Genomic DNA, 55,565 nt, shown 5'->3' with positions numbered 1-55,565 from the left:
CCAATCGGTTTCGACCTGTTGCGGCAGCAGCAGGTAGAACAACACCATCAGGCCGATCCACAGCGCCGTTTCCAGATGCACGCCGATGATCGTCAGCCACTGCGCGGCGCCGGCATTGCGTTGCAGCAACACCTGCAAACGCTGCTGGCGGGCCGAGCCGTCGAGGCCTTCGAGTTGCAGCACGGGCAGCAGGAAGCTGCGGCTCAGGCTGAAGCGGCGCCAGGTCAGGCTGGCGATGAGTTGCGGCTTGAGCAGGCGCGGCCATTGGCGCAAGGTCTGTTTCAAGGTGGGCGTTTCGCCGAACAGCGCCTTGGACAGGATGTACAGCGGCAAGCGTTCGTAGGCCGGTTTCAGCCACCAGAAGATGAACACGGCGAGTGACGGCGAATCCCACAACAACAGGCTGAGCACCGCGAACAGCGGCAGGGTGACGATGGCCCAACTGGTCATCAGCAGGCGCCGATGTTGCTGGCTCATGAGCACGCCCAGGTCCATGGCTTCCCAGGTGGTGCGCGGACGGATCGCCACGGTCGCATCACTCAGGCGCATGGCGGGTCCTTCCGGCGAACAGCAGATAGAACGCCACACAGAGCCAGAGCCCGGCGCCGACCAGGTATTTGGTCTGCGGCGTAACCCCGGTGCGCGACGACCAGTAGGCTTCGATAAACGCAGCGATCAACAGAAACAGCATCACGCCACAGATCAGCAGGATGCTCTGGCGCGCCGCAATCTGCAGGGCTTCGATTCGTGTCAGGCGTCCCGGCGCGATCAATGCCCAACCCAGTTTCAATCCCGCCGCACCGGCCAAAGCGATGGCGCTGAGTTCGAACGCACCGTGCCCGATCACGAACGACCAGAAGGTCTGGCCAAAGCCGATCTCACTGAGATGCCCGGCTACCGCGCCGATGATCAGCCCGTTGTAGAACAGGAAAAACGCACTGCCCACCCCCAGCAGCAAACCGCTGGCGAAGGTCTGAAAGGCGATGCCGATGTTGTGCATGATGTAGTAACCGAACATCACCCAGTCTTCGCTCGCCGCACGCTCGGCCGAACGCCCGAGATGGCCGGCGGCGGGGTCGTACATGCTCTGCATCTCGCGCACCTGATCGGCGGGGATCAGGTTATAGACCAGCTCCGGAAACAGGAAAACCAGCAAACCGAAACCGGCCAGGCTGCCGAAGAACAACAGGGCGGCGGCCAGCACGAAGCGCCATTCGGCGCGCACCAACCGTGGAAAGCCGGCGAGGATGAAACCCAGCACGTTAGCGCCGAGCTGGCTGCGATGACGGTAAAGCTGTTGATGGCCGCGCAGCACTTGCTGTTGCAAGGAGTCGACCAGAAAACTGCTGTAGCCACGTTCCTGCGCCAGCGCCAGATGCTGGCAGAGACGGCGATAGGCCTTGGGAAAATCCGCGACTTGCGAAGTGTCCTTGCCTCGTTCCAGACGTTCGAGGGCGAGGGTGAAACGCTCCCATTCGGCCTTGTGGCGAGTTTCGAAAAGGCTTTGCTTCATGACGGACCCAGCAGGCCGCGCGCGATGCCGTTGAGTTCACCGACGGCTTTCGGCGCACTGATGTGCAGTGGCTGGGCGAGTAATGCAGCAAGTTCGTTGACCCGCGCCGTCGACAGTTCACCCTGGCGCTCGGCGAAAGCGAGCAGGGCGCGTTGTTCAGTCAGGGTCAGCGGGACCGGCGAGCGGCGGGGTTCGGCATCGGGCAATTGCGGGCGCTTGAGCGGGCGTTCGCTATAGATCACCAGCGTGCCGGCAGCGATGTCGCCGAGGCGTTTGAAGGTCGGGTGTTGCAGGCAACTGATCGCACCGAGGAAATAGCCGAACGGCATCAGGTCGACAAAACGCAGCAGGTTGCGCAGCAGCGAGGCCGACCAGCCGACCGGTGTGCCGTCGTCGTGCACCACCCGCAGGCCCATCCATTGCTTGCCCGGTGAGCGGCCCTCACGCAGCACCTCGAACAACACCATGTACCACCAGCTCACCACGAACAGCAGCAGTGAGCCCAGGCCGATACCGAGTTTGCCGAGCAACGCCAGCACCATGAGCAGCAGGCCCAAAATCAGCCCGCGCAACCCCAGATCGAGGGTGAACGCCACAGCACGCACCATCAGGCCGGCGGGACGCAGCGGCAGGTCGATGCCTTCCGGCGTTTCGACCTGGTGCCGCGTGTCCAGTGGCGGGGCCAGCGGTGCTTTCCTTGGCGGTGCTGTGGTCTCGAGCATGGGCTACCTGATGTTGCCGGATCGGGATGCAAGTGCGTCCGATGCTAGCAGTCTCTCGGGGGGGAACGACATAACTATGTCATACACATCTTTCAACCAAAGGTGACTGAATGATGCGGCGCTGGCCGCGACCGCAGTCGAACGCCTAGACTTTGCCGATCTTCAGTTCAGGAACCGCCCGTGACTTCCATTTTCTGGTACGACTACGAAACCACCGGCATCAATCCCCGATGCGACCGCCCGTTGCAGGTGGCCGGGATCCGCACCGACCACGAACTCAACGAAATCGACGCGCCGGTCAATCTCTACTGCCAGCCCAGCGAAGACATCCTTCCGCACCCGGCGGCATGCGCGATCACTGGCATCACCCCGAGCCGCCTCGCCGAACAGGGCTTGAGCGAAGCCGATTTCATGACCCGGGTTCACGCCCAGCTCGCGGCTCCCGGCACCTGCGGCGCGGGTTACAACACCCTGCGCTTCGACGACGAGATGACCCGCTACAGCCTGTACCGCAACTTTTTCGATCCCTATGCCCGTGAATGGCAGGGCGGCAACAGTCGCTGGGACCTGATCGATGTCGTGCGCGCCGCCTATGCGTTGCGCCCGGATGGTCTGGTCTGGCCGACCGATGACGAAGGCAAGGTGACGCTCAAGCTCGAGCGCTTGACCGCCGCCAACAACATCGATCACGGCAATGCGCACGAAGCCTTGTCGGACGTGCGCGCCACCATTGCTCTGGCCCGGTTGATCCGCGAGAAGCAGCCGAAGCTGTATGACTGGCTGTTCCAGTTGCGCAGCAAACAGAAGGTCATGGACCAGATTCGCCTGTTGCAGCCGATGGTGCACATCTCCGGTCGTTTCTCCGCTGCGCGCAGTTATGTCGGCGTGGTGCTGCCGCTGGCCTGGCATCCGCGCAACAAGAACGCGCTGATCGTGTGTGATCTGCACCTGGACCCGCAGGGGCTGCTCGACCTGGATGCCGAAACATTGCGTCAGCGCCTGTATACCCGCCGTGACCAATTGGCCGAAGGCGAGTTGCCGGTGCCGCTCAAACTCATCCACATCAACAAGTGCCCGGTGGTGGCGCCGTTGGCGGTGCTGAGGGCTGAAGATCAGCAGCGTCTGGGTCTGGACATGGCGTTGTATCAGGCGCGTGCATTGCGACTAAGTGACGCACAACAAGTTTGGAAAGATAAAGTCTCGGCGATTTATGCCAGCGAAGATTTCACCTCGAGTGAAGATCCCGAACAACAGTTGTACGACGGATTTATCGGTGATCGCGATCGTCGTTTATGTGAGCAAGTGAGGACGACCGATCCTGCTCAATTGGCGCGAGAGCAATGGCCGTTCGATGATGAACGTTTGCCTGAATTGTTGTTTCGATATCGAGCACGTAACTTTCCCGATACGTTGAATTTCGAAGAGCAAGAACGCTGGAAAATCTTTTGCCGGCAACGCTTGTCCGCGCCGGAGTGGGGCGCCCCTAATACCTTGCAATCTTTTGCCGAGGCCATGGAGCAATGGCTGCTTAGTGCTGCGCCGATGCAGGCCGAGGTGTTGGTTGAATGGCAGAACTATGTCCAGGCATTGCGCAAACGTTTGGATCTTTGAAATCGAACATGTCCGGCATCTTGAATGCCGGGCATAAAAAAACGCCAGCATTCGCTGGCGTTTTTTTGTGTCACAGAAGCGCTCTGCGACAAGGGTTGCGGTTTAGCCCAGCAGGGTAGCCCAGCCTTCAACCACGTCACCGCCCCACTTGGCTTTCCACTCTTTCAGAGTTTTGTGGTTACCACCTTTGGTTTCGATGACTTCGCCGTTGTGCGGGTTTTTGTATTGTTTAACTTTGCGAGCACGCTTGGTGCCGGTAGTTTTGGCTGCGCCGCCACGTGGTGCTTTGGTTTTGGACTCTGGATCCAGCAGCGCGATGATGTCGCGCAGGGATTTGGAATATTCGCCCATCAGTGTGCGCAGTTTGCCTTCGAATTCCAGCTCGGCTTGCAGTTTGTCGTCTTGCGACAGGTTCTTCAAACGGGCTTGCAGCTCTTTGATAGCTTCTTCGGTGGCACGATATTCGTTGATCAAGGACATGATTACTACCTTATGTGGGAGTGCGCGATGGCAGGGGACAGTGCGGCAATAATAGTCAGGCTGTTTCATCAAGTAAACATTTAGCCGGGGTTTTTATTTGAATTAGTTACGTTGAAAAGCCGTGAATTGAATATTCAGTTAAATATTGTGATGGAGTCTTCACAGATATTCACACAAGCCTGTTCATGCATGGCTATTACTGCGCCATCATTCTGGCGTTTGAGGGCGTCAAAAAAGCTGCGGCGGGCTGCCGTGAGGCTTCGAGGGTCATCAATACTGCAGTTTTCCCGCGCAGTCGCTAGAATGGCCGCCTTTGCGAAGTTCTGGAGTTTCCCCCTCATGCGCACTTTTCGGCTGGTGATTTCTTGCCCGGACCGCGTTGGCATCGTTGCCAAAGTCAGTAACTTTCTGGCGGCCCACAATGGCTGGATCACCGAAGCGAGCCACCACTCGGATAACCAGGTCGGCTGGTTCTTCATGCGTCACGAAATCCGTGCCGATTCCCTGCCTTTCGGTATCGAGGTGTTGCGCGAGAAGTTTGCACCGATCGCCGAAGAGTTCTCGATGGACTGGCGCATCACCGACACCGAGCAGAAAAAACGCGTGGTGCTGATGGCCAGCCGCGAATCCCACTGCCTGGCTGACCTGCTGCACCGCTGGCACAGCGACGAGCTGGATTGCGAGATTTCCTGCGTGATTTCCAACCACGACGACCTGCGCAGCATGGTCGAGTGGCACGGCATTCCTTATTACCACGTGCCGGTCAATCCGCAGGACAAGCAACCGGCCTTCGACGAAGTGTCGCGCCTGGTCAAGCAGCACGATGCCGAAGTGGTGGTGCTGGCGCGCTACATGCAGATCCTGCCGCCGGACATGTGCCGCGAATACGCGCATAAGGTCATCAACATTCACCACAGCTTCCTGCCGTCGTTCGTCGGTGCCAAGCCGTACCACCAGGCTTCGATGCGCGGCGTGAAGCTGATCGGTGCGACCTGCCACTACGTGACCGAAGAGCTGGACGCCGGCCCGATCATCGAGCAGGACGTGGTGCGTGTCAGCCACAGCGACAGCATCGACGATATGGTGCGTTTCGGCCGTGACGTCGAGAAGATGGTGCTGGCTCGTGGCTTGCGCTATCACCTGGAAGACCGCGTGCTGGTGCACGGCAACAAGACCGTGGTGTTCTGATTCAGGATCGTTCCCACGCTCTGCGTGGGAATGCCTCTTCAGACGCTCCGCGTCTGCTTTGGGACGCAGGGCGTCCCGGGCTGCGTTCCCACGCAGAGCGTGGGAACGATCCACGGACCTTGAGGACATACCGATGAGCGATCCACTGGACAAAGCCACTTCCAAGGCGCCCGCCACGCTCGGCGAGGGCTGCCTCAGCCGCTATGACCCGGATGACCTGAGCCCGGAGGACGGCACGGAGTTTCCCGGCGCTGCCGAACTGTGGGAACAACTCAAGGACGAAGACGATAACCTCAAGAAGCCTGTCTGACGCTCAGCAGCTTTTTCAGCAACGGCCGGCCCAGCATCAGTAGAAACACCGGGCCACCGACCAGCAGATAGAAGTAATACGTCACCACCCGCCAGATCAGGATCGCCGCCGCCGCGGTCGATTTGCCGACCATCGGCGCCAACAGCGCCGCCGAGGTCAATTCCGCTGCACCGGCACCGCCCGGCAACAGGCTGAATTGCCCCGCACCCAGCGAAAGCATCTGGATCAGAAACGTCCAGGCCCACTGCACATCCGTCCCCAGCCCGCGCAACGCCAGATACAGCACGCTATAGCGCAGCGACCAATGCACGCAGGTCAGGACGAACACCTTGATCAATGTCTGCCACGGTAATTTCAGCGCATCGGTGAAAGCGGCAAGAAAGTGCAGCAACTGCCGTGCCCAGCGCCGTCGGGTACGCGGTTCGACGTTCATCCCGGCCAGCAGGCGCCCGCTCAGGCGAATCAAGCGACGGTGATAACGCGCGACCAGCACGCAACTGAACAGGCCGCCGGTCAACGACAGGGCACTGACGATCAGCAGCCATTCCATACGGTCGCTGAGATGCTGGAACAGCGCGTAGATCAGAATTCCGCTCAGGGCGCAGAGAAAGAACAGCAGATCGCTCAACTGATCCATCGCAAACACGGCGCTGCCCCGGGCCGGACGCACGCCGCTGCGCGCCAGCAGCGCCATGATCGTCAACGGTCCTCCGCTGCCGCCGGGTGTGGCGCACCAGGCAAATTCGGCGGCCATCACCACCCCGAGGCTTTTGAGGGGTGTGACCCGGTCACGCTGATCGCCGAGCAACAGCCGCAGGCGCAATGTGTTGATGCCCCAGCACAGCAGAACCATGGCGAACATGATCAACAGCCAGTGCAGCGGAAACGCCTGCAGGCGCCCCCAGGTCTCGCCGCCCCCGAGCAGGACGGGCACCGCCACGGCTACCAGCAGGCCGATCAGCAACAGAATGCCGCGACTCAAGCGGCACGCTCGGCTTGAGTGCGCTGGCGCGTCAGCCAGTCGATTTTGGTCATGGGCACGCGTCCGTCCGCCAGCAGTCGTTCAAGGGTGCGCCACCAGTAATCCCGGCAAAAGCGGTGGCGCATGTCCACCGGATGCAAGCCTAGACGAATCACTGGCGCCTGGCGCCAGCGCTGCTCTCGCTGTTCGCTGATGACCTTCGACATGCCGCGACGCCAGGCGCTGCGTGCGCTCCAGACCAGTCCCGGGGCCTCGACCGCGGTGAAATCCGGCAAGTGATAAAGATGCTGCGGATCGCTGGTGTAGCGCAGCGGCAATTCGCGCAATGCCTGGCGCGTGCCGTCGCTCATCAGCCAGGCCGGGGCGACGAAACCGTGCAGCGGCCAGTCGTGGCGCCGAAACAGATCGATGCCCGGGCGCAGGCGGGCGAGGGCGGCTTCCCGGGACAACTGGTAGAACTCGCCTTCATGGGTGTAGACCCGGCGCATGAACCAGTCGCGCGCCGTGCGCGGGCCGGGCTCGGTGTCTTCATGAAAATGGCCGTGCAGGGCCAGTTCATCGCCGCGTGCGACGCGCTGGTCGAGCATTCGGCAAAAATCCGGATTGGCTTCAAGCGCATCGCGTCGATGGAAATCCGGAACCACCAGCCACGTCATCGGGACGTTGCCCAACCGGTCAACGGCTTCGACGAACGCTCGATAATCGGCCCACGTGGAGGGCGCCACGTCATGCAGCACCAGCATTACCGCCGGGCGCTCGTGAAATTCAGCCATTGGCCACCCGAGGAACCGAATCGCCGAGTACCGCGTGGTAATGGCTCAGCAGGCTGTCGACCACCGTGTCCCAGGCGTAATGCCGTTCGACATGTTGGCGTGCCTGCTGGCCGAGTACGCCAGTCCCGCGACTGAACAGTTCGCGCACGGCATTGGCCATGGCTTGCGCACTGTTCGGCGCGCAGAGCAGGCCGCAGGATTCGCTGACGATTTCTTCGAACGCTCCGGCCGCCACCGCCACCACCGGAATGCCGCAGGCCATGGCCTCCAGAATCACCAGACCGAAGGTTTCCTGATCGCCGGCGTGGATCAGCGCGTCGGCACTGGCCATCAGCCGTGCGACCTGCGCGGCCGGGCAGAACCGGTCGATCACGCTGACATTGTCCGGGACGGAAGCCGGCATCGACGAGCCGACCAGCAACAGGTGATAACGCGGGCCCAGGCGTTTCATGCAATCGAGCAGCACCGGCAGGTTTTTCTCCTTGGAACCGCGACCGGCGAAGATCAGCAGGCGCGTGTCCTCGGCGATCCCCAGTTCGCTGCGCAACCCGGCGTCGCGGGCATCCGGGTGGAAGGTGTGCAGATCAACGCCCAGCGGTTGCACGAAGACGTTGCGCACGCCCAACCCGCTGAGCTTGTCGGCCATCACCTGGCTGGGTGCCAGCACCCGGTCGAAATTGCCGTACAACTTGCGCACATACGCGTCGACATTCGGCGTGACCCAGTGGCCCATGCGGTTGCCCACCAGCAGCGGCAGATCCGAGTGATAGAAGCCGATCACTGGCACATCGAGTTGTCGACGCGCATCGAGCGCAGCCCATGCGGTGAGGTACGGATCACCAACTTCGATCAGATCAGGCTGCAGATCCTGCAGGACGTTTCGCCAAGGGGCCAGGCGCAGGGGAAAGCGATAGCCCTTGCCGAAGGGCAGGGCGGGGGCGGGAACCGTGTAGACGCCATCGCGTTCGCCCAAGTGCGCGCCGGGAATCAGCAGGCTGTGGCGGATGCCGGGCTTGACCCCCAGCCGGCGGTGCTTGGCATCCAGATAGGTGCGCACGCCACCGCTGGCCGGGGCGTAGAACATGGTGATGTCGGCGATATGCACGGTGAACGTCCCTCCGCGTTGATCTCCCTTGGTTGACCTTTATCAAGAATAGATGTTCGGTCGGGGTTTCGCGGTGGGGTGCAAGGCCGGTTTCGGAGGAATTGTCGGTCGTCTTCGTCGGACAGTTGTGAACGACGAAGACGACCGGCAGAGCGGCTTTAAATGCGGAAGCTGCCAACCAGTTGCTTCAATCGCGAAGCCTGCTGCTCCAGATCCGAGCAAGCCCGCAACGTCGCCTGCAGGTTTTCGACACCTTCCTGGTTCAGCGTATTGATCTCGGTGATATCCACGTTGATCGACTCGACCACAGCCGTCTGTTCCTCGGTCGCGGTGGCCACCGACTGGTTCATCCCGTCGATTTCACCAATGCGCTGGGTCACGCTGTTCAGGCGTTCGCCGGCGAGGTTGGCGATGTCCACGCTGTCCTGGCTGTGGCGCTGGCTGTCGCTCATGGTACTCACGGATTCGCGGGCGCCGACTTGCAGCTCCTCGATCATGGTTTGTACCTGTTGCGCCGATTCTTGGGTGCGGTGGGCGAGGTTGCGCACCTCGTCCGCCACCACCGCAAAGCCGCGACCGGCTTCACCGGCACGTGCCGCTTCGATGGCCGCGTTGAGCGCCAGCAGGTTGGTCTGCTGGGAAATGCTGGTGATCACTTCCAGGATCTGGCCGATGTTCACGGTCTTGCTGTTCAGCGATTCGATATTGCTGCTCGATGCGCTGAGCATGCTCGAAAGCTGATTCATGGCCTTGATGCTGCGCTCCACCACTTGCTGGCCGTCTTCAGCCAGGCCGCGGGCGTCGCTGGCCTGGGTCGAGGCCTGGGCGGCATTGCGGGCGATTTCCTGGGCGGCGGCGCCGAGCTGGTTGATCGCCGCAGCCACGCTGTTGGTGCGCGAGGCTTGCTGGTCGGAGTTGTACATCGACGAGTTCGAGGCCGCGACCACCCGCAGGGCGACTTCGTTGACCTGGCCGGTGGCCGATGACACTTCGCGAATCGAGCCGTGAATACGCTCGACGAAACGGTTGAACGCGGTGCCGAGCACGCCGAATTCGTCCTGATTCTGAATGGTCAGACGCTTGGTCAGGTCGCCTTCGCCGTCGGCGATGTCTTCCATGGCACGAGTCATCACGTGCAGCGGCTGGATCAGGATACGGATCAGCATGCCGAGCAGGGCAATGATGATCGCCACCGCAATCACGGTCGCGATCACGGCCGAAGCGCGGAATTCGCTGAGCATCGAGAAGGCTTTGTCTTTATCCACCGACAGGCCGATGTACCAGTTCACCGACGGCAGGCCCTTGATCGGGGTGAAGTTGACGATGCGGGTCTTGCCCTCGACGGTGACTTCACTGAAGTCACTGCTGATGCGCGGGGTGTCCTGCGGATAGGCTTCCTTCAGTGACTTCATCACAAGGGCCTTGTCCGGGTGCACCAGGATCTTGCCGTCGGCGCTGACCAGGAACGCGTAGCCCATGCCGGAGAAGTCCCGGGCGCTGAGGGTGTTGATCAGGGTTTGCAGGCTCAGGTCGCCGCCCACCACGCCCACGCTCTGACCGGCCTTTTTCGCGGCGGTGGCGATGGAAATGATGGTCTGGCCGGTGGCGGCGTCGATGTACGGTTCGGTCAGGGTCGAGGTGCTGCTGCTTTCCGCACCTTTATACCAAGGACGAACACGTGGATCGAAACCGTCCGGCATCTTCGCATCCGGGCGGATGGTGAAGTGCCCGGTAGCATCGCCGAGGTAAGACGCCATGAAGGTCGACGTCAGGGCTTTCTGTTCCAGCAGGCTGGCGACGGCGGCAGGGTCGGGGTTGATGGCGATGTTCTGGGCCGCGTTCTCGATCAGCAGGATGCGCCCGCTGAGCCAGGTCTGGATATTGTCGGCTGTGACCTCGCCCATCTCGTTGAGGTAATTGTCCAGGTCCTCGCGGATCGCATTGCGTTGCAACCAGTCGTTGTACAGCGTGAACGAGGCGAAGGCGGCAATGACGATGAGGGCGGCGGCAAGCAGGATTTTATGGCTGAAACGCAGATTTTTGTTCATGGCTTGGGGTTCCGCTAAGGTCTTATTATTCAGGGCGTGCTTCTATAGATACTCGCCAGGTGGGCTTGATGGGTACAAGCAGGTATTTCCGCTTCTCCTTAGGGAAATCTCCGATGCGGATGTCAGTCGCATCTGTCACCGTTAGCTATCGGCCATGCTCGATCAAAGATTAACCATTGGGTGACCAAATGCCTGAATCTTCGCAACTTGTAATCGGCGCTGACCTCGCCGGGCAACCGATCGCCCAGGCCATGCGCCTGGCCAACCGTCACGGACTGGTGGCCGGCGCAACCGGTACCGGCAAAACCGTCACCCTGCAGCGTCTGGCCGAGGCGTTCAGCGACGCCGGGGTCGCGGTGTTCGCCGCCGACGTCAAGGGCGACCTGTGCGGCCTCGGTGCTGCCGGCATCCCCCAGGGCAAGATCGCCGAGCGCATCGCCGGCATGCCGTGGCTCAAGCACACGCCTCAGGCGTATCCGGTGACCCTGTGGGACATTCACGGTCAGTCCGGTCATCCGTTGCGCACTACGTTGAGTGAAATGGGCCCGCTGCTGATCGGCGCGCTGCTGGAACTGACCGACAGCCAGCAATCGGCGTTGTACGCAGCGTTCAAGGTGGCGGATCGCGAAGGCCTGTTGCTGCTGGATCTCAAAGACCTGAAAGCGCTGCTCAATCACCTCAAGGACAATCCGCAGCTGCTGGGCGAAGACGCCGCGCTGTTCACCACTGGCTCCAGCCAGGCGCTGTTGCGGCGTCTGGCGACGCTGGAGCAGCAGGGTGCCGAGGCGTTGTTCGGCGAGCCGGCGCTGCAACTGGAGGACATTCTGCAGCCGACCGCCGATGGTCGCGGACGCATTCATCTGCTCGACGCCAGTCGTCTGGTACATGAGGCGCCGAAGGTCTACGCGACGTTCCTGCTGTGGCTGCTGGCCGAGCTGTTCGAACAACTGCCGGAACGCGGCGATGCCGACAAACCGCTGCTGGCGCTGTTTTTCGATGAGGCACATTTGTTGTTCGGCGACACGCCCAAGGCGCTGCAAGAGCGCTTGGAGCAAGTGGTGCGGCTGATCCGTTCCAAAGGCGTGGGCGTGTATTTCGTCACCCAGTCGCCGGGCGATCTGCCGGACGATGTGCTGGCGCAACTGGGGCTGCGGATCCAGCACGGCCTGCGCGCGTTCACCGCCAAGGAACAGAAATCCCTGCGGGCGGTGGCGGACGGCTTCCGGCCGAATCCGGCGTTCGACACCTTGTCGGTGCTCACCGAACTCGGGATTGGCGAGGCTCTGGTCGGCACCTTGCAGGAGAAGGGCACGCCGGAAATGGTTCAGCGAGTGCTGGTGGCACCGCCGCAATCGCGGATCGGGCCGTTGACCGAGACCGAGCGCACGGTGCTGATTGCCGGTTCGCCGTTCAAGGGCCGTTATGACAAGCCGATCGACCGCGAGTCGGCCTATGAAATCCTGATGGGGCGCAAGGGGCTGGCACCCGAGGCTGAAGCGGCGCCGGGCAAAACGGCGGCTGAAGAGCCGAGTCTGGCGGACAAGGCCGGAGAATTCCTCGGCACGGCGGCGGGGCAGGCGCTCAAGTCGGCGATGCGCCAGGCGGCGAATTCGCTGGGCAAACAGTTGGTGCGCGGTCTGATGGGTTCATTGCTCGGCGGCAGCAAACGCCGCTGATCAACAAGGCTCAGGTTTTGGGTTTGGCGTGGGCGGCCAGTCGTTCCAGTGCCGCTCGCAGATTCGGATCGCTGATCCCGTCGGCGGTGGCCTGGATGGTCGCCGCCGCATCCGTTGACAGGTCGATCGTCGGTCCGCTCGCTTCGCGCTGGATGGTCGGTGGCCGCACGGCGAACTTGATTCGCGTCAGATTGGCGAACTCGTCGAACATCTGCAGTTGCCGTTGCAGGCGTTTCTGCTGATAGCGCAGGCGCGTGGCCCAATGGCCGTCGGTGACGATCAGCAACAGTTCGCCCTCGCGCCACTTGGCCACGTGGCAGTGTTCACGGGCGGCAGGTTGCAGCTGGCTTTCGAGCAGACGTTGCAGATGGGCCAGGCGCTGGGCATGACCGAGGATGGCTTTCAGCGGTCTGGCTTCGCGTAGCAGAACGGCGGGCGCTCTGGCTGTGAGAGGGCGAAATGCCATGATCTAGGACCTGAAGTGACAGAGGCGCCATGGTAGCAGATGGCAGCCATTTCACTCGCCCATTGCTTTTGTCCCTGCTTTGCCCATTAAATCAACGACTAACTTCTTCGCTGTACGGCTTGAAGTTGAGCAAAACGCCCCTATTTTAAGTGAGCCCCGTCAAAGCGCAGTGCCAGCATCGTGGAATATCCCCACTTTCCTCACCACCGTTTCCGGGTAGAATGCTCGTTCGCATGCGGCCATGAGGGCTGCACGGGCGACTCACGGGGCCGCCCTCCATCCCTTTAGTGTGGAAGATCCTGCCGATATGTTTGCGCCTTTGTTAAAGAAACTTTTTGGAAGCAAGAACGAGCGTGAAATCAAACGCATGCTCAAGACGGTGCAGCTCGTCAATGCCTTCGAAGAGAAGATGGTCGCCCTCTCGGACGATCAACTGCGCGCCAAGACCGCAGAGTTCAAGGACCGCATTGCCAAGGGGGAGACCCTCGACAAGCTGTTGCCCGAAGCCTTCGCGGTCGCCCGTGAAGCCGGCAAGCGTGTCATGGGCATGCGCCACTTTGACGTCCAGCTGATCGGTGGCATGACCCTGCACGAAGGCAAGATCGCCGAAATGCGCACCGGTGAGGGCAAGACGCTGGTGGGTACTCTGGGCGTTTACCTCAACGCGCTGTCCGGCAAGGGCGTGCACGTTGTGACCGTGAACGATTACCTGGCCCGCCGCGACGCCAACTGGATGCGTCCGCTGTATGAATTCCTCGGTCTGAGCGTCGGCATCGTGACGCCGTTCCAGCCGCCGGAAGAGAAGCGCGCCGCCTACGCCGCCGACATCACCTACGGCACCAACAACGAATTCGGGTTCGACTACCTGCGCGACAACATGGCGTTCAGCATGGAAGAGAAATTCCAGCGCGAACTCAACTTTGCCGTGATCGACGAAGTCGACTCCATCCTCATTGACGAAGCGCGTACCCCGCTGATCATTTCCGGTCAGGCCGAGGACAGCTCCAAGCTGTACATCGAGATCAACAAGCTGATCCCGAAACTCAAGCTGCACGTCGAAGAAGTCGAAGGCGAAGTCACCCAGGAAGGCCATTTCACCGTCGACGAGAAGACCCGTCAGGTCGAACTCAACGAAGCCGGTCACCAGTTCATCGAAGAGCAACTCGCCAGTGTTGGCCTGCTGGCTGAAGGCGAGAGCCTGTACTCGGCGCATAATCTGGGTCTGCTGACTCACGTTTACGCCGGCCTGCGTGCGCACAAGCTGTTCAACCGCAATGTCGAATACATCGTGCAAGACGGCCAGGTCGTGCTGGTCGACGAGCACACCGGTCGCACCATGCCGGGTCGTCGTCTGTCCGAAGGCTTGCACCAGGCCATCGAAGCCAAGGAAAACCTGAATATCCAGGCCGAAAGCCAGACTCTGGCATCGACCACGTTCCAGAACTACTTCCGTCTATACACCAAGCTGTCCGGCATGACCGGTACCGCTGATACCGAAGCATTCGAATTCCACCAGATCTATGGTCTGGACGTTATGGTCATTCCGCCGAACAAACCGTTGGCCCGTAAGGACTACAACGACCTGGTGTTCCTGACCGCCGAAGAGAAATATGCGGCGATCGTCAACGACATCAAGGAAAGCATGGCTGCCGGTCGTCCGGTACTGGTGGGTACTGCGACCATCGAAACCTCCGAGCACATGTCCGCATTGCTCGTGAAGGAAGGCATCGAACACAAGGTTCTGAACGCCAAGTTCCACGAAAAAGAAGCTGAAATCATCGCGCAGGCCGGTCGTCCGGGCGCACTGACCATCGCTACCAACATGGCCGGTCGTGGTACCGACATCCTGTTGGGCGGCAACTGGGAAGTTGAAGTCGCGTCGCTGGAAAACCCGACCCCTGAGCAGATCGCCCAGATCAAGGCCGACTGGCAGAAGCGTCACCAGCAAGTGCTGGAGTCCGGCGGTCTGCAGGTGATCGCGTCCGAGCGTCACGAATCCCGTCGTATCGATAACCAGCTGCGTGGCCGTGCCGGCCGTCAGGGCGATGCCGGTTCCAGCCGCTTCTACCTGTCGCTGGAAGACAGCCTGATGCGCATCTTCGCCTCTGACCGGGTGAAGAACTTCATGAAAGCCCTGGGGATGCAGCCTGGCGAGGCCATCGAGCACCGTATGGTGACCAACGCCATCGAGAAGGCGCAGCGCAAGGTTGAAGGCCGCAACTTCGACATCCGCAAGCAACTGCTCGAGTTCGACGACGTCAACAACGAACAGCGTAAAGTGATCTATCACATGCGTAACACGTTGCTGGCCGCGGACAACATCGGCGAAACCATCGCTGATTTCCGTCAGGACGTCCTGAACGCCACTGTCAGCGCACACATTCCGCCGCAATCGCTGCCAGAGCAGTGGGACGTGGCCGGTCTGGAAGCGTCGATCGCCAGCGATTTCGGCGTGAAGCTGCCGATCCAGCAATGGCTCGACGAAGACGATCACCTGTACGAAGAAACCCTGCGCGAGAAGCTGATGAACGAGCTGATCGCCGCGTACAACGAAAAAGAAGACCAGGCGGGCGCCGAAGCCCTGCGTTCCTTTGAGAAGCAGATCGTGCTGCGCGTTCTGGACGACCTGTGGAAAGACCACCTGTCGACCATGGATCACCTGCGTCACGGTATCCACCTGCGTGGTTATGCGCAGAAGAACCCGAAGCAGGAATACAAGCGCGAGTCCTTCACGCTGTTCTCCGAGCTGCTGGATTCGATCAAGCGCGACTCGATCCGTGTGCTGTCGCACGTTCAGGTTCGCCGCGAAGATCCGGCCGAAGAAGAACAACGCCTGCGTCAGGAAGCCGAAGCACTGGCCGCCCGCATGCAGTTCGAACACGCCGAGGCTCCTGGCCTGGAAGCGCAACCGGAACTGGTCGGTGAAGAGGTCGATGTGGCCCTCGCCACCGCCCCGGTGCGCAACGAGCAGAAGCTGGGCCGCAACGAACTGTGCTACTGCGGTTCGGGCAAGAAATTCAAGCATTGCCACGGGCAGATCCAGTAAAACTCGTTTCAATCGCTGAAATACCCGCGCCGCGACCGGCACCAGCCGTCGCGGCGTTTTGCCATTTACACCACCGTCACTACGCTTGGCGGTGCTGACATCATTGAGTAAGGAGCGCATTCATGGCTGTTGGTCTTGGTCCTTTGCCAACGTTGCACCCGGTTGCCGGTTTTGAACTCGGTATCGCTTCGGCCGGCATCAAGCGCCCGGGGCGCAAGGATGTCGTCGTGATGCGTTGCGCCGAAGGTTCCACCGTGGCGGGCGTGTTCACGTTGAACGCTTTCTGTGCAGCGCCGGTGATCCTGGCCAAGAAACGCGTGCAGAACCCGGTGCGCTACCTGTTGACCAACACCGGTAATGCCAACGCCGGCACCGGCGAGCCGGGCCTGGCTGCTGCCGAGCGCACCACCGCCAAACTGGCTGAACTGACCGGCGTTGATGCCAGCCAGATCCTGCCTTACTCCACCGGCGTGATCGGCGAGCCGCTGCCGGTCGAGAAGATCGAAGGCGCCTTGCAGGCCGCGCTGGACGATCTGTCGGAAAACAACTGGGAAGCCGCCGCCACCGGCATCATGACCACCGACACGCTGCCAAAAGGCGCCAGCCGCCAGTTCCAGCATGACGGCGTGACCATCACCGTCACCGGCATCAGCAAAGGCGCGGGCATGATCCGTCCGAACATGGCGACCATGCTCGGTTACATCGCCACCGACGCCAAAGTCTCCCGCGACGTGTTGCAAAACCTGATGCTGGACAGTGCCAACAAGTCGTTCAACCGCATCACCATCGACGGCGACACCTCGACCAACGACTGCTGCATGCTGATCGCCACCGGCAAGGCTGCGCTGCCGGAAATCACCCGTGCCGAAGGCGAGCTGTTCGCCAAGCTGAAACAGGCCGTGTTCGAGGTGTGCATGGACGTGGCCCAGGCCATCGTGCGTGACGGCGAAGGCGCGACCAAGTTCGTGACCGTTGAAGTCAACGGCGGCGGCAATCACCAGGAATGCCTGGACGTCGGCTACACCGTGGCCCACTCGCCGCTGATCAAGACTGCACTGTTCGCCTCCGACCCGAACTGGGGCCGCATCCTCGCCGCCGTCGGCCGTGCCGGCGTGCCGGATCTGGACGTGAGCAAGATCGACGTGTTCCTCGGTGACGTGTGCATCGCCAGCCGTGGCGCCCGCGCCGCGACCTACACCGAAGCCCAGGGCTCGGCGGTGATGCAGCAGGAAGAAATCACCATCCGTATCGAATTGGGTCGCGGCGATTGCAGCGAAACCATCTGGACCACCGACCTGTCCCACGAGTACGTGAAGATCAACGCCGAATACCGCACCTGATCCCTGCCGAAGAGGGAGGTCTGCGGACCTCCTTTTCTTCTGTCCCATGAAAGGACCCGAACATGAGCCTTCACCTGATCATCGGCGACAAACTGCTTTCCTCCTGGTCCCTGCGCGCGGCACTGGCGCTTGAACTGACCGGCGCGCCCTACACCGAAGAACTGGTCAAACTCGGCAAGCCCGACACCCGCGAGCGGCTGCTGGCGCACTCGCCGACCGCCAAGGTGCCGCTGCTGAAAACCGCCCGTGGCACCGTCGCCGATTCTCTGGCGATTGCCGAATACCTGGCCGAGCAGTTTCCTTCCGAACAACTCTGGCCGACCGATATCTTCGCCCGAGCCCAGGCGCGATCCGCCTGCGCGCAGATGCACAGCGGCTTCTTCGCCATGCGCAACCACATGCCGTTCAACCTGAGCCACGACGCGCCGCTCAACCCGGTGCCGCCGGAAGTGAAGGTCGATGTCGAGCGCATGCTCGCGCTGTGGGCCGAATGCCGCGCCGTCGCGACCGAGCCTGGGCCTTACCTGTTTGGTCGGGTGTCGCTGGCCGATGCGTTCTTCGCACCGATTGCCGTGCGCCTGCGCACCTATCAGGTGAAGTTGTCGGCCGATGATGAAGCCTATGTTGAAACCGTCTACCAGTGGCCGGCCTTCAAGGCTTGGCAAAAGGCAGGACTGGAGGAATTGCAGTCGTGAAACGTGTACACGTCGCCGCCGCCGTCATTCGTGACGGCAGCGGCAAGATTCTGATCGCCCGGCGTGCCGATACCCAGCATCAGGGCGGCCTCTGGGAATTTCCCGGTGGCAAGGTCGAAGCCGATGAGTCGGTGCAAACAGCATTGGCCCGCGAGCTGCACGAAGAGTTGGGCATTGTCGTCGGCGCCGCGCGGCCGCTGATCAAGGTGCGCCACGATTACCCGGACAAACAGGTGTTGCTGGATGTCTGGGAAGTCTCGAGCTTTACCGGCGAACCCCATGGTGCCGAAGGCCAGCCATTGGCCTGGGTTTCGGCCAAGGAGCTGACGGATTACGAATTCCCGGCGGCCAACCAGCCGATCGTCGCGGCCGCGCGTCTGCCCGCCGAATACCTGATCACCCCGGAAGACCTGGAAACCCCGGCCTTGCTGCGCGGCATCCAGAAGGCAATCGCCGGTGGCATCAAGCTGATCCAGCTGCGTGCGCCCAATGGTTATGACCCGAAATACCGCGACCTTGCGGTAGACGCGGTCGGACTGTGCGCCGGCAAGGCGCAGTTGATGATCAAGGGCCCGTTCGAGTGGCTGGGCGATTTCCCGGCCGCGGGCTGGCACATCACTTCGGCGCAGTTGCGCAAGTACGCGGCCGCGGGGCGTCCGCTGCCGGCGGAGCGCTGGTTGGCGGCGTCCTGCCACAACGCTGAAGAACTGGCGCTGGCCGAGCAGATGGGCGTGGATTTCGTCACCCTGTCGCCAGTGCAGCCGACCCTGACTCACCCGGATGCACAACCGTTGGGCTGGGAGCAGGCGTCGACGCTGATCGAAAGCTTCAGCAAACCGGTGTTCCTGTTGGGTGGAGTCGGCCCGGCGGAGCGCGAAAAAGCATGGAATGCCGGGGCTCAGGGTGTGGCGGGGATTCGGGCGTTCTGGCCTGAGGCCTGAATTAGCATTGATGCGACTGACCCCTTCGCGAGCGGGCTCGCGAAGGGGGCCTGACAGGCGCTACTGATCTGATGGTTTCGCCGCCGGTTGCCACAGAATCTCGGCAACACCCTGGCGCCGGGCGATCAGCCTGGCCGCCACAAACAACAGATCCGACAAGCGATTGATGTACGCCAGGCCAACCCCGGCCAACGGCTCGATCGCATTCAAATGCTGGCAACGCCGCTCGGCACTGCGCGCCAGGCTGCGACAGACATGGGCCTGGGCAATCAGTATCGAACCGCCCGGCAGAATGAAGTTCTCCAGCGGCCCCAATTCCTCGTTCCACAGATCGATCGCGGCTTCCAGCCGTTCGATTTCTGCTGCGTTCAATGCCTGATATTCCGGCATCGCCAGTTCACCGCCAAGGTCGAACAGCCGATGTTGGCAGGGCGCCAACACGTCGATCAGTTCATTCAGCCCGGGGCAGGTTTCGCGCTCGGCGATCAATCCGGCCAGCAGCACGCCGACCTGACTGTTCAGCGTATCGACCTCGCCAATGGCCTCGATGCGCGGGTGATCCTTGGGCACCCGGCGGCCGTCGCCCAGTCCGGTTTCGCCCTTGTCGCCGGTGCGGGTGTAGATCTTCGACAAGCGAAAGCCCATGGTTTACCTCGGTAGTTGATTGGTTTCGGCGGCGATGGACGCCGGTTGCGCCAGTGGCAGGCGCAGGGTGAAGCAGGTGCCTTGCCCCGGCGCCGACTGCACTTCCATCTGCCCTTTGTGGTTGTTGGTGATGATGAAGTACGACACCGACAGGCCGAGGCCCGTACCCTGGCCGATTTCCTTGGTGGTGAAGAACGGCTCGAAGGTGCGCTTGCGCACGTTCTCGCTCATGCCGATGCCGTTGTCCTCGACCTGAATCTCGGCCCAGGGCGGATTGAGCCGGGTGCGCAAGGTGATTCGCCCCGGCTCGCTGTCATCTTCGCGCTGGTGGATCGCCTGCGCGGCGTTCTTCAACAGGTTGAGCAGCACCTGTTCGAGTTCGTTGGCGGTGCCGGGCACCGGGCCCAGCGCCGGGTCGAACTGGCGAATGATCGCCTGACCCTTGAAGTCGAAGCCGATGGCCAGGTCAAAGTCGTTACCGGCGATTTCCACCGCTTGATCGATCAGCGCCGGCAGGTCGCACGGTGCCATCTGGCGGTTGCTGCGGCGACTGAAACTGAGCATGTGGGTGACGATCTTCGCCGCCCGGGCGCCGGCCTGCTGGATGCCGTCAAGCAGTTGCGGGACTTCCCGACCTTGCAGATAACGGTTCACGGTATCGAGTTCGATGCCCAGTTGTTCGGCCTGTTCGAGGTTCTTCGGCAGGTCTGGTGACAGGCGTCGGCGGATGTTCTGAACGTTGTGCAGGATCGCCCCCAGCGGGTTGTTGATCTCGTGAGCCATGCCGGCGGCAAGGCCACCCACGGAAAGCATTTTCTCCGACTGCACCATCATTTCTTCCAGCGACAGGCGCTGGGTAATGTCGTCGATCCGGATCACCACGCCGCGCCCGGCGCCGCCCATCAATGGGTAGAAGGTGAGGGCGTAGTGCTTGGGCTCGTCGTCCTTGAACCACGTCACCCGCTCGATTTTCGCCACCGTGTGTTGTTCGACGGTCTGCTTGAGTTGCGGCAGAAACGGCTTGAGCGGCTCGAAGGCGAGGAAGATCGGCTGGTTCAGCGCTTCGTCGAGCCGTGTACCGGAAAGGGCGCTGGCCTCCTGGTTCCACTGCGTCACGTAGAGCTGTTCGTCGAGGGCGATCAGCGCCGAGGGCATGGAGTCGATGATGCTGTTGAGGTAGTTCTGGAACCCGGTGAGTTTCTTCTCGATCTTGCTGCGCACCTGGACTTCCAGTTCCAGCTTGCGGTTGGTGTGGCGGGTTTCTTCGGCCAGCCCCTGGGCCTGATCGTAGGCGGCTTGCGAGTCGTCGCGGGCGCGCTTGAGTTGCTGCTCCCGGGCCTCGATGCGCGAAAGCATGGTGTTAAATGCTTCGGCGAGGCTGCCGATTTCGTCATGGTTGCCCCGGGAGGCGCGCAGGGCGTAGTTCTCCTCGCGGGTCACCTGGCGGGACAGTTCTTCCAGCTGATGGATCGGCCGGGTGATCAGGCGCTTGATCTGCCGGGCGATGACCAGCCACAGCAGCACACTGAAAATCAGAATCCCCAGACTGGCCGTGAGCGTGCCGGTGTAGAACGCGACTGGCAGTTCGCTGCTGGCCACCAACAGCAGGTGGCCCGGTGCAGTGCCGGGGCGGGGCAGGGTGATCAGTTGGTTGCTGCGAAACTCGGTCAGTTGCCAGGCTTCGATGTGCCGGTAGCGTTCCGGCAGTTTGAGTTTGTCTCCGTGTTGCAGTTGCGCCAGACGTTCGCCTTTGCCGTCATATAAAGCGGCGGCACGCAGCGGGGAATAGCTGTCGAGCTCCTTGAGCAGGCGCTCGGCGCTTTGCGGCGACTGCAAGGCTTCGGCCACCAGACTCGGGTTCGACACCAGCCGGCCGATGGTCTGCAACGCCTGGGGCGCCATGCTTTCCTGGGAAATGTAATAGGCGGCGCTGATAAAGGTCAGGTTGGCGACCAACAACACAGTGGTCAACAGCACCAGCAGGGCGGCCAGCAGTTTCTGGCCGACCGGCAGGTTTTCAAGACGCTGGCGCAATGGCATCAGGTTTATCGCAGCAAAGGAACAAGTGGCCAGCGTAGCCGCTGCTCAGTCGACGGGCAATCCGAGACTGTGCAGATGGGCGGTCAGCCGCTGTTGCAATTGCTTGAGATGCGGCAGGTTCAACTGATGACGCTCTGCAACCTTGCAGGCATGCCCAAGCAAATAGCTGATCTCGGTGCGGCGTTTGCTGGCCACGTCCTGATACATGGACGAGAAATTCGCCGCCGTGGCCTGGATCACCCGCTCCACTTCCTGTTGCAGGTTGTCCGCCGCCGCCGGTTGCCCGCAGCGTTCGAGCAGCTCGGTCAGTTCGCCGCACAGCGTGGCGACTTCGCAGTGATGTTGCTGCAAGCCGCCGTTGCGGCAGTCGTGCAGCACCGTCAGCGGATTGATCGCACAGTTGAGCGCCAGTTTGCGCCACAGGCGGGTGAGGATGTCGGCGCTCCATTCATGGGGGATTTTTGCCGCCTCAAGATCGTCCAGCCAGATCGGCGCGACAGGATGACCGGCGTCGCCGAGCCAGGTGTAGCCGTGGCCGGCGAATACCACGCGCCAGTCGCCGTCGCGAAACGCGCCTTCGGTGCTGGAGGCGCTGATGCAGCGGGCCTGCGGGACTCGCGCGGCGACTGCTTCCTGGCTGCCGAGGCCGTTCTGCAAAAGAATCAGTTCGGCGTCCGGTGCCAGGCGATGGGCAAGCCCGGCCACGGCCGCTTCGGCGTCGTAGGCTTTGCAGGCCACCAGCAGGCGACGGATGGGGCCGGGACTGTCCGGGGTTTCGCCGGGGATCGCGTAATGGCTGGCCACGCCCTGTTCGACGAGGGTCAGGCCGCCCGCCGTTGCATAGTCGTGCAGGCGGTCGAGGTCGCGCAGGATCAGCCGGACCGGCAATCCGGCCCGGGCCAGACGCGTGGCCCAGAGCGTGCCCAGACTTCCGGCGCCGAGGACGTGCCAGGGGGTGGACATCAGTTTTTCACTCGGTAAGGTACAGGCATGCAAGGCTCGCCGTGTCGGTGGGAAAAGACCCGTTATAATGAGCCCGATTTTAACCGCAAGCCAAGCGCGCCGCGTCCCGTACGAGCGCGCCTTTTTATTGGAGAGATTACATGCCGTCGTTCGACGTGGTATCCGAACTGGACAAACACGAACTCACCAACGCGGTCGAGAACGCCGTGAAGGAACTCGATCGTCGTTATGACCTGAAAGGCAAGGGCAGCTTTGAATTCAAGGAAAAGGACCTGACCGTCCACCTGACCGCTGAAGCCGATTTCCAGCTGGAAGCGATGATCGAGATCCTCAAGCTGGCCCTGGTCAAGCGCAAGATCGATGTGCAGTGCCTCGAAGTCAAAGACTCCTTCGCCTCGGGCAAGCTGATGAAGCAGGACGCCGTCCTCAAGGAAGGCATCGACAAGGAACTGGCGAAGAAGATCGTCGGCCACATCAAGGAAGCCAAGCTCAAGGTACAGGCCGCCATTCAGGGCGAGCAGGTGCGTGTGACCGGCAAGAAGCGTGACGACCTGCAGGAAGCCATCGCGGCCCTGCGTGCCAAGGAATTCGGCATGCCACTGCAGTTCAACAACTTCCGCGACTAAGCTTTTCGGTCGGGAACCTCTCGGCGTTTACAGCGTCCGAGGCCCAAGCAACGGCAGAAACGATTGAGCCCTTTACGGCCCGGTCTTTCTGCCGCTGGTTTTTTACAGCCCGGGAAGCCGGCAATCAGGAGATAAAAGATGGATTTGAATGCTGAGGTGGACAACCTGGTCAAGGCGTCCCAGGCGTGGATTCCGATGATCATGGAATACGGCAGCCGCGTGTTGCTGGCGGTGATTACCCTGGCCATCGGCTGGTGGCTGATCAACAAGGTCACGCAAAAGCTCGGCGGCCTGCTGGCCCTGCGCAATGCCGACCTGGCGCTGCAAGGTTTTATCAGCAGTCTGGCCAACATCATTCTCAAGGTGCTGCTGATCGTCAGCGTGGCGTCGATGATCGGCGTCGAAACCACCTCGTTCGTCGCGGCGATCGGTGCGGCCGGCCTGGCCATCGGTCTGGCGTTGCAGGGCAGCCTGGCGAACTTCGCCGGCGGCGTGCTGATTCTGCTGTTCCGTCCGTTCCGCATCGGTGACTGGATCGAAGCCCAGGGTGTGGCGGGTACTGTCGACAGCATCCAGATCTTCCACACCGTGCTGCGCACCGGTGACAACAAGACCATCATCGTGCCGAACGGCAACCTGTCGAACGGCATCATCACCAACACCAACCGTCAGCCGACCCGCAAGGTTGTGTTCGACGTAGGTGTGGATTACGAAGCCGATCTGCAAAAGGCCCGTCAGGTGCTGCTGGATCTGGCCAAGGATGATCGTGTTCTGCAGGATCCGGCACCTCAGGCTGTTATTTCGACACTGGGTGACAGTTCGATCACTGTTTCTCTGCGCGTCTGGGTTAAAACCGCGGATTACTGGGATGTGATGTTCATGTTTAACGAACAGTCCCGTGATCGTTTAAAGACTGCAGGCATTGATATTCCTTTTCCGCAACGAGTGATTCGTGTGGTTCAGGAATCGGCGGTGTAATGATAGGTTGCTAATTAATTGCCTGACTTGTCGGTCAGGCAATTAGTACGAGAAGCAGACAACAAAAAAGGCCCATCCGAAGATGGGCCTTTTTGTTGTTGCCGCGAACTAAATGTTCGCGATTACAAGATCGACAGTGGGTAGTCGACGATCAGACGGAACTCTTTGGTATCGCCTTCACCTTCGTCGGCGTTAGCAAAGTGCCAGGCCTGACGAATACGGAAGGACAGGTCTTTGGCCGGGCCAGACTGAACTACGTATTTGGCTTCGAAGTTGGTTTCGTTGTGTTTGCCATCTTCGCCGTAGAAGCCGGTGTAGCTGCTGCCAGCCGGAGTGTGGGTGCCGTCGATGTCCCAACCTTTCACGTAACGGGTCATGAAGCTCAGACCTGGAACGCCGTACTCGGCCATCTTGATGTCGTAACGGATCTGGGCAGATTTCTCGCCTGGACCGTTGAAGTCAGAGTACTGGATGGAGTTGGCGAGGAAGATCGAGTCGCCACCACGGTTGGATGGACCGTGGCCACCAACACCGATGTAGTCGAACGGCGTGTCACCGTTGATCTTCTGGAAGGCCAGGGTGATGGTGTGTGCTTTCAGGAACGACAAGGCGGTTGCCAGGGAGAACGCAGTGTTGCTGATCTCGCCTGCGTTGGCACTGCCGGTATCCGTGGTGCGGTAGATGTTGAAGTCGGTGTTCAGCGAAGTGTCACCACCGAACGGGGTAGTGAGGTTGACGTTGGCGTAGTACTGGTTCCAGATGTCTTCCAGCTTGGCGCCATACAGCGATGCGCTGAGGTTTTCAGTGATGCCGTACTTGCCGCCGAAGTAGTCGATGCTGTCGGCTTTTACGTTGGCGTAGGTTGCCCACAGCTCGCCATCATGGGCGTTCTTGTCCTGGGCAGTCGCCGCGTAGAAGTGACCGGCTTCGAGATCGAGGTCTTTGACTTCGCTGCTCTGCAGCTGGAAGCCGCTGGCAGTTTGAGGAAGGATACGGGAGCCGCCGACAGCGAACACTGGAGCAGTGCTTGGCTGCATGTCACCGATTTTCAGCTCGGTTTTGGAAACGCGGAACTTGATGGCAGCGCCGGCTTTACCCTGGCTGTCGTTGGCTTCGCGGACACCACGGGCATCCGGGGTGTTCTCACGGCTCATGTTGCCCGAACCGCTGGTGCCATCACCGCCGTCCAGTTTAATGGCCAGGTAACCGAATGCATCAACGCCGACACCAACAGTGCCTTGGGTGTAACCGGAACTGAAGTTGCCCCAGATACCTTGGGTCCAGTCTTTCACGTCCCGGGCACGGTCTTTGTTGTCACGGTTGAAGTAATAGTTGCGAATCAGCAAATCAGCTTTCGCGTCTTCAACAAAGCCTTTGGCTTCAGCCTGGTCACTTACGAACGGTGCGGCCGTAGCCATCTGAGTACTGGCAGCTGCAGCAACTGCCAGTGCGATCATGCTCCACTTCATCACGCGCATCGTGATTTGCTCCTTTGGTTTTAGAAGAGTACTGCCGTCCCACCTGTTTTATTATCTGGGCGGCTCTTTCTTTTTGTGTCGGCGCAAACTTATATCACGCCGACCATGTTGGCGATACTTGCGAATCCAACCTTTCAGCTTCTTTACGAGCGTGTCGCAAACGGCTTGGTAGATGTCGCAAATTTACAGTCCAAATGCAATGGGACTGACAACTTCAGCGCTGTTTTACAGAGCTTGAGCATCGGTAAAAAAGAGTCCCTTGGCAAAACGCTTGAATCTCCATCGGGCAACCCTGCCACTGTTTTTATGGGGCTCAAGGCATCCACTTCTTGTGGTGCGCTTATAGTCCATATGGGTATGAATGCAACAAGCGTGCACAAACCGCTGAATTGTTCCGGTTTTTTTCAAGGTGCGCGTCTGACGCTGTAAAAACCTCATAAAACCGGTGGCTTCGAGGGCCTTTCAAACAGGCTTGACGCCGTCCTTCGCATGGTGTTGCTCCCTGAAAGTCGCAGCGCGACAACCAAAAACGTTACCGGTTCACCCCGTCGGTGAGTATTCGGCGGATGCCCGACGCACTGAGCGTAGACGCACTGTGCGGTTTTGGTGCAAAAAAATTCAAAGGCTGTACTGAATTCATACAGTTGGGTCGCTGGATGAACGTAAACGCTGAGGTGTGCGCCGGTCATTTTGCTCGATTTATTCGCATTCCCGGTTCTGTCCTGGTGCACGCGAGGCATAAATGTCACATTCCGGGGCGTGGAGGAATTCTTGTGGCAACGCTGTTCGCCGTGAAGGTCACTCCAATCGCAGGTATGCTGCCGTCCAGTCGCTTGGCGCGCTGCTTTCACAGCGGGGCGCTAAGCTGAAAACAGGTCATTTCGCCGGGAGTGCGCGCAGTGTTTGCTTTAGATCCACGACTTCAACAGGACACGCTGGCCATCGGCGATTTCCCGCTTTGTCGACTGCTGTTGTCCAACGACGCCAACTACCCGTGGTTCATCCTGGTGCCACGCCGCGACGATATCAGCGAGTTGTTTCAGTTGGATGTCGCCGACCAGCAGCGCCTGTGGCAGGAAACCACGGCCCTGGCCGAGGTGCTCAAGGATTCCTTCGACGCCGACAAGATGAATGTCGCGACCCTGGGTAATGTGGTCAGCCAACTGCATATGCATGTGATCGTGCGTAAGCGGGACGATGCGGCCTGGCCGGCGCCGGTCTGGGGCAAGCATCCCGCCAGGCCTTACAGTGCCGAGCAAGTGGCCGCGATCCGCGAGCGCCTGCGTCTGGTGCTGGACGAAGATTTCACCTTTCTGGAGGGCTGAGTGATGAGCCTCGAACAACGTGTTACCGAGCTGGAAAGTCGCCTGGCGTTTCAGGACGACACCATTCAGGCATTGAACGATGTGCTGGTGGAGCAGCAGCGAGTGGTCGAGCGTCTGCAATTGCAGATGGCAGCGGTACTCAAGCGCCAGGAAGAGATGGTGGGCCAGTTCGGTTCTTTCGAAGAAGACGCACCGCCGCCACACTATTGAGAAGTGCGCGGGCGTGCTCCCGTTAAAAACGCATTCATTAAAAAACCGCGAACAGCCTGGCTGTTCGCGGTTTTTTTATTGCGGGAGACTTGGATCAGCGACGCGGCAGGGCGGCGATCACGTCCTCGGCCTGCAGGCCCTTGTCACGGTTCATCACCGAGAACTCCACGCGCTGGCCTTCGACCAGAACGCGGTGGCCTTCGCCACGGATGGCGCGAAAGTGCACGAAAATATCATCGCCGGAATCCCGGGAGATAAAGCCGAAGCCCTTGGAGGTATTGAACCACTTGACGGTGCCGGTATCGCGGTTGCTCATGTCGTAGCTTTGCGCGGCGGCGGCCGGGGAGGATTTGTAGAAGCTGACGGCCAGGTGCAGAACCACGGCGACCAGTGCGATCACCAGGCTGAACAGCACGGCTGGCTGGCCGGCGATGACAGGCATCGGCGCGATCAGGGTCAGTGTTTGCAGGACAACGGTCAGGACCAGCAGGGCGCTGACCAGATTTTGCAGATGCTGGCGCGGACCTTTGTTCCAGTAAGGGATAACTGGTGCAAGGATCAGGTTCAGCAGGCCGAAAAAGGCCAGGTAAAGTGCATCGGGTTGTTGCAGGTAAGGTACCGCTTCGGACTTCAGGCTGGGTATGAAGGACAGCAGCAAGGCTGCTGCGCCCATTAGCAGGTGGACGATTTTCAACATTTTTATTGACTCACGTTATGACGGCTCACAAGGAAGAGCTGAAGGCGCACGGTTCGCTTCGGAACAATAAGAGGCGTTGGACACGTGCACGGCATCAGCCTATGCGCAGGCCCGGAAAACGGGGCGTAGCGACACACTGCCTATTTAACAGCAAAGCCTGCGGCTACTCAAATCACGCCGGCCAGCGGCAACGCGTGGGGCGATTTGTCGCCTCTATCGGGTCGATACGGGGGCTGCGGGGTGGGGGTGGCCTTGCTACAGTGAACCGACACCTGCTGGATGAATTTCAATCGCCGTTAGGGGGTAAGCATGGCAATCGATATCGGTATCAGTGAAGAAGACCGCAAATCCATCGTCGAAGGGCTCTCGCGCCTGCTGTCCGACACATACGTGCTGTATCTGAAGACTCACAACTTCCACTGGAACGTCACCGGGCCGATGTTCCGGACCCTGCATCTGATGTTCGAGGAGCAATACAACGAACTGGCACTGGCGGTCGACTCGATCGCCGAACGCATCCGGGCGCTGGGTTTCCCAGCGCCGGGCGCCTATGCGACTTATGCACGTCTTTCCTCCATTAAAGAAGAGGTGGGCGTGCCGAGTGCCGAGGACATGATCAAACAACTGGTCGAAGGTCAGGAAGCAGTCACCCGCACGGCGCGGGGGATTTTCCCTTTGCTGGATAAAGTCAGCGATGAGCCAACCGCCGACCTGCTGACCCAGCGCATGCAGGTTCACGAGAAAACCGCGTGGATGTTGCGCGCACTGCTCGAGGCTTGATGAAGGGAAGCGCATGGACATCCATGGTTCGTGCGCTGTTCTCTTGTTCCCCCGGAAATTTCACTCGCGACGGTAGGAAACAAGGAAGACACCCCACCGCTCCATGATCCTCCGTATCGCGTTGGCTTATCCTACGTGGATGGTCAAAAAGTCATCTGGATCTGCCTTTGCACCTGCGCTTTTAATGAGATCTCAGGATTTCGCCTTGATCACAGGCGCAGAAATGACAAAGGAGTGTCAGCAATATGGAAGGTGGAGACAGGCGAGGCGACATTGCTGTCGTTTTACAGCAGGACAAGTTCGAGGAGCCGTTTCTCGGCGGGTTCGACATGGAGCTGATCCGGCCGTTGTCCCGATCGGTACGCTTGAACGGGTTCGCGACCTGCATGCGGCTGGAGCAGGTTTACTGGAACATCCTGGGCCGGATGGCCGAGGACAATTGCTGTTCGGTCGGCACGCTGTTGTCCCGTGTCGATCGTGAAGTTCACCTGCGCCATGGCGGGGTGAAAAACTTCAGCGGTCTGATACGGGTGGTGTGTGTGGTGCATGGTCTACGGGATTCTCCGGGGATGCACGGCGCGGGATGTCACTGACGAGACGGCCTGTGCAGTCTTCCGGCTGCACAGGCCGCATTTAATGGATATAATCCCGCTCTTTCGCCGCACAGCCCTGCGCGTGCTGGCAATCTGATTGCCGAGACAACCCCATGCCGATGTACGATTACCAATGTGCTTCCTGTGGTCATCAGTTGGAAGCCATTCAAAAGATCAGCGACGCACCACTGGTCGATTGTCCTGCCTGCCAGGCGCCGGAACTCAAGAAGCAGCTGTCGATGCCGGGCTTTCGCCTCAGCGGCAGCGGCTGGTACGAAACCGATTTCAAGACCGGCGCGAAGAAGAATCTGGCCGGTGGCGACAAATCTGACTAGGGTTCAAACCCAGGTCGAACGACACGCGCGAGTTTCCACTAGTTGCACAGTGCTTGAGTGCAGCGGGATCTCCACCGAATTTCGAATTACGAGAAGCGAACCACTACCATGATGCGCAGCCATTATTGCGGCCAACTGAACGAAAGCCTGGAAGGCCAGGAAATTACCCTTTGCGGATGGGTTCACCGTCGTCGCGACCACGGCGGGGTGATTTTCCTCGATATCCGTGATCGTGACGGTCTGGCCCAGGTAGTGTTCGATCCGGATCGCGCCGAGAGCTTCGCCGCCGCCGATCGCGTGCGCAGCGAATACGTCGTGAAGATCACCGGCAAGGTGCGTCTGCGTCCGGCCGGTGCCACCAACGCCAACATGGCGTCGGGCATGATCGAAGTGCTGGGCTACGAACTCGAAGTGCTGAACGAGTCGGAAACCCCGCCGTTCCCGCTGAACGAGTTCTCCGACGTTGGCGAAGAAACCCGTCTGCGCTATCGCTTCCTGGACCTGCGTCGTCCGGAAATGGCCGAGAAGCTGCGTCTGCGTTCGCGCATGACCACCAGCATCCGTCGCTACCTGGACGAGAACGGCTTCCTCGACGTCGAAACGCCGATCCTGACCCGTGCCACGCCGGAAGGCGCGCGCGACTACCTCGTGCCGAGCCGTACCCACGCCGGTTCGTTCTTCGCGCTGCCGCAATCGCCACAGCTGTTCAAGCAACTGCTGATGGTTGCCGGCTTCGACCGCTACTACCAGATCGCCAAGTGCTTCCGCGACGAAGACCTGCGTGCCGACCGTCAGCCTGAGTTCACTCAGATCGACATCGAGACCAGCTTCCTCGACGAAAAAGACATCATGGGCCTGACCGAAGGCATGATCCGCAACCTGTTCAAGGAAGTGCTGGATCTGGAATTCGGTGAATTCCCGCACATGACGTTCGAAGAAGCCATGCGCCGTTACGGTTCCGACAAGCCGGACCTGCGTAACCCGCTGGAGCTGGTCGACGTGGCCGATCAGCTGAAAGAAGTTGATTTCAAGGTCTTCAGCGGCCCTGCCAACGATCCGAAATGCCGTATCGCCGCACTGCGCGTACCAGGCGGGGCGAGCATGCCGCGCAAGCAGATCGACGACTACACCAAGTTCGTCGGCATCTACGGTGCCAAGGGCCTGGCGTACATCAAGGTCAACGAGCGTGCTGCCGGTGTTGACGGTCTGCAATCGCCGATCGTGAAGAACATCCCGGAAGCCAACCTGAACGTGATCCTCGATCGCGTTGGCGCAGTCGACGGTGACATCGTGTTCTTCGGCGCCGACAAGGCCAAGATCGTCAGCGAAGCCCTGGGCGCGCTGCGTATCAAGCTCGGTCACGACCTGAAGCTGCTGACCTGCGAATGGGCGCCGATGTGGGTCGTCGACTTCCCGATGTTCGAAGAGAACGACGACGGCAGCTTCTCGGCGCTGCACCACCCGTTCACCGCGCCGAAGTGCTCGCCGGAAGAGCTGGAAGCCAACCCGGCCGGCGCTCTGTCCCGTGCCTACGACATGGTGCTGAACGGCACCGAGCTGGGCGGCGGTTCGATCCGTATCCACCGTAAAGAGATGCAACAGGCGGTGTTCCGTCTGCTGGGCATCAACGAAGCGGAACAGGAAGAGAAGTTCGGCTTCCTGCTCGACGCCCTGAAATACGGCGCGCCGCCGCACGGTGGTCTGGCCTTCGGTCTGGACCGTCTGGTGATGCTGATGACCGGCGCCCAGTCGATCCGTGAAGTGATCGCCTTCCCGAAAACCCAGAGTGCTGCCGACGTGATGACGCAGGCGCCGGGTGTCGTGGATGCGAAGGCATTGCGCGAATTGCACATTCGTTTGCGCGAAACGCCAAAGGCCGAGTAAGACGGGCCTGAAGGCGCATCTTCGGATGCGCCTTTTTTCTTTCTGCAGTGATTGAAAACAAGATTTTTTTGCTGGCCGATGCACTTGCATGGCGGGCATTGTTCAAGAGAATTCGGAGCGAGTTATGGCAGGTCATTCCAAGTGGGCGAACATCAAGCACCGCAAAGAACGCCAGGATGCCAAGAGAGGCAAGATCTTCACCAAGTGGATCCGCGAGCTGACCGTGGCGGCCCGTCAGGGCGGCGGTGATCCGGGCTCCAACCCGCGTCTGCGTCTGGCACTGGACAAGGCACTGGGCGCCAACATGAGCCGGGACATCATCGACCGTGCCGTGGCTCGTGGCGCCGGTGCGACCGAAGCCGACAACGTTGAAGAGCTGACCTACGAAGGTTACGGCCCGGGCGGCGTGGCGGTGATGGTCGAGTGCATGACCGACAACCGCAACCGCACCGCAGCAGCTGTTCGCCACGCGTTCAGCAAGTGTGGCGGCAACCTCGGTACCGACGGTTCGGTAGCCTACCTGTTCGAACGCAAGGGGCAGATCAGCTTTGCCCCGGGCGTGGACGAAGACGCGCTGACGGAAGCGGCGCTGGAAGCCGATGCCGACGACGTGGTCAGCCACGAAGACGGCTCGATCGACGTGTTCACCTCGTTCACCAGTTTCTACGCGGTACGCAATGCCCTGGAAGCCGCCGGTTTCAAGGGTGATGACGCGGAAATCGTCATGCAGCCGACCACCAGCGCCGAACTGGATCTGGAGGGTGCCGAGAAGGTGCTCAAGCTGATCGACATGCTGGAAGATCTGGATGACGTGCAGAACGTCTACTCCAATGCGGACATTCCGGAAGACGTGGCCGCTCAGCTCGGTTAAGAGCGACTACGATTCAATGTGGGAGATTCCGGGTCTGAGGCTTTCCCTCAAACCCGGAATCTCCCACATTTGTTTTTGTGTTTTTTCGAACCTGCAGGCGTTATGACTTTAATTCTTGGTATCGACCCCGGTTCGCGCATTACCGGTTACGGCATCGTTCGCGATACCGGACGCGGCGGTTGCATCTATGTCGCCTCGGGTTGTATCCGCACCGGCGCCGGCGAGCTGCATGAACGGTTGCAGATCGTCTATCGCGGCGTGCGGGAAATCATCCAGACCTACGGCCCGGTCACCATGGGCATCGAAAAGGTGTTCATGGCGAAAAACGCCGATTCGGCGCTGAAGCTCGGGCAGGCCCGTGGGGCCGCTATCGTTGCCGGCGCCGAAGAAAGCCTGGAAATCGCCGAGTACACGGCCACCCAGGTCAAGCAGGCTGTGGTGGGAACTGGCGCTGCCAATAAAGAGCAGGTGCAGATGATGGTCATGCACATGCTCAAGCTGACCAGCAAACCGCAAATCGACGCATCGGATGCCCTGGCGATTGCCATTTGTCACGCCCACACCCGCTCCAGTCTGTTGCCACACGGCCTGGGAACAGCACGCAGTCGTGGCGGGCGCCTGCGTCTCTGATAGCATCAGCAGTCAATTTCCCGGAATGTGGATTTCGCGCCTGGGTCGTCGGCCGTCAATCCATGTTCTGTCGGTCGCCAGCCCACGGCTGGCCAACGCTCAAGGATCTGAAACGTGATTGGACGCTTGCGCGGCACTCTGGCTGAGAAACAGCCGCCGCACCTGATTCTGGATGTAAACGGCCTCGGGTATGAGCTGGAAGTGCCCATGACCACCCTTTATCGTCTGCCGTCGGTCGGTGAACCGCTGACCTTGCACACCCATTTGGTCGTACGCGAAGACGCGCAGTTACTCTATGGTTTTGCCGGCAAGCGTGAGCGAGACTTTTTTCGCGAGTTGATCCGTCTCAATGGTGTGGGGCCGAAACTGGCCCTGGCCTTGATGTCGAGTCTGGAAGTCGACGAGCTGATCCGCTGCGTGCAGTCCCAGGACACCTCGGCGTTGACCAAGGTGCCGGGCGTGGGCAAGAAAACTGCCGAGCGTCTTCTGGTCGAACTCAAGGATCGCTTCAAGGCCTGGGAAACCTCGCCGGCCATGTTCGCATTGGTGCCGAACCAGCCGGACGGCCCGGCGCCGGTCAACACCGCCGAGAACGATGCGGTCAGCGCGCTGATTTCCCTGGGCTACAAGCCACAGGAAGCGAGCAAGGCGATTTCCGCGATCAAAGAGAAAGGCCTGAGCAGCGAAGACATGATTCGACGCGCCCTGAAGGGAATGATTTAAGTGATTGAAGCTGATCGTCTGATCGCCGCCACGCACAGCCCGCGTGAGCGCGAAGAAGTCCAGGATCGGGCGATACGTCCCGTCAGCCTGGCCGAATACATCGGCCAGCCGACCGTTCGCGAGCAGATGGAACTGTTTATCCAGGCCGCCCGTGGCCGTAGCGAATCCCTCGACCACACCCTGATCTTCGGTCCGCCGGGGCTGGGTAAAACCACGCTGGCGAACATCATCGCCCAGGAAATGGGCGTGTCGATCAAGAGCACGTCCGGCCCGGTGCTGGAACGTCCGGGGGATCTGGCGGCGCTGTTGACCAACCTTGAGCCGCACGACGTGCTGTTCATCGATGAAATCCATCGCCTCTCGCCGATCGTCGAAGAAGTGCTGTACCCGGCGATGGAAGATTTCCAGCTCGACATCATGATCGGTGAAGGGCCGGCGGCGCGGTCGATCAAGCTCGATCTGCCGCCGTTCACTCTGGTTGGCGCGACGACGCGGGCGGGCATGTTGACCAACCCGTTGCGTGACCGTTTCGGTATTGTCCAGCGTCTCGAGTTCTACAGCACCGCTGACCTGGCGACGATTGTCAGCCGTTCGGCGAGCATCCTCGGCCTGCCGCTGGATCCCGAAGGGTCTTTCGAGATTGCCCGCCGCGCCCGTGGTACGCCGCGGATCGCCAACCGACTGTTGCGCCGGGTGCGGGATTTCGCCGAAGTCCGCGCGAAGGGCCACATCACCAAGGCTGTCGCGGATCTGGCGCTCAATCTGCTGGATGTCGACGAGCACGGTTTCGATCATCAGGACCGGCGTCTGCTGTTGACCATGATCGAGAAATTCGACGGTGGTCCGGTGGGCATCGACAGTCTGGCGGCAGCGATCAGCGAAGAACGGCACACCATTGAAGACGTGCTCGAGCCTTACCTGATTCAGCAGGGTTACATCATGCGGACGCCGCGGGGCAGGGTGGTTACTCGTCACGCGTACCTGCATTTTGGTTTAAACATTCCGACACGAATGGGCGAGATGCCCGTGGTAGACGAGTTTCTCGATGCCGTGGACGATTAATACACATTTATTGTCGATTTATTCAGCGTTTGTACTGTCTCAGGACGGTACTTTTGCGGTAAAGCCTTCGAACAATGAAAAACAGTTGCCTGGCCGGATTGGCAACCCGAGGAGTAAGCACTAGAGTATGCGCGCGCAAAACGGGCTTGAGCCGTTCGCACATCGTTGTCGCGTTTATTACGAGGACACCGATGCGGGCGGCATCGTGTATTACGTTAATTACCTCAAGTTTATGGAACGGGCTCGAACCGAGCGGCTCCGGGAGCTGGGCTTTGCCCAGTCGGCGCTGGCAGGGGAGGACCTGTTGTTCGTCGTGCATTCCAGCGAAGCGCGTTATCACGCGCCGGCGCGACTGGACGACGAGCTTCTGGTAAGCGCTGATGTAATCGAATTGAACCGTGCCAGCCTGCGCTTTCGACAGCAGGTCAGGCGGGCAACGGATAATGTGCTGCTCTGCGAAGGGCAGTTTCTGGTGGCCTGTGTGCGCACTAACAGTTTGAAACCCCGGGCCCTTCCCGAAGACCTGCGTGCGGCCTTTGCCGACGCGGTCGGCACGGGTACACACTCAAAGCAGGAGATAAAGCGTGGAAGCTAACGTCGTCGACCATTCCTCCATGTGGAGCCTGGTCAGCAATGCCAGCATCGTGGTGCAGTTGGTAATGTTGACCCTGGTAGCCGCATCGGTGACCTCATGGATCATGATCTTTCAGCGCAGCAACCTGCTGCGCGCCGGTCGACGTGCCCTGGAGAGCTTCGAAGAGCGCTTCTGGTCGGGTATCGACCTGTCCAAACTCTACCGTCAGGCCGGCAGCAACCCGGATCCGGATTCGGGTGTCGAGCAGATCTTCCGTGCCGGCTTCAAGGAGTTCTCCCGTCTGCGTCAGCAGCCAGGTGTCGACCCTGAAGCGGTAATGGAAGGTGTGGCCCGTGCCATGCGCGTCGCCATCTCCCGTGAAGAAGAAAAGCTCGAGCAGAGCCTGCCGTTCCTCGCCACCGTCGGTTCCGTCAGCCCGTACATCGGTCTGTTCGGTACCGTCTGGGGCATCATGAACTCCTTCCGTGGTCTGGCCAGCGCCCAACAGGCAACCCTGGCCACCGTGGCACCGGGCATCGCCGAAGCCCTGATCGCCACCGCGATCGGTCTGTTCGCCGCGATCCCGGCCGTTATCGCTTACAACCGTTTCTCTGCCCGCAGCGAAACCTTGCTGAGCCGCTACTACACCTTCGCCGATGAATTCCAGGCGATCCTGCACCGCAAAGTGCACACCAGCGAAGAATAAGCAGGTATTTCCCGATGGCTTTAATCACTCGAGCCCGACACAAGCGCAAGCCGGTCGCCGAGATGAACGTAGTGCCTTACATCGACGTGATGCTGGTGCTGCTGGTCATCTTCATGGTGACTGCGCCGATGCTCAATCAGGGCGTGAAAGTGGATCTGCCCAAGGTTTCCAGCGAAGCCTTGCCGCAGGACAACAACACCCAGGTGCTGACCATTTCGATCAAGTCGGACAAGACCTACTACTGGAACCTTGGCAGCGAAGTCGACACCGAGAAGCAGCAGGACCGGGCCATGACCCTGCCACAGATGACCGACGCGGTGACCAAGATCATTCGCGCCGGCACTGAAGGCGGCAAGCGTACCCAGGTCTTCATCCGTGGCGACAAGTCCGTCGATTATGGCTCCGTCATGGGCGCCATGGGCGGGTTGCAGAAAGCCGGGGTCGGTAACGTTGGCTTGATCACCGAGGCGCCCTGATGCAGCAACAGCGAGAGCCGTCCGCCTCGGAAAGCTACTTCTGGCCTAGTGTCTGGGCGATTGGCTTGCACGTGCTGGTGTTCGGCATGCTGTTCGTCAGTTTCGCCCTGACCCCGGAGCTGCCGCCGGCCAAGCCGATTGTCCAGGCGACCCTGTACCAGCTGAAATCGAAAAGTCAGGCAACCACCCAGACCAATCAGAAGATTGCGGGTGAGGCGAAGAAATCCGCCGCACGCCAGACCGAAGTCGAGCAGATGGAGCAGAAAAAGGTCGAGCAGGAAGCGGTGAAGGCTGCGGAACAAAAGAAAGAAGAAGCGGCTCAAAAGGCCGAGGAAGCCAAGAAGGCCGATGAGGCGAAGAAAGCGGACGAGGCGAAGAAGGCTGATGAAGCCAAGAAAGCCGACGACGCGAAGAAAGCCGCCGAAGCCAAGAAGGCAGAAGAGAAACAATTGGCTGATATAGCCAAGAAGAAAGCCGAAGAAGAAGCCAAGAAGGCTGCTGAAGAAGAGGCCAAGAAAGCGGCCGCTGAAGAAGCCAAGAAGAAGATCGTCGAAGACGCGAAGAAGAAAGCCGCCGAAGACGCCAAGAAGAAAGCTGAAGCTGAAGAGGCGAAGAAGAAAGTCGCCGAAGACGCGAAGAAGAAAGCTGCTGCCGATGCTGCGAAGAAGAAAGCGCAGGACGCGGCACGTAAATCCGCCGAAGACAAAAAGGCTCAGGCCCTGGCAGATTTGCTTTCCGACACGCCGCAGCGCCAGCAGGCCTTGGCCGATGAGCAGGGCGATGAAGTCGCGGGCAGTTTCGATGACCTGATTCGTGCGCGGGCAGCGGAAGGCTGGGCACGTCCACCTTCGGCACGCAAAGGCATGACGGTTGTGCTGCAGATCGGCATGTTGCCGGACGGTACGGTGACTTCGGTCAGCGTGGCCAAGTCCAGTGGCGACGGTCCGTTCGATGCGTCGGCAGTGGCAGCGGTCAAGAATATTGGACGTTTGACGGAAATGCAGGGAATGAAGCCGAGCGATTTCGCTCCGTATCGTTCATTCAAGATGACATTCACACCTGAGGATCTAGCCTTGTGAGAAACCTTCTTCGAGGAATGCTGGTCGTGATCTGCTGCATGGCAGGGATCGCGATGGCGGATGAAAAGAACATTCTGGTCACCAGCGGCAGCGATCGGGCAACGCCGATCGCCGTCGTACCGTTCGGTTTTCAGGGCGGTGCCGTCCTGCCGGATGACATGGCTGAAATCATTGGTAACGATTTGCGCAACTCGGGCTATTACTCGCCGATTCCAAAGCAAAACATGATCAGCCAGCCAAGCCAGCCGAGCGAAATCATCTTCCGTGACTGGAAGGCGGTGGGCGCGCAATACATGATGGTCGGCAGCATCGCGCCGGCCGGTGGCCGTCTGCAGGTGCAGTGGGCTCTGTTCAACGTCGCCACCGAGCAGAAAGTGGCTGACGGCAGTGTGTCCGGTACCACCGAACAACTGCGTGACATGGCGCACTTCATCTCCGATCAGTCGTTCGAAAAACTGACCGGCATTAAAGGTGCATTCTCGACTCGCCTGCTGTACGTCACAGCCGAGCGTTTCTCCGAGAAGAACACCCGTTACACCCTGCAGCGTTCGGACTATGACGGCGCCCGGGCCGTGACCCTGCTGCAATCGCGCGAGCCGATCCTGTCGCCGCGTTTTGCACCGGACGGCAAGCGTATCGCCTACGTGTCGTTCGAACAGAAGCGTCCGCGCATCTTCATGCAGAACATCGACACCGGTCGCCGCGAGCAGATCACCAACTTCGAAGGCCTGAATGGCGCGCCAGCCTGGTCGCCGGACGGCAATCGCCTGGCGTTCGTGCTGTCGAAAGATGGTAACCCGGACATCTACGTGATGAACCTCGGTTCGCGTCAGATCACCCGTGTGACCGCAGGTCCTGGCATCAACACCGAACCGTACTGGGGCAAGGATGGTTCGACCATCTACTTCACCTCCGACCGTGGTGGCAAGCCGCAGATCTACAAGACCAGTGCCGGTGGCGGTGGTGCCGAGCGTGTGACGTTCGTGGGCAACTACAACGCCAACCCCAAGCTTTCGGCGGATGAAAAGACCCTGGTGATGATCCATCGTCAGGACGGTTTCACCAATTTCAAAGTGGCGGCCCAGGATTTGCAGCGCGGAAGTGTAAAAATCCTCACTGATAGCACTCTGGACGAGTCGCCTACTGTTGCGCCCAACGGCACCATGGTAATCTACGCCACCCGCCAGCAGGGCCGGGGAGTCTTGATGCTCGTGTCCATTAATGGACGCGTGAGGCTCCCGCTTCCTACCGCTCAAGGCGAAGTCAGAGAACCGTCCTGGTCCCCTTACCTGAACTGACGCGGCGCTTTACGTTTTACTTAACACACTGGGGTTCATTAGGAGTTTCACGATGGAAATGCTGAAGTTTGGTAAATTTGCTGCGCTGGCTCTGGCCATGGCTGTAGCTGTAGGTTGCTCGTCCAAAGGCGGCGACAACGCCGGTGAAGGCGCTGTTGATCCAAACGCTGGTTACGGCGCAAACACTGGTGCAGTTGACGGTTCCCTGAGCGAAGAAGCTGCTCTGCGCGCAATCACCACCTTCTACTTCGAATACGACAGCTCGGACCTGAAGCCAGAAGCCATGCGCGCTCTGGACGTTCACGCCAAAGACCTGAAAGCAAACGGCGCTCGCGTTGTTCTGGAAGGCAACACCGACGAACGTGGTACTCGTGAGTACAACATGGCACTGGGCGAGCGTCGTGCGAAAGCCGTTCAGCGCTACCTGGTACTGCAAGGTGTTTCCCCAGCTCAGCTGGAACTGGTTTCCTACGGCGAAGAGCGTCCAGTTGCTACCGGCAACGACGAGCAGTCCTGGGCTCAAAACCGTCGCGTCGAACTGCGTAAGTAATTCGATATGCGAACGTGCCGTCGTGCTGTAACTGTTCTGGCTCTCAGCCTCGCGCCGCTTGCGGCATGGGCTGCGGTTCCTGTGGTCGATGACAACTCCGGTTATAACAATAGCGGGAGCAGTTATCCGCCTGCAGGTTACGGTACGAACGGCGCCTATGCCGGGGGAGCGGCTTCGGCCCCTGCCTCGGCAAACGGCATGCTGTTCAACCAACTGCAACAAATGCAGGATCAGATTTCGCGCCAGCAAGGCGTGATCGAAGAACTGCAGAACCAAGTTTCGCGCATGAAGCAGGAATCCCTGGAGCGATACCAGGATCTTGATCGGCGCATAGGATCCGGCGTTGCACCTGCCGCGACTCCCGAGAATTCTTCTGCCGGTGGCGATGCAAGTGCTGCTGCCGGTGCCGCCGCTGGAGCCGGGGCCGCTGCTGCCGCCCAGGCACCTGCCGCAGGTAGCGAACCGGCTGATCCGGCCAAGGAAAAGCTGTATTACGATGCAGCTTTCGACCTGATCAAGGCCAAGGATTTCGACAAGGCCAGCCAGGCGTTTGCCGCTTTCCTGCGTAAATACCCGAACAGCCAATACGCGGGCAACGCCCAGTACTGGTTGGGTGAAGTGAACCTGGCCAAAGGCGATCTGCAAGGTGCAGGTCAGGCTTTCGCCAAGGTGTCGCAGCTGTATCCCAAGCACGCCAAAGTGCCGGATTCGCTGTACAAGCTGGCTGACGTAGAACGGCGCCTCGGTCATACCGACAAGGTCAAAGGCATTCTGCAGCAGGTGGTGGCCCAGTATCCGGGTACCTCCGCCGCTCAATTGGCCCAGCGCGATCTGCAACGCATGTAACAGCTTTGACCCGTTTGGAAGAAACCCGCGCTTGTCGCGGGTTTTTTCGTTAGAATTCACGCCCTTTTATGAAACACGCTTCTGGTGATCTACGCGTTGGCGGGGTTGCCTGAAGTGCCTGACGGAGGCGGACAGCCTGTTTAGCTGTTACGCCCGTGGCGACTATGCAAGACACATTGAGAATCACCGAAGTTTTCTACTCGTTGCAGGGGGAAACGCGGACTGCCGGGCTGCCCACTGTTTTCGTGCGCCTGACCGGTTGCCCGTTGCGTTGCCAATACTGCGACAGCGCCTACGCGTTCAGCGGTGGCACGATCCGTACCCTCGACGACATCCTCGAGCAAGTGGCCGGCTTTCGCCCGCGCTACGTCTGTGTCACTGGCGGTGAGCCGCTGGCACAACCCAATGCCATCCCTTTGCTCAAGCAGTTGTGCGATGCCGGCTACGAAGTCTCGCTGGAAACCAGCGGCGCCCTCGATATTTCGGCGGTCGATCCGCGAGTCAGTCGGGTGGTCGACCTGAAGACGCCTGACTCCAAAGAAGCCCATCGCAACCGTTACGAGAACATCGAACTGCTGACGCCCAACGATCAGGTGAAGTTTGTCATCTGCTCGAGGGAGGACTACGACTGGGCGGTATCGAAGCTGATCCAGTACGGTCTTGAGCGACGTGCGGGTGAAGTGCTGTTTTCTCCAAGTCACCACGACCTGAACGCTCGGGATCTGGCGGACTGGGTGGTGGCGGATAACCTGCCAGTGCGCCTGCAACTGCAGCTGCATAAATATCTATGGAATGATGAGCCGGGGCGCTGAGATGACTGAACAACTGAACACTAGCCAGAAACGTGCGGTAATCCTGCTGTCGGGTGGTCTGGATTCCGCCACTGTCGTGGCCATGGCCCGCGCTGAAGGCTACGCCTGCTACACCATGAGTTTCGATTACGGTCAGCGTTCCCACGCCGAACTGCATGCTGCTGCTCGCGTTGCCCGCGATCTGGGCGTGGTCGAGCACAAGGTGATCGGCCTGAACCTGAACGGCATGGGCGGTTCGGCCTTGACCGACACCAGTATCGACATCCCGGAAGAGCTGGGCGAAGGCATCCCGGTGACTTACGTGCCGGCGCGCAACACGGTTTTCCTGTCGCTGGCTCTGGGCTGGGCTGAAGTGCTCGGCGCCCGTGACATCTTTATCGGCGTCAACGCGGTGGACTACTCCGGTTACCCGGATTGCCGTCCGGAGTTCATCGAGTCGTTCGAGCGCATGGCCAATCTGGCAACCAAGGCTGGCGTCGAAGGCAATGGTTTCCGCATCCAGGCACCGCTGCAGAACCTGAGCAAGGCGCAGATCGTCCAGGCGGGCGTGAAGCTTGGCGTTGATTACGGGCTGACCGTTTCCTGCTATCAGGCGGACGATGATGGCCGCGCTTGCGGTAAATGCGACAGCTGCCGACTGCGTGCAGAAGGCTTCGCGGCGGCCGGAATCAGCGACCCGACACCTTATTTTTGATTTTTTTCAAATTAGGTGTTGAATAGTCCTTAAAAATCAGTATTATACGCGCCACCACACAGCGGGTCGTTAGCTCAGTTGGTAGAGCAGTTGGCTTTTAACCAATTGGTCGTAGGTTCGAATCCCACACGACCCACCATATTTGGCGGTTTAGAAAATCCGGAAGGCCCACGAAAGTGAGGATTTCCGGGTTTTTTTTTGCCTGCGATTCGGGCATCCCTCCCTTCGTTTCTTCCCGCCGTGACGCAGGTCAGAATCATCTTTTGTATCAACGGGATATTCTGTAGCCTTGCGCAGCTCCAACGCTGTCCGTGCCTGATAAAACTCACTTTCCCGGCGGTACCCTCAAGCGGTCCGGAGCCGGGTGTATACTCGACTTTCGCGCGAATGCGCCTGCAGGTCTTGCGAACATGACGCAGATTTCCGAACGCCTTCTGGTACAAGCCCACCTCGACGCCAAGCAGCCCAAGCCGCTGACGGCCGAGGAAGAGGCTTATTACCGTTCCGCCATCGCCGCCGAGCTCAAGGCTCAGGACGCGGTGCTGGTTGCCCACTTTTATTGCGATCCGATCATCCAGGCCCTCGCCGAAGAAACCGGCGGTTGCGTGTCCGACTCCCTGGAAATGGCCCGCTTCGGCAACGCCCATCCGGCCAAGACCGTGGTGGTTGCCGGCGTGAAATTCATGGGCGAGACCGCGAAGATTCTCAATCCTGAAAAGCGCGTGCTGATGCCAACCCTGGAAGCGACCTGCTCGCTGGATCTGGGTTGCCCGGTGGATGAGTTCTCGGCGTTCTGCGATCAGCATCCGGAACGCACCGTGGTGGTGTATGCAAACACGTCGGCGGCGGTCAAAGCCCGGGCCGACTGGGTAGTGACCTCGAGCTGCGCACTGGAAATCGTCGAAAGCCTTATGGACAACGGCGAAACCATTATCTGGGGCCCGGACAAGCACCTGGGCACCTACATTCAGCGTCAGACCGGCGCCGACATGCTGCTTTGGGACGGTGCCTGCATCGTCCACGAAGAGTTCAAGTCCAAGCAGCTGGAAGACATGAAAGCGCTGTACCCGGACGCCGCCATTCTGGTGCACCCGGAGTCGCCGACCTCGGTGATCGAACTGGCGGACGCCGTCGGCTCCACCAGTCAGTTGATTGCTGCCGCGCAATCGCTGCCGAACAAGACCCTGATCGTCGCCACCGATCGCGGCATCTTCTACAAGATGCAGCAGCTGTGCCCGGACAAGGTCTTCATCGAAGCGCCAACCGCCGGTAACGGCGCGGCGTGTCGCAGTTGCGCACATTGCCCGTGGATGGCCATGAACACCCTTGAACGCACGCTCAAGTGCCTGAAGGAGGGCTCGAACGAGATCTTCGTCGACCCGGCTCTCATTCCTCAGGCGATCCGCCCGCTCAAGCGCATGCTCGATTTCACTCAGGCCGCGCGCATGAAACTGGCCGGCAATGCCTGACCTTGAGCCTTAAACAAAAACGCCCCGATTGGATCGGGGCGTTTTTGCATCTGGAGAATTATTTGGTTTTCTTCGGAATTCGCACGAGCTGCGTGTCGGAGTAGATGTCATGCCAGGCGCGTTTCTGTTTATCGAACAGCGACCAGAAGAAACCCAGGCCCAGACACAGCCACGACGCAATCGACACCATGAACCGCAGTAACGCCTGCCACAGGCTGATCGCCGTGCCATCGGCGTTCTGCACGCGGATGCCCCAGACCTGCATGCCCAGGGTCTGCCCGGCGTGAGTCCAGAACTTGGCGAAGAAGCCGAACAACACCAGCAGCAGCACCGTGGAGTACAGCGGATCGCCATCCAGTTGCCCGGCGTCGGTCAGAACCCGCAGACGCTCTTCACCGATGATCGCGGCCTGAATCATCTTGTAGACGCCACCTGTCACGATCAGCAGGGCGGTGCACAGCAGAAAGTCATAGAACATCGCTGCCAGACGACGGCCCAGGCCGACGGCGGGGAAATCGCCCTGGGGAGTGAGCAGGTGTTTCGACATGGCAGCCTCTGGACGGAAAGTGAAGCGCCATTTTACGGATTTGCGCCCACAAAAAAGCCCCTGATATCAATATCAGGGGCTTTTTCGTTACAGAAAATCAGGCTTCTGCGATGACTTCGTCAGCTTGCATGCCTTTCTGGCCTTGCACTGCAACGAAGGTCACTTTCTGGCCTTCTTTCAGGCTCTTGAAGCCGTTGCCCTGAATGGCGCGGAAATGCACGAACAGATCCGGACCGCTTTCTGGAGTGATAAAACCAAAACCTTTCTCGTCGTTAAACCACTTGACGGTACCGCTCTGACGTTGGGACATTTCTTATTTCCTTTGACGCAAAAATTGATGACAGTCTCCTTCTCATGAAAGAGTACTGGGGCTGGTTGCAGGAGAGTAAGAAGACGTCGAACGGGATGTAGCTAACTTGTAGGCTACTGCCCAGGTCACGATTCCAAGCTGACCCATGCAAACACAGTGGACAAACTCTACGCCAACTACGGGAGGAAAAACAAGCCCCGCGAAGGCCCCGGTTTTCCTGCGCTTGCTGGTACTTAGTCGGTCCACTAGTCCGGCTTATTCGATTGGCTTGTTCAATTGTTTTCGAACGTTATAAGCCAAGTTCATATTCGAATCGAATGTAAACGGAGTGCACTGTTTTATGGCGATCGCGTTACACATTAGTGCACGCATAACGCAATCGCGTTACTTATAGAAACAGTCAATCAACCGCGATAGTAGCGTTGTGGAACAAATGGCATTTTGCTTACAAGCAATGGCACCTTTTTCCCACGAACAATCGCCCAAACTGGCTTGTCGAGTGCGACGTAGGCGCTGTCCAGGTAACCCATGGCCAGCGGGCCGCCCAGAGTCGGGCCGAAGCCGCCGCTGCACACGCTGCCGACGATCTCGCCCGCTTCGTTAACGATTTCTGCACCTTCACGGACCGGCGTACGCTCTTGCGGCAACAGGCCGACGCGTTTGCGCTGAACGCCGTTCTGCTGTTGAGCGAAGACCTGTTCTGCACCCGGGAAACCACCGGCACGTGCACCATCGGCACGCCGAGGCTTGGAGATTGCCCACAGCAGGCTGGCTTCGATCGGGGTGGTCTCGGTGTTCATGTCGTGGCCGTACAGGCACAGGCCGGCTTCCAGGCGCAGCGAGTCACGGGCGCCGAGGCCGATGGCGGCGACTTCAGGTTCGGCGAGCAGGGCGCGGGCGAGTTTTTCTGCGTCGGCTGCCGGAACCGAGATTTCGAAACCGTCTTCACCGGTGTAGCCCGAACGGCTGACAAAGCAGTCAACGCCCAGCAGCTTCACGCGGGTGAATTGCATGAAAGTCATTTTCGCCACTTCCGGCGCCAGGCGCGCCAGCACGGTCACGGCAGCCGGGCCTTGCAGGGCGAGCAGGGCGCGTTCTTCGAACAGTTGCTCGATCTTGCACTGGTCGCCGATGTGTTTCTGCAGATGGGCCAGGTCCTGGTCCTTGCACGCGGCGTTGACCACCAGGAACAACTCGTTGTTGCCGAGGTTGGCGACCATCAGGTCATCGAGGATGCCGCCGGTTTCGTTGGTGAACATAGCGTAGCGCTGCATGCCCACCGGCAGGTCGATGATGTCCACCGGCACCAGGGTTTCCAGGGCTTTGGCGGCATTGGCGCCGGTCAGGCGGATCTGGCCCATGTGCGAGACATCGAACAGCCCGGCCTGCTCACGGGTGTGCTGGTGTTCTTTCATCACGCCCAGCGGGTATTGCACCGGCATGTCGTAGCCGGCGAACGGCACCATGCGGGCGCCGAGTTCGATGTGCAGAGCGTGCAGCGGGGTTTTCGACAGTTGTTCGGTGGACATGCGTGACTCCTTGATTCACACCAACCCTCTCCCGGAGGGAGAGGGGGCCAGTTTTGTGTTCTCTCCCAAAGGGAGAGCGAGTTTATGGCGCGATCAGCACTCGATAATGTTGACCGCCAGACCGCCACGGGCGGTCTCCTTGTATTTGCTTTTCATGTCGGCGCCGGTCTGGCGCATGGTGCGGATGACCTTGTCGAGGGAGACGAAGTGCTGCCCGTCTCCGCGCATGGCCATGCGCACGGCGTTGATCGCCTTGACCGAACCCATGGCGTTGCGCTCGATGCACGGCACCTGCACCAGCCCGCCAATCGGGTCACAGGTCAGGCCGAGGTTGTGTTCCATGCCGATTTCAGCGGCGTTTTCGACTTGCTGCACGCTGCCGCCAAGGACTTCGCACAGCGCGCCGGCCGCCATCGAACAGGCCACGCCGACCTCGCCCTGACAACCGACTTCGGCACCGGAGATCGAGGCGTTTTCCTTGTACAGAATGCCGATGGCCGCGGCGGTGAGCAGGAAGCGCACCACGCCGTCATCGTTCGCACCGGGAATGAAGCGCATGTAGTAATGCAGCACCGCAGGGATGATCCCCGCTGCGCCATTGGTTGGTGCCGTGACCACGCGCCCGCCGTTGGCGTTTTCTTCGTTGACGGCGAGGGCGTAGAGGTTGACCCAGTCCAGCACCGACAGCGGATCGCGCAGCGACGATTCCGGGTTCTTGCACAGTTGCCGGTGCAACGCCGCCGCCCGCCGCTTGACCTTGAGGCCACCCGGCAGGATGCCTTCGTTGCGACAGCCGGCGGCCACGCAGTCCTGCATCACTTGCCAGATTTTCAGCAGGCCGGCGCGGGTTTCCGCTTCCGGGCGCCAGGCGCTTTCGTTGGTCAGCATCACCTGGCTGATCGACAGCCCGTAGGTGGCGCAGTGACCGAGCAAGTCCTTGGCACTTTTGAACGGGAAGGTCAGCGGGGTGGCGTCTTCGACGATCCGGTCGGCGCCGGCCGCGTCTTCGTCGACCACAAACCCACCGCCGACCGAGTAGTACTCGCGGCTGCGGATCTGCAATCCCGCCGCATCGAAGGCGCGGAAGATCATGCCGTTGGGGTGATAGGCCAACGGCTTGCGGATCATTGCCAGGTGTTCTTTCTCGTTGAACGCAATGCTGTGTTCACCGAGCAGGTTCAAACGCCCGTTGCCACGAATCTCCGCGAGACGGGCGGCGACGGTTTCGGTATCCACGGTGTCCGGGTGTTCACCTTCCAGGCCCAGCAGTACGGCCTTGTCGCTGCCGTGACCCTTGCCAGTGGCGCCGAGGGATCCGTACAACTCGACCCTGACGCTGGTGGTGGCCGACAACAGGTTTTCCCGACGCAGGCCTTCGACGAAGCGCGCAGCCGCGCGCATCGGGCCGACGGTGTGGGAGCTGGAGGGGCCGATGCCAATCTTGAACAGGTCGAACACGCTTAACGACATGGTTGTTCTCCGGTTTCTTGTTATAGGCACATCAGGCACGCATGAAAGGGGCGGGCTAACCCGCCCCTTTACAGGTCAAGCGTAGCTTTCGATCGACGGGCAGGCGCAGACCAGGTTGCGGTCGCCGAACACGTTGTCGACGCGACCGACCGGCGGCCAGTATTTGCCTTCGATCAACGACGCCACCGGGTACACCGCCTGTTCGCGGCTGTACGGGTGAGTCCACTCGCCAACCAGTTCCGCTGCGGTGTGCGGAGCGTTCTTCAGCGGGTTGTCGTCCTTGTCCAGGGTGCCGTTTTCCACTGCGCGGATTTCTTCGCGGATGCGGATCATGGCGTCGCAGAAGCGATCCAGTTCTTCCTTGGATTCGCTTTCGGTCGGCTCGATCATCAGCGTGCCGGCCACCGGGAACGACATGGTCGGGGCGTGGAAGCCGAAGTCGATCAGACGCTTGGCGACGTCATCGACGCTGATGCCGCTGCTGTCTTTCAGCGGACGCAGATCGAGGATGCACTCGTGCGCCACCAGACCGTTGCTGCCGGTGTAGAGCACTGGGTAGTGCTCTTCCAGGCGACGGGAAATGTAGTTGGCATTGAGGATCGCCAGTTGCGAAGCGCGCTTCAGGCCTGCGCCACCCATCATGCGAATGTACATCCAGGTGATCGGCAGAATGCTCGCGCTGCCGAACGGTGCTGCGCAGACCGCGCCTTCCTTGCGTTCCATGTGGCCGTGGCCTGGCAGGAACGGAGTCAGGTGCGATTTCACGCCGATCGGGCCGACGCCCGGGCCGCCACCGCCGTGCGGGATGCAGAAGGTCTTGTGCAGGTTCAGGTGCGAGACGTCGCCGCCGAACTTGCCCGGTGCGCAGAGGCCGACCATCGCGTTCATGTTGGCGCCGTCGATGTACACCTGGCCGCCGTTGTCATGAATGATGCCGCAGATTTCGCGGATGCCTTCTTCGAACACGCCGTGGGTCGACGGGTAAGTGATCATCAGTGCCGCGAGGTGTTCGCGGTGCTCGATGGCCTTGGCGCGCAGGTCTTCGATGTCCACGTTGCCACGGGCGTCGCACGCGGTCACGACTACGCGCATGCCGGCCATGTTGGCGGTCGCCGGGTTGGTGCCGTGGGCGGACGACGGGATCAGGCAGATGTCGCGACGGTCTTCGCCACGGCTCTGGTGATAGGCGCGAATCGCCAGGAGACCTGCGTACTCACCCTGGGAACCAGCGTTCGGCTGCAGCGAGATCGAGTCGTAACCGGTGGCGGCGCAGAGCATCGCTTCCAGTTCGTCGGTCAGTTGCTGGTAACCGGCGCTTTGCTCGGCCGGGGCGAACGGGTGCAGGGCGCCGAATTCGGCCCAGGTCACCGGGATCATTTCGCTGGCGGCGTTGAGCTTCATGGTGCACGAGCCCAGCGGGATCATGGTGCGATCCAGTGCCAGGTCCTTGTCCGCCAGCTTGCGCAGGTAGCGCATCAGCTCGGTTTCCGAGTGATAACGGTTGAACACCGGGTGGCTCAGGATCGGCGACTGACGAACCAGCGCGGCAGGAATGGTGCTTTGCGCGGCAGCGGCGAGAGCGGCGAAATCAGGCAGGGTTTTGCCGTCGGCGAACAGGCCCCACAGGGTTTCAATGTCGGCCTGGGTGGTGGTTTCGTCGACCGACAGACCCAGACGCTGAGCGTCTATCACACGGAGGTTGATCTGTTGGGCGCGAGCCTTGTCGTGCAGCGCGGCGGTTTGCGCGCCGGTGGCCAGGGTCAGGGTATCAAAGAAGCTGGCTTGCTCGACGGTCACGCCCAGTGCGCTCAGGCCCTTGGCCAGGATCGCAGTCAGGTGATGCACGCGGTTGGCGATCTGGGTCAGGCCTTTCGGGCCGTGGTACACGGCGTACATGCTGGCGATGTTGGCCAGCAGCACTTGCGCGGTGCAGATGTTCGACGTGGCTTTCTCGCGGCGGATGTGTTGCTCGCGGGTCTGCATCGCCAGACGCAGGGCCGGCTTGCCGAAGCGGTCAACCGAAACACCGACCAGACGGCCGGGCATGTCGCGCTTGAACGCATCTTTGGTGGAGAAGTAAGCCGCGTGCGGGCCACCAAAGCCCAGTGGCACGCCGAAGCGTTGCGCACTGCCGATGGCTACATCCGCGCCGAACTCGCCCGGCGGGGTCAGCAGGGTCAGCGCCAGCAGGTCAGCGGCCACGGCCACCAGTGCGTTGGCGGCGTGGAAGCGTTCGGTCAGTTCGCGGTAGTCGAACACATCACCGTTGCTGGCCGGGTATTGCAGCAGCGCGCCGAAGAACGGCGTCACGTCGGTCAGTTCGCGTTCATCGCCCACGACCACGTCGATGCCCAGTGGCTCGGCACGGGTGCGCAGCACGTCGAGGGTTTGCGGGTGGCTGTGGATCGAGGCGAAGAATTGGTGGCTGCCTTTGTTCTTGCTCAGGCGTTTGCAGAAGGTCATGGCTTCGGCAGCGGCGGTGGCTTCGTCGAGCAGGGATGCGTTGGCGATCGGCAGGCCGGTGAGGTCGCTGATCAGGGTCTGGAAGTTCAGCAGCGCTTCGAGACGGCCTTGGGAAATTTCTGGCTGGTACGGGGTGTAAGCGGTGTACCAGGCCGGGTTTTCCAGCAGGTTGCGCAGGATCGGCGACGGCGTGTGGCAGTTGTAGTAGCCCTGGCCGATGTAGGTCTTGAACAGTTGGTTCTTGCCGGCGATGCCTTTGATCATCGCCAGGGCATCGGCTTCGCTCAGGCCGTCGTCGAGGCCTAGCACGCTGGTGCCCTTGATGCTTTCCGGGATGACGCTGGCGCTCAGGGCTTCGAGCGAATCGAAGCCGAGGCTGTTGAGCATGGCTTGCTCGTCACCGGCGCGCGGGCCGATGTGACGGGCGATGAATTCGTTGGCGGTGCCGAGATTTACTTGGGTCATGTCAGGTTCCTCAGGCTTCGGCTTGGGCTTTGATCAGGCGGTCGTAGGCGTCTTGATCCAGCAGCTTGGCGACGGCCGAAGCGTCGGCTGGCTTGAAGCGGAAGAACCAGCCTTCGCCCAGCGGATCTTCGTTGACCAGCTCAGGGCTGTCTTCCAGGGCCGGGTTGGTGGCCAGGACTTCACCGTCCAGTGGCATGTAAACGCCGCTGGCGGCTTTTACCGATTCCACGGTGGCGGCTTCGGCGCCTTTGTCGTACGCCTGCAATTCAGGCAGTTGCACGAACACCACGTCGCCCAGGGCGTTCTGCGCGAAAGCGGTGATGCCAACGGTGACAGAACCATCGGCTTCGGCGCGCAGCCATTCGTGATCTTCAGTAAAACGCAACTCGCTCATGGAATCTCCTAGGGGTCAGACTCGTCTGGTGGACGCGGTGGAATACTCGGGCGGCAATGCCCTGATTTTATGAGCGGTTACTTAGCAAGAACGCGGCCAACGTAAAAATATCTTTATAAATCAATGGCTTGATTGATTTGTGGACAGGCGCCATCACGTTGACTGTAGCGAAATCGCTACAGCGTGAGGCGAAGAAAAAAGCTGAACCGGATCAAAGCCTTGCACAGCGGTGATCGGAGTAGGGTGTAGCGATATCGTTCCGCTGTAGCGCTTTCAGTACAGATGGAGGTCGTTTTTGGCGCGGTCTCAGGCTTTGCCCGGAATCCCGTACTTGCGCAGCCGATGGGCAATTGCCGTGTGCGAGGTCTGCAGGCGGCTGGCCAGTTGGCGGGTCGAGGGGTAGCTGACGTAGAGTTTTTCCAGCAGCGATTTCTCGAAGGCTTCGACGGCTTCTTCGAGGCTGTCGACTTCGGTGTCGGTCTGGCGTGCCACCGAGGTGCCGGCGATGTCGAGGTCGCCGATGTCCACCAGACTGCTTTCGCAGATCGCGGCGGCGCGGAAGATCACGTTCTGCAATTGCCGCACGTTGCCCGGCCAGCGGTTACCGAGCAGTGCCGGGTAAGTGCCCGGGGCGAGACGGCAGACCGGACGCTGGATCTGCGCGCAGGCCTGCTGCATGAAATAGCGCGCCAGCAACAGAATGTCCTGACCGCGTTCGCGCAACGGCGGCACTTCAACGTTGAGCACGTTGAGGCGGTAGAACAGGTCTTCGCGGAACAGGCCTTCGCTGACCATTTTTTCCAGGTCGCGGTGGGTCGCGCTGAGGATCCGCACGTTGACCTTTACCTCACGATCGCCGCCGACCCGACGGAAGCTGCCGTCATTGAGAAAACGCAGCAGTTTGGCCTGCAAGTACGGCGACATCTCGCCGATCTCGTCGAGGAACACCGTGCCCTGGTTGGCCAGTTCCATCAGCCCCGGTTTGCCGCCGCGTTGTGCGCCGGTAAAGGCGCCGGGGGCGTAGCCGAACAGTTCGCTCTCGGCGAGGTTCTCCGGCAGGGCCGCGCAGTTCAATGCGAGGAATGGCGCGCTGTGCCGGGCGCTGATGGCGTGGCAGGCGCGGGCCACCAGTTCTTTGCCGGTGCCGGTTTCGCCCTGGATCAGCAGCGGCGCATCGAGGGCCGCGACGCGCTGGGCGCGGGCCTTGAGCGTGCGGATTGGCGGCGATTCACCGAGCAGCGCATCGAAACCTTCGGCGTGATCGTGATGCAGCGCCGAGAGTTGTTCGCCGATGCGGTTCGGCTGATACAGGGTCAGCAGGGCGCCGGCGTCGGTGATCGGCGTGGCGTCGAGCAACAGGGTCTGGCCGTTGACGGTGATTTCTCGCAGCGGCAGGCGGAAGCCTTGTTCGAGCAGGGTTTCGAGCAGGCCCGGATCGTTGAACAGTTCCGAAACGCTTTCACCCGCTGGCTCACGGCCGTACAGGGCGATCAGTGCCGGGTTGGCCAGCAGTACCTTGCCGGCGCTGTCCAGCGCCAGTACCGGGTCGGTCATTGCCGCGAGCAACGCGTCGAGCTGCAAGTGCCGACGCTGGCCGGGGAGGATGTCGACCACGGTTACTGCTTCTACACCACGCACGCGAAACAGCGCATCTTTCAGTTCTTCGAGCACTTGCGGGCTCAAGGTCGGGGCGTCGATGTAGACGTTGGGCGGGATCATCTCCACCGCATCCAGATTGAGATTGCGCCCGCCGAGGATAGCCAGGACTTCCTGGGTGATGCCGACGCGGTCGATGAAGCTGACGTGGATACGCATGGGGCGGTTCTGGGTTCTGGAGTGCGGAGGGGGGCAAGTATGCCTTAAATCAAAAGCACCCTCACCCCAGCCCTCCCGAAGCGTCGGACCGCCCGGAGGGAGAGGGAGCTGACCGAGGTGTCTGAGGTTTGACATCGACCTGAAAGAACCAGTCGATTATGGATTCGGTAAAGCAGGTTCAGGTCGGCGTAACTCTGAAATATCCCCGGATCAGTCCCCTCTCCCTCTGGGAGAGGGCTAGGGTGAGGGGGGCTTTGGGGGTTACTCGAAATGCTCGGGATTAACCGGATCCCCGGACTGCATATTCAGCTGCTTGCGGATGTCCTCAAACATCAGGTCGTAATGCTTGTGCACCGAGCCGATCTGGCTGTGGCTCTTGGGGATCCCGTACTTTTCGGCGATCTGCGTCACGTTACGAGCGAAGTTATAAGCTTCTTCCTTGGGCAGAAAGAACGGTTCGTTGACCTCTTTGCCCTGCATGCTGCCATGCAGGGTGAACTGTATCCCTTTGCCTTTCTGGGGATCGGTGAACACTTCATAGTCGAGGTGCACGTTGTAATTGACGTCGTCGTCAGTCAACGCATGCCGCTCAATATGCAAATGACCGGGTTCGAACTGGGCCATGGGTTTCTCCTTTCAAGGCATGGGAGAAGGGCAGACCTGAAGTCTGCCCCCGGAGTTTCTTTTTATCGGTAGGTGATGCCCGGCGCTGCCGTGCTGACCCGCGTACCGGCGGTGCCCTGGACGATGGCTTCGATGTCCGAGAGCGAACCGATCACCGCGACCTTGCCAGTATGGCGTGCAAATTCACAGGCTGCCTGCACCTTCGGCCCCATGGAGCCGGCGGCGAAGCCCAGGCGTTCGAGTTCGTCCGGGTGGGCCTGGGCGATGGCTTTCTCGGTGGGTTTCTTGAAGTCGATGTACGCCGCGTTGACGTCGGTGGCGATCACCAGCAAGTCCGCCTCCAGCTGTTCGGCCAGCAGCGCCGAGCACAGGTCCTTGTCGATCACCGCTTCGATGCCTTGCAGCTTGCCGTGCGCGCCATACATGGTCGGGATGCCGCCACCGCCGGCGCAGATCACGATGCTGCCCTTGTCCAGCAGCCACTTGATCGGGCGGATTTCGAAGATGCGTTTCGGCCGGGGGCTGGCCACCACGCGCCGGAACTTGTCGCCGTCCGGGGCGATGGCCCAGCCTTTTTCGGCGGCGAGTTTTTCTGCTTCGGCTTTCTCGTAGACCGGGCCGATCGGTTTGGTCGGGTTCTTGAAGGCCGGGTCGTTGGCGTCGACTTCGACCTGGGTGAGCAGGGTGGCGAACGGGACTTCGAAGTCCAGCAGGTTGCCCAGTTCCTGTTCGATGATATAGCCGATCATGCCTTCGGTTTCGGCACCGAGCACGTCCAGCGGGTAAGGGGTGACGGAAGTGTAGGCCGCCGCCTGCAACGACAGCAGGCCGACTTGCGGACCATTGCCGTGGGCGATGACCAGTTGGTTGCCGGGATGGATCTTGGCGATTTGCTCGGTGGCGATGCGGATGTTGGCGCGCTGGTTGTCAGCGGTCATCGGCTCACCACGGCGGAGCAGGGCGTTACCGCCCAGAGCTACGACGATACGCATGGTGCATGTCCTTTTCGTGTTGATCGTTCCCACGCTCCCGCGTGGGAATGCATCCCGTGACGCTCTGCGTCACAGCTGACGCAGAGCGTCCGGGGGCGGCGTTACCACGCGGAGCGTGGGAACGATCAGTGCCAAAGCCGGGTTACAGGTCTGCCAAAGTCGACACCAGAATCGCCTTGATGGTGTGCATGCGGTTTTCCGCTTGCTCGAAGGCGATGCAGGCAGGCGACTCGAACACGTCGTCGGTCACTTCGATGCCGTTTTTCAGGTGCGGATACTGTTCGGCAATCTGTTTGCCGACCTTGGTATCGCTGTTGTGGAACGCCGGCAGGCAGTGCATGAACTTGGTGCGCGGGTTGCCGGTGGCTTTCATCAGCTCGGCGTTGACCTGATACGGCAGCAGTTGCTGGATTCGCTCGGCCCAGGCTTCAACCGGCTCGCCCATCGATACCCAGACGTCGGTGTGGATGAAGTCCACGCCTTTGACCGCCGCTTTCGGGTCTTCGGTCAGGGTGATGCGGGCGCCGCTTTCCTCTGCGTATTTTTTGCAGCGATCCACCAGATCGTCGTGCGGCCACAGGGCTTTCGGCGCGCAGATGCGCACGTCCATGCCGAGTTTGGCGCCGATCAGCAGCAGCGAGTTGCCCATATTGTTGCGCGCGTCGCCCAGGTAGGCGTAGCTGATCTCGTGGATCGGCTTGTCGGCGTGCTCACGCATGGTCAGCACGTCGGCAATCATCTGGGTCGGGTGATATTCATCGGTCAGGCCGTTGAACACCGGCACGCCGGCGAACTTGGCCAGCTCTTCGACGATTTCCTGCTTGAAGCCACGGTACTCGATGGCGTCGTACATGCGACCCAGCACGCGGGCTGTGTCCTTCATGCTTTCCTTGTGGCCGATTTGCGAGGAGTTCGGGTCGATGTAGGTGACGTTGGCGCCCTGGTCATAAGCGGCGACTTCGAACGCGCAGCGGGTGCGGGTCGAGGTTTTTTCGAAGATCAGGGCGATGTTGTTGCCCTTCAGGTGTTGCTGCTCGGTGCCGGTGTACTTGGCGCGCTTGAGGTCGCGGGACAGGTCGAGCAGGTAGCGCAGCTCACGTGGGGTGTGGTGTTCCAGGCTGAGCAGGTTACGGTTGTGAATGTTGAACGCCATGATGATTCTCCTTGGATTCGGTAATCGGCCCGGCCGCTACGGGATAGGTGCGGCCGGGGAGATGGTCGTTTAGTAATCGATAGGGTCGCGGATGATCGGGCAAGTCATGCAGTGGCCGCCGCCGCGGCCACGACCGAGTTCGCCGGCGCTGATGGTGATGACCTCCACGCCCGCCTTGCGAAGCAGGGTGTTGGTGTAGGTGTTGCGGTCGTAGCCGATGACCACGCCCGGCTCCACGGCCACCACGTTGTTGCCGTCATCCCATTGCTCGCGTTCGGCGGCGAAGCTGTTGCCGCCGGTTTCGACGACGCGCAGTTTCGGCAGGTTGAGGGCTTTGGCCACGACGTCGAGGAAGGTGCCTTCTTCGCGACGGATGTCGATGCCGCCCTGTTTGCTTTCGTCAGGGCGCAGGGTGAAGGCGACGATCTGGTTGACCACTTCCGGGAAGATCGTGACGAGGTCGCGGTCGCAGAAGCTGAACACGGTATCCAGGTGCATCGCCGCTCGAGACTTCGGCAGGCCGGCGACGATGACTTTTTCCACGGCCTTGTTCTTGAACAGGT

Annotated in this window: 56 protein-coding genes and 1 tRNA gene (2 of these 57 running past the window's edge); 32 read left to right on the top strand and 25 right to left on the bottom strand. The window is 60.5% G+C overall.

All coding sequences use genetic code 11. The annotated features are described in order from the left end of the window. The 3 genes in view from ABFB52_RS23020 to ABFB52_RS23010 are tightly spaced (each overlapping or abutting the next) and all read right to left on the bottom strand, a layout consistent with a single transcriptional unit that may run on beyond the window. On the bottom strand, positions 1-549 hold the beginning of the coding sequence (locus ABFB52_RS23020; protein ID WP_129973143.1) for a DUF4129 domain-containing protein. 996 nt of this gene lie to the left of the window's left edge; 549 of the gene's 1,545 nt are visible here — the first part of the coding sequence; its start codon is at positions 547-549; the stop codon falls past the left edge of the window. Continuing rightward, entirely contained in the window at positions 536-1,513 is a 978-nt protein-coding gene (locus tag ABFB52_RS23015; RefSeq protein WP_102687242.1) for a stage II sporulation protein M, read from the bottom strand. Before ABFB52_RS23015 ends, ABFB52_RS23020 begins: the two co-directional genes overlap by 14 nt. Next, complete coding sequence (locus ABFB52_RS23010) at positions 1,510-2,235, bottom strand: RDD family protein (protein ID WP_085745220.1); 726 nt, start codon at positions 2,233-2,235, stop codon at positions 1,510-1,512. Before ABFB52_RS23010 ends, ABFB52_RS23015 begins: the two co-directional genes overlap by 4 nt. Before the next feature lie 180 nt (positions 2,236-2,415). Between ABFB52_RS23010 and sbcB the strand changes: the two genes are divergently transcribed. Continuing rightward, positions 2,416-3,846: an exodeoxyribonuclease I gene (sbcB, locus tag ABFB52_RS23005; protein ID WP_129973142.1), complete on the top strand. Its 1,431-nt coding sequence runs from the start codon at positions 2,416-2,418 to the stop codon at positions 3,844-3,846. Between the two features lie 102 nt (positions 3,847-3,948). On the opposite strand, the gene mvaT is transcribed toward sbcB, so the two are convergent. After that, positions 3,949-4,326: a histone-like nucleoid-structuring protein MvaT gene (gene mvaT / locus ABFB52_RS23000; RefSeq protein WP_007951234.1), complete on the bottom strand. Its 378-nt coding sequence runs from the start codon at positions 4,324-4,326 to the stop codon at positions 3,949-3,951. 339 nt (positions 4,327-4,665) lie between these two features. Here mvaT and purU point away from each other — a divergent pair, with 339 nt between their 5' ends. Beyond that, positions 4,666-5,514 (top strand): formyltetrahydrofolate deformylase, encoded by an 849-nt coding sequence (gene purU, locus ABFB52_RS22995; RefSeq protein WP_102717259.1) that lies wholly within the window; start codon positions 4,666-4,668, stop codon positions 5,512-5,514. A gap of 133 nt (positions 5,515-5,647) precedes the next feature. After that, positions 5,648-5,824 (top strand): hypothetical protein, encoded by a 177-nt coding sequence (locus ABFB52_RS22990; RefSeq protein WP_165369538.1) that lies wholly within the window; start codon positions 5,648-5,650, stop codon positions 5,822-5,824. On the opposite strand, the gene ABFB52_RS22985 is transcribed toward ABFB52_RS22990, so the two are convergent. From ABFB52_RS22985 to ABFB52_RS22970, 4 genes are all read right to left on the bottom strand, one after another. Then, positions 5,808-6,806 carry a lysylphosphatidylglycerol synthase transmembrane domain-containing protein gene (locus ABFB52_RS22985; protein ID WP_102717260.1) on the bottom strand — a complete coding sequence of 333 codons (999 nt, stop codon included), beginning with the start codon at positions 6,804-6,806 and terminating at the stop codon, positions 5,808-5,810. The genes ABFB52_RS22990 and ABFB52_RS22985 overlap by 17 nt on opposite strands. Further along, entirely contained in the window at positions 6,803-7,579 is a 777-nt protein-coding gene (locus tag ABFB52_RS22980; protein ID WP_129973140.1) for a polysaccharide deacetylase family protein, read from the bottom strand. The genes ABFB52_RS22985 and ABFB52_RS22980 overlap by 4 nt, the downstream gene beginning before the upstream one ends. Further along, a complete protein-coding gene (locus ABFB52_RS22975) occupies positions 7,572-8,684 on the bottom strand; it encodes a glycosyltransferase family 1 protein (protein ID WP_085745215.1) in 1,113 nt (370 codons plus the stop codon). Before ABFB52_RS22975 ends, ABFB52_RS22980 begins: the two co-directional genes overlap by 8 nt. Positions 8,685-8,842: 158 nt before the next feature. Continuing rightward, positions 8,843-10,732: a methyl-accepting chemotaxis protein gene (locus tag ABFB52_RS22970; RefSeq protein ID WP_085745214.1), complete on the bottom strand. Its 1,890-nt coding sequence runs from the start codon at positions 10,730-10,732 to the stop codon at positions 8,843-8,845. Between the two features lie 188 nt (positions 10,733-10,920). Here ABFB52_RS22970 and ABFB52_RS22965 point away from each other — a divergent pair, with 188 nt between their 5' ends. Then, positions 10,921-12,408 carry a helicase HerA-like domain-containing protein gene (locus ABFB52_RS22965; RefSeq protein ID WP_129973139.1) on the top strand — a complete coding sequence of 496 codons (1,488 nt, stop codon included), beginning with the start codon at positions 10,921-10,923 and terminating at the stop codon, positions 12,406-12,408. Between the two features lie 10 nt (positions 12,409-12,418). On the opposite strand, the gene ABFB52_RS22960 is transcribed toward ABFB52_RS22965, so the two are convergent. Then, positions 12,419-12,874 (bottom strand): DciA family protein, encoded by a 456-nt coding sequence (locus tag ABFB52_RS22960; RefSeq protein WP_007951226.1) that lies wholly within the window; start codon positions 12,872-12,874, stop codon positions 12,419-12,421. A 307-nt stretch (positions 12,875-13,181) separates the two neighbouring features. On the opposite strand from ABFB52_RS22960, the gene secA reads away from it, so the two are divergent. From secA to ABFB52_RS22940, 4 genes are all read left to right on the top strand, one after another. Beyond that, entirely contained in the window at positions 13,182-15,920 is a 2,739-nt protein-coding gene (secA, locus tag ABFB52_RS22955; RefSeq protein ID WP_085745213.1) for a preprotein translocase subunit SecA, read from the top strand. Positions 15,921-16,042: 122 nt separating this feature from the next. After that, entirely contained in the window at positions 16,043-17,260 is a 1,218-nt protein-coding gene (gene argJ, locus ABFB52_RS22950; RefSeq protein ID WP_129973138.1) for a bifunctional glutamate N-acetyltransferase/amino-acid acetyltransferase ArgJ, read from the top strand. Positions 17,261-17,322: 62 nt separating this feature from the next. Next, a complete protein-coding gene (locus tag ABFB52_RS22945; protein ID WP_102687247.1) occupies positions 17,323-17,955 on the top strand; it encodes a glutathione S-transferase family protein in 633 nt (210 codons plus the stop codon). Further along, entirely contained in the window at positions 17,952-18,896 is a 945-nt protein-coding gene (locus ABFB52_RS22940; protein ID WP_129973137.1) for a Nudix family hydrolase, read from the top strand. The genes ABFB52_RS22945 and ABFB52_RS22940 overlap by 4 nt, the downstream gene beginning before the upstream one ends. A gap of 60 nt (positions 18,897-18,956) precedes the next feature. Here the strand turns inward: ABFB52_RS22940 and ABFB52_RS22935 are convergent, their stop codons facing one another. The 3 genes from ABFB52_RS22935 to ABFB52_RS22925 are packed head-to-tail and all read right to left on the bottom strand — an operon-like array spanning position 18,957 to position 22,544. Beyond that, positions 18,957-19,541 (bottom strand): cob(I)yrinic acid a,c-diamide adenosyltransferase, encoded by a 585-nt coding sequence (locus tag ABFB52_RS22935; RefSeq protein ID WP_102717262.1) that lies wholly within the window; start codon positions 19,539-19,541, stop codon positions 18,957-18,959. 3 nt (positions 19,542-19,544) lie between these two features. Continuing rightward, positions 19,545-21,581 (bottom strand): HAMP domain-containing sensor histidine kinase, encoded by a 2,037-nt coding sequence (locus ABFB52_RS22930; protein WP_129973136.1) that lies wholly within the window; start codon positions 21,579-21,581, stop codon positions 19,545-19,547. 45 nt (positions 21,582-21,626) lie between these two features. Continuing rightward, positions 21,627-22,544: a putative 2-dehydropantoate 2-reductase gene (locus tag ABFB52_RS22925; RefSeq protein WP_085745208.1), complete on the bottom strand. Its 918-nt coding sequence runs from the start codon at positions 22,542-22,544 to the stop codon at positions 21,627-21,629. Between the two features lie 140 nt (positions 22,545-22,684). Here ABFB52_RS22925 and ABFB52_RS22920 point away from each other — a divergent pair, with 140 nt between their 5' ends. Together ABFB52_RS22920 and ABFB52_RS22915 are read left to right on the top strand one after the other, a co-directional pair. Continuing rightward, positions 22,685-23,170 (top strand): YajQ family cyclic di-GMP-binding protein, encoded by a 486-nt coding sequence (locus ABFB52_RS22920; RefSeq protein WP_007951218.1) that lies wholly within the window; start codon positions 22,685-22,687, stop codon positions 23,168-23,170. A gap of 138 nt (positions 23,171-23,308) precedes the next feature. Continuing rightward, the gene (locus ABFB52_RS22915; protein WP_007951217.1) at positions 23,309-24,148 is read left to right on the top strand and encodes a mechanosensitive ion channel domain-containing protein; all 840 of its coding nucleotides are present in this window, start codon (positions 23,309-23,311) and stop codon (positions 24,146-24,148) included. 122 nt (positions 24,149-24,270) lie between these two features. Here the strand turns inward: ABFB52_RS22915 and ABFB52_RS22910 are convergent, their stop codons facing one another. Then, positions 24,271-25,626, bottom strand: a complete 1,356-nt coding sequence (locus ABFB52_RS22910; RefSeq protein WP_085745207.1) for an OprD family porin — start codon at positions 25,624-25,626, stop codon at positions 24,271-24,273. 75 nt (positions 25,627-25,701) lie between these two features. Between ABFB52_RS22910 and ABFB52_RS22905 the strand changes: the two genes are divergently transcribed. From ABFB52_RS22905 to ABFB52_RS22895, 3 genes are all read left to right on the top strand, one after another. Further along, positions 25,702-26,055, top strand: coding sequence for a hypothetical protein (locus ABFB52_RS22905; protein WP_127799562.1), 354 nt, complete (start codon positions 25,702-25,704; stop codon positions 26,053-26,055). 470 nt (positions 26,056-26,525) lie between these two features. After that, positions 26,526-26,951: an HIT domain-containing protein gene (locus tag ABFB52_RS22900; RefSeq protein ID WP_129973135.1), complete on the top strand. Its 426-nt coding sequence runs from the start codon at positions 26,526-26,528 to the stop codon at positions 26,949-26,951. 3 nt (positions 26,952-26,954) lie between these two features. Further along, entirely contained in the window at positions 26,955-27,161 is a 207-nt protein-coding gene (locus ABFB52_RS22895) for a SlyX family protein (protein ID WP_007951214.1), read from the top strand. Positions 27,162-27,255: 94 nt separating this feature from the next. On the opposite strand, the gene ABFB52_RS22890 is transcribed toward ABFB52_RS22895, so the two are convergent. Continuing rightward, positions 27,256-27,858: a cold-shock protein gene (locus tag ABFB52_RS22890; RefSeq protein ID WP_007951213.1), complete on the bottom strand. Its 603-nt coding sequence runs from the start codon at positions 27,856-27,858 to the stop codon at positions 27,256-27,258. A gap of 309 nt (positions 27,859-28,167) precedes the next feature. Here ABFB52_RS22890 and ABFB52_RS22885 point away from each other — a divergent pair, with 309 nt between their 5' ends. From ABFB52_RS22885 to nadA, 19 genes are all read left to right on the top strand, one after another. Then, a complete protein-coding gene (locus ABFB52_RS22885) occupies positions 28,168-28,638 on the top strand; it encodes a Dps family protein (protein ID WP_039766007.1) in 471 nt (156 codons plus the stop codon). Positions 28,639-28,883: 245 nt separating this feature from the next. Then, the gene (locus ABFB52_RS22880) at positions 28,884-29,231 is read left to right on the top strand and encodes a ribbon-helix-helix domain-containing protein (protein ID WP_085745205.1); all 348 of its coding nucleotides are present in this window, start codon (positions 28,884-28,886) and stop codon (positions 29,229-29,231) included. Between the two features lie 113 nt (positions 29,232-29,344). Then, a complete protein-coding gene (locus ABFB52_RS22875) occupies positions 29,345-29,566 on the top strand; it encodes a zinc ribbon domain-containing protein (protein ID WP_007951210.1) in 222 nt (73 codons plus the stop codon). A 108-nt stretch (positions 29,567-29,674) separates the two neighbouring features. Continuing rightward, on the top strand, positions 29,675-31,450 hold the full coding sequence (aspS, locus tag ABFB52_RS22870) for an aspartate--tRNA ligase (RefSeq protein ID WP_007951209.1): 1,776 nt from the start codon (positions 29,675-29,677) through the stop codon (positions 31,448-31,450). 124 nt (positions 31,451-31,574) lie between these two features. Beyond that, positions 31,575-32,321 (top strand): YebC/PmpR family DNA-binding transcriptional regulator, encoded by a 747-nt coding sequence (locus ABFB52_RS22865; RefSeq protein WP_003227527.1) that lies wholly within the window; start codon positions 31,575-31,577, stop codon positions 32,319-32,321. Positions 32,322-32,423: 102 nt separating this feature from the next. Next, a complete protein-coding gene (ruvC, locus tag ABFB52_RS22860; RefSeq protein WP_007951206.1) occupies positions 32,424-32,951 on the top strand; it encodes a crossover junction endodeoxyribonuclease RuvC in 528 nt (175 codons plus the stop codon). A 114-nt stretch (positions 32,952-33,065) separates the two neighbouring features. After that, positions 33,066-33,674, top strand: coding sequence for a Holliday junction branch migration protein RuvA (gene ruvA, locus ABFB52_RS22855; protein WP_007951205.1), 609 nt, complete (start codon positions 33,066-33,068; stop codon positions 33,672-33,674). After that, positions 33,675-34,736 carry a Holliday junction branch migration DNA helicase RuvB gene (ruvB, locus tag ABFB52_RS22850; protein WP_085745203.1) on the top strand — a complete coding sequence of 354 codons (1,062 nt, stop codon included), beginning with the start codon at positions 33,675-33,677 and terminating at the stop codon, positions 34,734-34,736. Between the two features lie 127 nt (positions 34,737-34,863). Beyond that, positions 34,864-35,331: a tol-pal system-associated acyl-CoA thioesterase gene (gene ybgC, locus ABFB52_RS22845; protein ID WP_007951203.1), complete on the top strand. Its 468-nt coding sequence runs from the start codon at positions 34,864-34,866 to the stop codon at positions 35,329-35,331. Beyond that, the gene (gene tolQ, locus ABFB52_RS22840) at positions 35,321-36,016 is read left to right on the top strand and encodes a protein TolQ (protein WP_007912733.1); all 696 of its coding nucleotides are present in this window, start codon (positions 35,321-35,323) and stop codon (positions 36,014-36,016) included. Before ybgC ends, tolQ begins: the two co-directional genes overlap by 11 nt. Positions 36,017-36,039: 23 nt before the next feature. After that, a complete protein-coding gene (tolR, locus tag ABFB52_RS22835; protein ID WP_162130475.1) occupies positions 36,040-36,492 on the top strand; it encodes a protein TolR in 453 nt (150 codons plus the stop codon). Continuing rightward, positions 36,492-37,571 carry a cell envelope integrity protein TolA gene (gene tolA, locus ABFB52_RS22830; protein ID WP_011335641.1) on the top strand — a complete coding sequence of 360 codons (1,080 nt, stop codon included), beginning with the start codon at positions 36,492-36,494 and terminating at the stop codon, positions 37,569-37,571. Before tolR ends, tolA begins: the two co-directional genes overlap by 1 nt. 17 nt (positions 37,572-37,588) lie before the next feature. Next, entirely contained in the window at positions 37,589-38,869 is a 1,281-nt protein-coding gene (tolB, locus tag ABFB52_RS22825) for a Tol-Pal system beta propeller repeat protein TolB (RefSeq protein ID WP_162831782.1), read from the top strand. Between the two features lie 52 nt (positions 38,870-38,921). Further along, positions 38,922-39,419 carry a peptidoglycan-associated lipoprotein Pal gene (gene pal, locus ABFB52_RS22820; RefSeq protein WP_003178634.1) on the top strand — a complete coding sequence of 166 codons (498 nt, stop codon included), beginning with the start codon at positions 38,922-38,924 and terminating at the stop codon, positions 39,417-39,419. A gap of 6 nt (positions 39,420-39,425) precedes the next feature. Beyond that, positions 39,426-40,265 carry a tol-pal system protein YbgF gene (gene ybgF / locus ABFB52_RS22815; protein ID WP_102717265.1) on the top strand — a complete coding sequence of 280 codons (840 nt, stop codon included), beginning with the start codon at positions 39,426-39,428 and terminating at the stop codon, positions 40,263-40,265. A gap of 164 nt (positions 40,266-40,429) precedes the next feature. Next, entirely contained in the window at positions 40,430-41,077 is a 648-nt protein-coding gene (gene queE, locus ABFB52_RS22810) for a 7-carboxy-7-deazaguanine synthase QueE (protein ID WP_007951198.1), read from the top strand. Between the two features lies 1 nt (position 41,078). Further along, positions 41,079-41,771 (top strand): 7-cyano-7-deazaguanine synthase QueC, encoded by a 693-nt coding sequence (gene queC, locus ABFB52_RS22805; protein ID WP_007951197.1) that lies wholly within the window; start codon positions 41,079-41,081, stop codon positions 41,769-41,771. Between the two features lie 63 nt (positions 41,772-41,834). Continuing rightward, positions 41,835-41,910: transfer RNA gene (locus tag ABFB52_RS22800), tRNA-Lys, on the top strand. 271 nt (positions 41,911-42,181) lie between these two features. Further along, entirely contained in the window at positions 42,182-43,240 is a 1,059-nt protein-coding gene (gene nadA, locus ABFB52_RS22795) for a quinolinate synthase NadA (protein WP_039766022.1), read from the top strand. A 58-nt stretch (positions 43,241-43,298) separates the two neighbouring features. On the opposite strand, the gene ABFB52_RS22790 is transcribed toward nadA, so the two are convergent. From ABFB52_RS22790 to arcA, 11 genes are all read right to left on the bottom strand, one after another. Then, positions 43,299-43,787 carry an RDD family protein gene (locus ABFB52_RS22790; RefSeq protein WP_085606612.1) on the bottom strand — a complete coding sequence of 163 codons (489 nt, stop codon included), beginning with the start codon at positions 43,785-43,787 and terminating at the stop codon, positions 43,299-43,301. 97 nt (positions 43,788-43,884) lie between these two features. Next, complete coding sequence (locus ABFB52_RS22785; RefSeq protein ID WP_011335634.1) at positions 43,885-44,097, bottom strand: cold-shock protein; 213 nt, start codon at positions 44,095-44,097, stop codon at positions 43,885-43,887. A gap of 404 nt (positions 44,098-44,501) precedes the next feature. Continuing rightward, entirely contained in the window at positions 44,502-45,626 is a 1,125-nt protein-coding gene (gene gcvT / locus ABFB52_RS22780; RefSeq protein WP_129973134.1) for a glycine cleavage system aminomethyltransferase GcvT, read from the bottom strand. A gap of 93 nt (positions 45,627-45,719) precedes the next feature. After that, positions 45,720-47,096 carry an L-serine ammonia-lyase gene (locus ABFB52_RS22775; RefSeq protein WP_007951192.1) on the bottom strand — a complete coding sequence of 459 codons (1,377 nt, stop codon included), beginning with the start codon at positions 47,094-47,096 and terminating at the stop codon, positions 45,720-45,722. A 75-nt stretch (positions 47,097-47,171) separates the two neighbouring features. Then, entirely contained in the window at positions 47,172-50,024 is a 2,853-nt protein-coding gene (gene gcvP / locus ABFB52_RS22770) for an aminomethyl-transferring glycine dehydrogenase (protein WP_102687257.1), read from the bottom strand. A gap of 10 nt (positions 50,025-50,034) precedes the next feature. Further along, the gene (gcvH, locus tag ABFB52_RS22765) at positions 50,035-50,418 is read right to left on the bottom strand and encodes a glycine cleavage system protein GcvH (RefSeq protein WP_074688335.1); all 384 of its coding nucleotides are present in this window, start codon (positions 50,416-50,418) and stop codon (positions 50,035-50,037) included. 306 nt (positions 50,419-50,724) lie between these two features. After that, on the bottom strand, positions 50,725-52,233 hold the full coding sequence (locus ABFB52_RS22760) for a sigma-54-dependent transcriptional regulator (RefSeq protein ID WP_129973133.1): 1,509 nt from the start codon (positions 52,231-52,233) through the stop codon (positions 50,725-50,727). Between the two features lie 261 nt (positions 52,234-52,494). Further along, positions 52,495-52,857, bottom strand: coding sequence for a DUF5064 family protein (locus ABFB52_RS22755; protein WP_039766036.1), 363 nt, complete (start codon positions 52,855-52,857; stop codon positions 52,495-52,497). Positions 52,858-52,919: 62 nt separating this feature from the next. After that, entirely contained in the window at positions 52,920-53,849 is a 930-nt protein-coding gene (gene arcC, locus ABFB52_RS22750) for a carbamate kinase (protein WP_007951187.1), read from the bottom strand. Positions 53,850-53,991: 142 nt separating this feature from the next. Next, positions 53,992-55,002 carry an ornithine carbamoyltransferase gene (locus ABFB52_RS22745; protein ID WP_011335626.1) on the bottom strand — a complete coding sequence of 337 codons (1,011 nt, stop codon included), beginning with the start codon at positions 55,000-55,002 and terminating at the stop codon, positions 53,992-53,994. 69 nt (positions 55,003-55,071) lie between these two features. Next, on the bottom strand, positions 55,072-55,565 hold the end of the coding sequence (gene arcA, locus ABFB52_RS22740) for an arginine deiminase (protein WP_085745195.1). 763 nt of this gene lie beyond the right edge of the window; only the last 494 of its 1,257 coding nucleotides appear in the window; the start codon falls outside the window, past its right edge; the stop codon is at positions 55,072-55,074.

The sequence above is a fragment of the Pseudomonas sp. 9.2(2024) genome (genome assembly GCF_039695385.1).
Classification (GTDB): domain Bacteria; phylum Pseudomonadota; class Gammaproteobacteria; order Pseudomonadales; family Pseudomonadaceae; genus Aquipseudomonas; species Aquipseudomonas paraglycinae.
This window is presented reverse-complemented; position numbering and strand designations above follow the sequence as displayed.

Excerpts from the sequence above, each read along its gene's own strand:
- ABFB52_RS23015 (WP_102687242.1), bottom strand. The coding sequence starts at position 1,513 with ATGAAGCAAAGCCTTTTCGAAACTCGCCACAAGGCCGAATGGGAGCGT.
- ABFB52_RS23010 (WP_085745220.1), bottom strand. The coding sequence starts at position 2,235 with ATGCTCGAGACCACAGCACCGCCAAGGAAAGCACCGCTGGCCCCGCCA.
- mvaT (WP_007951234.1), bottom strand. The coding sequence starts at position 4,326 with ATGTCCTTGATCAACGAATATCGTGCCACCGAAGAAGCTATCAAAGAG.
- purU (WP_102717259.1), top strand. The coding sequence starts at position 4,666 with ATGCGCACTTTTCGGCTGGTGATTTCTTGCCCGGACCGCGTTGGCATC.
- ABFB52_RS22990 (WP_165369538.1), top strand. The coding sequence starts at position 5,648 with ATGAGCGATCCACTGGACAAAGCCACTTCCAAGGCGCCCGCCACGCTC.
- ABFB52_RS22980 (WP_129973140.1), bottom strand. The coding sequence starts at position 7,579 with ATGGCTGAATTTCACGAGCGCCCGGCGGTAATGCTGGTGCTGCATGAC.
- ABFB52_RS22970 (WP_085745214.1), bottom strand. The coding sequence starts at position 10,732 with ATGAACAAAAATCTGCGTTTCAGCCATAAAATCCTGCTTGCCGCCGCC.
- ABFB52_RS22965 (WP_129973139.1), top strand. The coding sequence starts at position 10,921 with ATGCCTGAATCTTCGCAACTTGTAATCGGCGCTGACCTCGCCGGGCAA.
- ABFB52_RS22960 (WP_007951226.1), bottom strand. The coding sequence starts at position 12,874 with ATGGCATTTCGCCCTCTCACAGCCAGAGCGCCCGCCGTTCTGCTACGC.
- secA (WP_085745213.1), top strand. The coding sequence starts at position 13,182 with ATGTTTGCGCCTTTGTTAAAGAAACTTTTTGGAAGCAAGAACGAGCGT.
- argJ (WP_129973138.1), top strand. The coding sequence starts at position 16,043 with ATGGCTGTTGGTCTTGGTCCTTTGCCAACGTTGCACCCGGTTGCCGGT.
- ABFB52_RS22945 (WP_102687247.1), top strand. The coding sequence starts at position 17,323 with ATGAGCCTTCACCTGATCATCGGCGACAAACTGCTTTCCTCCTGGTCC.
- ABFB52_RS22935 (WP_102717262.1), bottom strand. The coding sequence starts at position 19,541 with ATGGGCTTTCGCTTGTCGAAGATCTACACCCGCACCGGCGACAAGGGC.
- ABFB52_RS22930 (WP_129973136.1), bottom strand. The coding sequence starts at position 21,581 with ATGCCATTGCGCCAGCGTCTTGAAAACCTGCCGGTCGGCCAGAAACTG.
- ABFB52_RS22925 (WP_085745208.1), bottom strand. The coding sequence starts at position 22,544 with ATGTCCACCCCCTGGCACGTCCTCGGCGCCGGAAGTCTGGGCACGCTC.
- ABFB52_RS22920 (WP_007951218.1), top strand. The coding sequence starts at position 22,685 with ATGCCGTCGTTCGACGTGGTATCCGAACTGGACAAACACGAACTCACC.
- ABFB52_RS22915 (WP_007951217.1), top strand. The coding sequence starts at position 23,309 with ATGGATTTGAATGCTGAGGTGGACAACCTGGTCAAGGCGTCCCAGGCG.
- ABFB52_RS22910 (WP_085745207.1), bottom strand. The coding sequence starts at position 25,626 with ATGCGCGTGATGAAGTGGAGCATGATCGCACTGGCAGTTGCTGCAGCT.
- ABFB52_RS22895 (WP_007951214.1), top strand. The coding sequence starts at position 26,955 with ATGAGCCTCGAACAACGTGTTACCGAGCTGGAAAGTCGCCTGGCGTTT.
- ABFB52_RS22890 (WP_007951213.1), bottom strand. The coding sequence starts at position 27,858 with ATGTTGAAAATCGTCCACCTGCTAATGGGCGCAGCAGCCTTGCTGCTG.
- ABFB52_RS22885 (WP_039766007.1), top strand. The coding sequence starts at position 28,168 with ATGGCAATCGATATCGGTATCAGTGAAGAAGACCGCAAATCCATCGTC.
- ABFB52_RS22880 (WP_085745205.1), top strand. The coding sequence starts at position 28,884 with ATGGAAGGTGGAGACAGGCGAGGCGACATTGCTGTCGTTTTACAGCAG.
- ABFB52_RS22875 (WP_007951210.1), top strand. The coding sequence starts at position 29,345 with ATGCCGATGTACGATTACCAATGTGCTTCCTGTGGTCATCAGTTGGAA.
- aspS (WP_007951209.1), top strand. The coding sequence starts at position 29,675 with ATGATGCGCAGCCATTATTGCGGCCAACTGAACGAAAGCCTGGAAGGC.
- ABFB52_RS22865 (WP_003227527.1), top strand. The coding sequence starts at position 31,575 with ATGGCAGGTCATTCCAAGTGGGCGAACATCAAGCACCGCAAAGAACGC.
- ruvC (WP_007951206.1), top strand. The coding sequence starts at position 32,424 with ATGACTTTAATTCTTGGTATCGACCCCGGTTCGCGCATTACCGGTTAC.
- ybgC (WP_007951203.1), top strand. The coding sequence starts at position 34,864 with ATGCGCGCGCAAAACGGGCTTGAGCCGTTCGCACATCGTTGTCGCGTT.
- tolA (WP_011335641.1), top strand. The coding sequence starts at position 36,492 with ATGCAGCAACAGCGAGAGCCGTCCGCCTCGGAAAGCTACTTCTGGCCT.
- tolB (WP_162831782.1), top strand. The coding sequence starts at position 37,589 with ATGCTGGTCGTGATCTGCTGCATGGCAGGGATCGCGATGGCGGATGAA.
- pal (WP_003178634.1), top strand. The coding sequence starts at position 38,922 with ATGGAAATGCTGAAGTTTGGTAAATTTGCTGCGCTGGCTCTGGCCATG.
- ybgF (WP_102717265.1), top strand. The coding sequence starts at position 39,426 with ATGCGAACGTGCCGTCGTGCTGTAACTGTTCTGGCTCTCAGCCTCGCG.
- queE (WP_007951198.1), top strand. The coding sequence starts at position 40,430 with ATGCAAGACACATTGAGAATCACCGAAGTTTTCTACTCGTTGCAGGGG.
- queC (WP_007951197.1), top strand. The coding sequence starts at position 41,079 with ATGACTGAACAACTGAACACTAGCCAGAAACGTGCGGTAATCCTGCTG.
- nadA (WP_039766022.1), top strand. The coding sequence starts at position 42,182 with ATGACGCAGATTTCCGAACGCCTTCTGGTACAAGCCCACCTCGACGCC.
- ABFB52_RS22790 (WP_085606612.1), bottom strand. The coding sequence starts at position 43,787 with ATGTCGAAACACCTGCTCACTCCCCAGGGCGATTTCCCCGCCGTCGGC.
- ABFB52_RS22785 (WP_011335634.1), bottom strand. The coding sequence starts at position 44,097 with ATGTCCCAACGTCAGAGCGGTACCGTCAAGTGGTTTAACGACGAGAAA.
- gcvT (WP_129973134.1), bottom strand. The coding sequence starts at position 45,626 with ATGTCCACCGAACAACTGTCGAAAACCCCGCTGCACGCTCTGCACATC.
- ABFB52_RS22775 (WP_007951192.1), bottom strand. The coding sequence starts at position 47,096 with ATGTCGTTAAGCGTGTTCGACCTGTTCAAGATTGGCATCGGCCCCTCC.
- gcvP (WP_102687257.1), bottom strand. The coding sequence starts at position 50,024 with ATGACCCAAGTAAATCTCGGCACCGCCAACGAATTCATCGCCCGTCAC.
- gcvH (WP_074688335.1), bottom strand. The coding sequence starts at position 50,418 with ATGAGCGAGTTGCGTTTTACTGAAGATCACGAATGGCTGCGCGCCGAA.
- ABFB52_RS22760 (WP_129973133.1), bottom strand. The coding sequence starts at position 52,233 with ATGCGTATCCACGTCAGCTTCATCGACCGCGTCGGCATCACCCAGGAA.
- ABFB52_RS22755 (WP_039766036.1), bottom strand. The coding sequence starts at position 52,857 with ATGGCCCAGTTCGAACCCGGTCATTTGCATATTGAGCGGCATGCGTTG.
- arcC (WP_007951187.1), bottom strand. The coding sequence starts at position 53,849 with ATGCGTATCGTCGTAGCTCTGGGCGGTAACGCCCTGCTCCGCCGTGGT.
- ABFB52_RS22745 (WP_011335626.1), bottom strand. The coding sequence starts at position 55,002 with ATGGCGTTCAACATTCACAACCGTAACCTGCTCAGCCTGGAACACCAC.